51 protein-coding genes and 7 tRNA genes (2 of these 58 running past the window's edge) are annotated in these 57,671 nt (G+C 47.2%); 34 read left to right on the top strand and 24 right to left on the bottom strand.

Translation table 11 applies throughout. The features are described 5' to 3' along the window. The 3 genes from ACNI29_RS11725 to ACNI29_RS11715 form a co-directional block, all read right to left on the bottom strand. A protein-coding gene (locus ACNI29_RS11725) for a DEAD/DEAH box helicase (protein ID WP_419778555.1) crosses the window boundary here: on the bottom strand, positions 1 to 1,295 show its 5' portion. 346 nt of this gene lie to the left of the window's left edge; the window shows 1,295 of its 1,641 coding nt (coding positions 1–1,295); its start codon is at positions 1,293 to 1,295; its stop codon lies off the left edge, out of view. 341 nt (positions 1,296 to 1,636) lie between these two features. Next, on the bottom strand, positions 1,637 to 3,055 hold the full coding sequence (ahcY, locus tag ACNI29_RS11720) for an adenosylhomocysteinase (protein WP_419778554.1): 1,419 nt from the start codon (positions 3,053 to 3,055) through the stop codon (positions 1,637 to 1,639). Positions 3,056 to 3,111: 56 nt separating this feature from the next. Further along, positions 3,112 to 4,023 (bottom strand): ArsR/SmtB family transcription factor, encoded by a 912-nt coding sequence (locus tag ACNI29_RS11715; RefSeq protein WP_419778553.1) that lies wholly within the window; start codon positions 4,021 to 4,023, stop codon positions 3,112 to 3,114. A gap of 251 nt (positions 4,024 to 4,274) precedes the next feature. Between ACNI29_RS11715 and ACNI29_RS11710 the strand changes: the two genes are divergently transcribed. The 5 genes from ACNI29_RS11710 (at position 4,275) to ACNI29_RS11690 (ending at position 5,594) form a co-directional block, all read left to right on the top strand. Then, entirely contained in the window at positions 4,275 to 4,778 is a 504-nt protein-coding gene (locus ACNI29_RS11710) for a DciA family protein (RefSeq protein WP_419778552.1), read from the top strand. Between the two features lie 36 nt (positions 4,779 to 4,814). Next, positions 4,815 to 5,162 carry a hypothetical protein gene (locus ACNI29_RS11705; protein WP_419778551.1) on the top strand — a complete coding sequence of 116 codons (348 nt, stop codon included), beginning with the start codon at positions 4,815 to 4,817 and terminating at the stop codon, positions 5,160 to 5,162. Positions 5,163 to 5,247: 85 nt separating this feature from the next. Further along, positions 5,248 to 5,322 (top strand) — tRNA-Gln (locus tag ACNI29_RS11700). A 21-nt stretch (positions 5,323 to 5,343) separates the two neighbouring features. Further along, positions 5,344 to 5,421, top strand: a tRNA-Glu gene (locus tag ACNI29_RS11695). Positions 5,422 to 5,516: 95 nt separating this feature from the next. Continuing rightward, positions 5,517 to 5,594, top strand: a tRNA-Glu gene (locus ACNI29_RS11690). 75 nt (positions 5,595 to 5,669) lie between these two features. Here ACNI29_RS11690 and dsdA read toward each other — a convergent pair. Beyond that, the gene (dsdA, locus tag ACNI29_RS11685; protein ID WP_419778550.1) at positions 5,670 to 7,022 is read right to left on the bottom strand and encodes a D-serine ammonia-lyase; all 1,353 of its coding nucleotides are present in this window, start codon (positions 7,020 to 7,022) and stop codon (positions 5,670 to 5,672) included. A gap of 153 nt (positions 7,023 to 7,175) precedes the next feature. Between dsdA and ACNI29_RS11680 the strand changes: the two genes are divergently transcribed. The 4 genes from ACNI29_RS11680 to ACNI29_RS11665 all read left to right on the top strand — a co-directional run bounded on the left by ACNI29_RS11680 (position 7,176) and on the right by ACNI29_RS11665 (position 7,735). Next, positions 7,176 to 7,250: transfer RNA gene (locus tag ACNI29_RS11680), tRNA-Gln, on the top strand. Between the two features lie 62 nt (positions 7,251 to 7,312). Next, positions 7,313 to 7,390, top strand: a tRNA-Glu gene (locus ACNI29_RS11675). Positions 7,391 to 7,486: 96 nt separating this feature from the next. Beyond that, positions 7,487 to 7,564 (top strand) — tRNA-Glu (locus ACNI29_RS11670). 93 nt (positions 7,565 to 7,657) lie between these two features. Continuing rightward, positions 7,658 to 7,735: transfer RNA gene (locus ACNI29_RS11665), tRNA-Glu, on the top strand. A 63-nt stretch (positions 7,736 to 7,798) separates the two neighbouring features. Here the strand turns inward: ACNI29_RS11665 and ACNI29_RS11660 are convergent. Further along, the gene (locus ACNI29_RS11660; RefSeq protein ID WP_419778549.1) at positions 7,799 to 8,212 is read right to left on the bottom strand and encodes an NHL repeat-containing protein; all 414 of its coding nucleotides are present in this window, start codon (positions 8,210 to 8,212) and stop codon (positions 7,799 to 7,801) included. Between the two features lie 104 nt (positions 8,213 to 8,316). Between ACNI29_RS11660 and ACNI29_RS11655 the strand changes: the two genes are divergently transcribed. The 14 genes from ACNI29_RS11655 to ACNI29_RS11590 all read left to right on the top strand — a co-directional run bounded on the left by ACNI29_RS11655 (position 8,317) and on the right by ACNI29_RS11590 (position 22,666). Then, positions 8,317 to 9,198, top strand: coding sequence for a LysR family transcriptional regulator (locus tag ACNI29_RS11655; protein WP_419778548.1), 882 nt, complete (start codon positions 8,317 to 8,319; stop codon positions 9,196 to 9,198). A gap of 251 nt (positions 9,199 to 9,449) precedes the next feature. Continuing rightward, positions 9,450 to 10,181: an NYN domain-containing protein gene (locus tag ACNI29_RS11650; protein ID WP_419778547.1), complete on the top strand. Its 732-nt coding sequence runs from the start codon at positions 9,450 to 9,452 to the stop codon at positions 10,179 to 10,181. Between the two features lies 1 nt (position 10,182). Then, complete coding sequence (locus ACNI29_RS11645) at positions 10,183 to 12,510, top strand: NACHT domain-containing protein (RefSeq protein WP_419778546.1); 2,328 nt, start codon at positions 10,183 to 10,185, stop codon at positions 12,508 to 12,510. A 31-nt stretch (positions 12,511 to 12,541) separates the two neighbouring features. Then, the gene (locus ACNI29_RS11640) at positions 12,542 to 13,069 is read left to right on the top strand and encodes an HD domain-containing protein (protein ID WP_419778545.1); all 528 of its coding nucleotides are present in this window, start codon (positions 12,542 to 12,544) and stop codon (positions 13,067 to 13,069) included. A gap of 281 nt (positions 13,070 to 13,350) precedes the next feature. Then, positions 13,351 to 13,908, top strand: a complete 558-nt coding sequence (locus ACNI29_RS11635; RefSeq protein WP_419778544.1) for a GAK system XXXCH domain-containing protein — start codon at positions 13,351 to 13,353, stop codon at positions 13,906 to 13,908. A 9-nt stretch (positions 13,909 to 13,917) separates the two neighbouring features. Further along, positions 13,918 to 15,060, top strand: coding sequence for a hypothetical protein (locus tag ACNI29_RS11630; RefSeq protein ID WP_419778543.1), 1,143 nt, complete (start codon positions 13,918 to 13,920; stop codon positions 15,058 to 15,060). A 96-nt stretch (positions 15,061 to 15,156) separates the two neighbouring features. Further along, the gene (locus ACNI29_RS11625) at positions 15,157 to 15,429 is read left to right on the top strand and encodes an amphi-Trp domain-containing protein (protein ID WP_419778542.1); all 273 of its coding nucleotides are present in this window, start codon (positions 15,157 to 15,159) and stop codon (positions 15,427 to 15,429) included. 3 nt (positions 15,430 to 15,432) lie between these two features. Continuing rightward, complete coding sequence (locus tag ACNI29_RS11620) at positions 15,433 to 17,091, top strand: PhoU domain-containing protein (RefSeq protein ID WP_419778541.1); 1,659 nt, start codon at positions 15,433 to 15,435, stop codon at positions 17,089 to 17,091. 24 nt (positions 17,092 to 17,115) lie between these two features. After that, complete coding sequence (locus ACNI29_RS11615; protein ID WP_419778540.1) at positions 17,116 to 17,991, top strand: GAK system ATP-grasp enzyme; 876 nt, start codon at positions 17,116 to 17,118, stop codon at positions 17,989 to 17,991. Further along, entirely contained in the window at positions 17,991 to 19,079 is a 1,089-nt protein-coding gene (locus ACNI29_RS11610; protein ID WP_419778539.1) for an HprK-related kinase B, read from the top strand. The genes ACNI29_RS11615 and ACNI29_RS11610 overlap by 1 nt, the downstream gene beginning before the upstream one ends. Positions 19,080 to 19,400: 321 nt before the next feature. Then, entirely contained in the window at positions 19,401 to 20,588 is a 1,188-nt protein-coding gene (locus ACNI29_RS11605) for a GAK system CofD-like protein (RefSeq protein WP_419778538.1), read from the top strand. Between the two features lie 27 nt (positions 20,589 to 20,615). Beyond that, a complete protein-coding gene (locus tag ACNI29_RS11600; RefSeq protein WP_419778537.1) occupies positions 20,616 to 20,981 on the top strand; it encodes an amphi-Trp domain-containing protein in 366 nt (121 codons plus the stop codon). A gap of 169 nt (positions 20,982 to 21,150) precedes the next feature. Further along, positions 21,151 to 21,687, top strand: a complete 537-nt coding sequence (locus ACNI29_RS11595; protein ID WP_419778536.1) for a hypothetical protein — start codon at positions 21,151 to 21,153, stop codon at positions 21,685 to 21,687. A 115-nt stretch (positions 21,688 to 21,802) separates the two neighbouring features. Beyond that, a complete protein-coding gene (locus ACNI29_RS11590; RefSeq protein ID WP_419778535.1) occupies positions 21,803 to 22,666 on the top strand; it encodes a nitroreductase family protein in 864 nt (287 codons plus the stop codon). Between the two features lie 102 nt (positions 22,667 to 22,768). Here the strand turns inward: ACNI29_RS11590 and ACNI29_RS11585 are convergent, their stop codons facing one another. Together ACNI29_RS11585 and ACNI29_RS11580 are read right to left on the bottom strand one after the other, a co-directional pair. Further along, on the bottom strand, positions 22,769 to 23,257 hold the full coding sequence (locus tag ACNI29_RS11585; RefSeq protein ID WP_419778534.1) for a hypothetical protein: 489 nt from the start codon (positions 23,255 to 23,257) through the stop codon (positions 22,769 to 22,771). A gap of 198 nt (positions 23,258 to 23,455) precedes the next feature. Beyond that, on the bottom strand, positions 23,456 to 26,569 hold the full coding sequence (locus tag ACNI29_RS11580) for a PAS domain S-box protein (RefSeq protein ID WP_419778533.1): 3,114 nt from the start codon (positions 26,567 to 26,569) through the stop codon (positions 23,456 to 23,458). Positions 26,570 to 26,818: 249 nt separating this feature from the next. Here ACNI29_RS11580 and ACNI29_RS11575 point away from each other — a divergent pair, with 249 nt between their 5' ends. Beyond that, positions 26,819 to 27,094, top strand: coding sequence for a DUF2325 domain-containing protein (locus tag ACNI29_RS11575; protein ID WP_419778532.1), 276 nt, complete (start codon positions 26,819 to 26,821; stop codon positions 27,092 to 27,094). A 98-nt stretch (positions 27,095 to 27,192) separates the two neighbouring features. On the opposite strand, the gene ACNI29_RS11570 is transcribed toward ACNI29_RS11575, so the two are convergent. Next, positions 27,193 to 28,044 (bottom strand): deoxyribonuclease IV, encoded by an 852-nt coding sequence (locus ACNI29_RS11570; protein ID WP_419778531.1) that lies wholly within the window; start codon positions 28,042 to 28,044, stop codon positions 27,193 to 27,195. A 22-nt stretch (positions 28,045 to 28,066) separates the two neighbouring features. Further along, complete coding sequence (locus ACNI29_RS11565; protein WP_419778530.1) at positions 28,067 to 29,215, bottom strand: GAK system CofD-like protein; 1,149 nt, start codon at positions 29,213 to 29,215, stop codon at positions 28,067 to 28,069. Between the two features lie 224 nt (positions 29,216 to 29,439). On the opposite strand from ACNI29_RS11565, the gene ACNI29_RS11560 reads away from it, so the two are divergent. Continuing rightward, entirely contained in the window at positions 29,440 to 30,045 is a 606-nt protein-coding gene (locus ACNI29_RS11560; RefSeq protein WP_419778529.1) for a YqiA/YcfP family alpha/beta fold hydrolase, read from the top strand. Here the strand turns inward: ACNI29_RS11560 and ACNI29_RS11555 are convergent. Together ACNI29_RS11555 and ACNI29_RS11550 are read right to left on the bottom strand one after the other, a co-directional pair. Beyond that, a complete protein-coding gene (locus ACNI29_RS11555; RefSeq protein ID WP_419778528.1) occupies positions 30,042 to 31,226 on the bottom strand; it encodes a GNAT family N-acetyltransferase in 1,185 nt (394 codons plus the stop codon). The genes ACNI29_RS11560 and ACNI29_RS11555 overlap by 4 nt on opposite strands. A 17-nt stretch (positions 31,227 to 31,243) precedes the next feature. After that, positions 31,244 to 32,158: a LysR family transcriptional regulator gene (locus ACNI29_RS11550; RefSeq protein ID WP_419778527.1), complete on the bottom strand. Its 915-nt coding sequence runs from the start codon at positions 32,156 to 32,158 to the stop codon at positions 31,244 to 31,246. A gap of 151 nt (positions 32,159 to 32,309) precedes the next feature. Between ACNI29_RS11550 and ACNI29_RS11545 the strand changes: the two genes are divergently transcribed. After that, a complete protein-coding gene (locus ACNI29_RS11545; RefSeq protein WP_419778526.1) occupies positions 32,310 to 32,735 on the top strand; it encodes an iron-sulfur cluster assembly scaffold protein in 426 nt (141 codons plus the stop codon). A 6-nt stretch (positions 32,736 to 32,741) separates the two neighbouring features. On the opposite strand, the gene ACNI29_RS11540 is transcribed toward ACNI29_RS11545, so the two are convergent. From ACNI29_RS11540 to ACNI29_RS11525, 4 genes are all read right to left on the bottom strand, one after another. Further along, on the bottom strand, positions 32,742 to 35,765 hold the full coding sequence (locus tag ACNI29_RS11540) for an ATP-binding protein (RefSeq protein ID WP_419778525.1): 3,024 nt from the start codon (positions 35,763 to 35,765) through the stop codon (positions 32,742 to 32,744). 18 nt (positions 35,766 to 35,783) lie between these two features. Beyond that, positions 35,784 to 36,845: an ABC transporter substrate-binding protein gene (locus ACNI29_RS11535; RefSeq protein WP_419778524.1), complete on the bottom strand. Its 1,062-nt coding sequence runs from the start codon at positions 36,843 to 36,845 to the stop codon at positions 35,784 to 35,786. Between the two features lie 125 nt (positions 36,846 to 36,970). Further along, positions 36,971 to 38,014 (bottom strand): endonuclease/exonuclease/phosphatase family protein, encoded by a 1,044-nt coding sequence (locus ACNI29_RS11530; RefSeq protein ID WP_419778523.1) that lies wholly within the window; start codon positions 38,012 to 38,014, stop codon positions 36,971 to 36,973. Between the two features lie 658 nt (positions 38,015 to 38,672). Beyond that, entirely contained in the window at positions 38,673 to 39,137 is a 465-nt protein-coding gene (locus tag ACNI29_RS11525; RefSeq protein WP_419778522.1) for a hypothetical protein, read from the bottom strand. 80 nt (positions 39,138 to 39,217) lie between these two features. Here ACNI29_RS11525 and ACNI29_RS11520 point away from each other — a divergent pair, with 80 nt between their 5' ends. Both ACNI29_RS11520 and ACNI29_RS11515 read left to right on the top strand, forming a co-directional pair. After that, complete coding sequence (locus ACNI29_RS11520; RefSeq protein ID WP_419778521.1) at positions 39,218 to 39,784, top strand: hypothetical protein; 567 nt, start codon at positions 39,218 to 39,220, stop codon at positions 39,782 to 39,784. Between the two features lie 322 nt (positions 39,785 to 40,106). After that, positions 40,107 to 40,445 carry a hypothetical protein gene (locus ACNI29_RS11515; protein WP_419778520.1) on the top strand — a complete coding sequence of 113 codons (339 nt, stop codon included), beginning with the start codon at positions 40,107 to 40,109 and terminating at the stop codon, positions 40,443 to 40,445. Between the two features lie 89 nt (positions 40,446 to 40,534). Here the strand turns inward: ACNI29_RS11515 and ACNI29_RS11510 are convergent, their stop codons facing one another. The 3 genes from ACNI29_RS11510 to ACNI29_RS11500 form a co-directional block, all read right to left on the bottom strand. After that, positions 40,535 to 41,245, bottom strand: coding sequence for a peptide arginase family protein (locus tag ACNI29_RS11510; protein WP_419778519.1), 711 nt, complete (start codon positions 41,243 to 41,245; stop codon positions 40,535 to 40,537). Between the two features lie 306 nt (positions 41,246 to 41,551). Continuing rightward, complete coding sequence (locus tag ACNI29_RS11505; RefSeq protein ID WP_419778518.1) at positions 41,552 to 41,719, bottom strand: hypothetical protein; 168 nt, start codon at positions 41,717 to 41,719, stop codon at positions 41,552 to 41,554. Positions 41,720 to 41,951: 232 nt separating this feature from the next. Continuing rightward, the gene (locus tag ACNI29_RS11500) at positions 41,952 to 42,608 is read right to left on the bottom strand and encodes a LexA family transcriptional regulator (protein ID WP_419778517.1); all 657 of its coding nucleotides are present in this window, start codon (positions 42,606 to 42,608) and stop codon (positions 41,952 to 41,954) included. Positions 42,609 to 42,770: 162 nt separating this feature from the next. On the opposite strand from ACNI29_RS11500, the gene ACNI29_RS11495 reads away from it, so the two are divergent. After that, positions 42,771 to 43,070, top strand: a complete 300-nt coding sequence (locus ACNI29_RS11495) for a hypothetical protein (RefSeq protein WP_419778516.1) — start codon at positions 42,771 to 42,773, stop codon at positions 43,068 to 43,070. A 60-nt stretch (positions 43,071 to 43,130) separates the two neighbouring features. On the opposite strand, the gene rnr is transcribed toward ACNI29_RS11495, so the two are convergent. From rnr to ACNI29_RS11475, 4 genes are all read right to left on the bottom strand, one after another. After that, positions 43,131 to 45,371, bottom strand: coding sequence for a ribonuclease R (rnr, locus tag ACNI29_RS11490; RefSeq protein ID WP_419778515.1), 2,241 nt, complete (start codon positions 45,369 to 45,371; stop codon positions 43,131 to 43,133). Positions 45,372 to 45,615: 244 nt separating this feature from the next. Further along, the gene (lpxK, locus tag ACNI29_RS11485; protein WP_419778514.1) at positions 45,616 to 46,695 is read right to left on the bottom strand and encodes a tetraacyldisaccharide 4'-kinase; all 1,080 of its coding nucleotides are present in this window, start codon (positions 46,693 to 46,695) and stop codon (positions 45,616 to 45,618) included. An 80-nt stretch (positions 46,696 to 46,775) separates the two neighbouring features. After that, positions 46,776 to 47,507, bottom strand: coding sequence for a Bax inhibitor-1/YccA family protein (locus tag ACNI29_RS11480; protein ID WP_419778513.1), 732 nt, complete (start codon positions 47,505 to 47,507; stop codon positions 46,776 to 46,778). Between the two features lie 150 nt (positions 47,508 to 47,657). Continuing rightward, complete coding sequence (locus tag ACNI29_RS11475; RefSeq protein ID WP_419778512.1) at positions 47,658 to 49,106, bottom strand: oligopeptide:H+ symporter; 1,449 nt, start codon at positions 49,104 to 49,106, stop codon at positions 47,658 to 47,660. 259 nt (positions 49,107 to 49,365) lie between these two features. Between ACNI29_RS11475 and ACNI29_RS11470 the strand changes: the two genes are divergently transcribed. Beyond that, positions 49,366 to 50,412, top strand: a complete 1,047-nt coding sequence (locus tag ACNI29_RS11470; RefSeq protein WP_419778511.1) for a DUF6765 family protein — start codon at positions 49,366 to 49,368, stop codon at positions 50,410 to 50,412. 67 nt (positions 50,413 to 50,479) lie between these two features. Here ACNI29_RS11470 and ACNI29_RS11465 read toward each other — a convergent pair whose 3' ends face one another. Both ACNI29_RS11465 and ACNI29_RS11460 read right to left on the bottom strand, forming a co-directional pair. Further along, positions 50,480 to 51,427, bottom strand: a complete 948-nt coding sequence (locus tag ACNI29_RS11465; protein ID WP_419778510.1) for a calcium/sodium antiporter — start codon at positions 51,425 to 51,427, stop codon at positions 50,480 to 50,482. 396 nt (positions 51,428 to 51,823) lie between these two features. Continuing rightward, positions 51,824 to 52,876 carry a tRNA(5-methylaminomethyl-2-thiouridylate) methyltransferase gene (locus ACNI29_RS11460; protein WP_419778509.1) on the bottom strand — a complete coding sequence of 351 codons (1,053 nt, stop codon included), beginning with the start codon at positions 52,874 to 52,876 and terminating at the stop codon, positions 51,824 to 51,826. Positions 52,877 to 53,096: 220 nt separating this feature from the next. Here ACNI29_RS11460 and recA point away from each other — a divergent pair, with 220 nt between their 5' ends. The 4 genes from recA to rpsI form a co-directional block, all read left to right on the top strand. After that, positions 53,097 to 54,152, top strand: a complete 1,056-nt coding sequence (gene recA / locus ACNI29_RS11455) for a recombinase RecA (RefSeq protein ID WP_419778508.1) — start codon at positions 53,097 to 53,099, stop codon at positions 54,150 to 54,152. Between the two features lie 110 nt (positions 54,153 to 54,262). Then, positions 54,263 to 56,905 (top strand): alanine--tRNA ligase, encoded by a 2,643-nt coding sequence (gene alaS, locus ACNI29_RS11450; protein WP_419778507.1) that lies wholly within the window; start codon positions 54,263 to 54,265, stop codon positions 56,903 to 56,905. A 90-nt stretch (positions 56,906 to 56,995) separates the two neighbouring features. After that, the gene (rplM, locus tag ACNI29_RS11445; RefSeq protein ID WP_419778506.1) at positions 56,996 to 57,424 is read left to right on the top strand and encodes a 50S ribosomal protein L13; all 429 of its coding nucleotides are present in this window, start codon (positions 56,996 to 56,998) and stop codon (positions 57,422 to 57,424) included. Between the two features lie 19 nt (positions 57,425 to 57,443). Continuing rightward, positions 57,444 to 57,671 carry the 5' portion of a 30S ribosomal protein S9 gene (rpsI, locus tag ACNI29_RS11440; RefSeq protein ID WP_419778505.1) on the top strand. The gene runs 165 nt beyond the window's last position, so the window shows 228 of its 393 coding nt (coding positions 1–228); it begins with the start codon at positions 57,444 to 57,446; the stop codon falls past the right edge of the window.

The following is a 57,671-nucleotide window of genomic DNA, read 5'->3' as shown; positions in this document are numbered from 1 at the left end:
CTGCGATTTTCAGCGGGCTTGCGACCTCTGGATGTTTTGCGCTCTCCAGTAGATTTACGTTCTCCACCTGCTTTACTCTCTTCAACAGGCTTACGATCCCCGGCAGGCTTGCGGCCGCGTGCGGGTTTGCGCCCAACAGCGGGCTTGTGGCCTCCGGCAGGCTTACGGCCTCCGCCCTTCGGCTGATCCCCATGCAAGTTGGGCTTGTCATAATCAAAATCTTCTAAGGTGCGGTGCTCAATGGAGTAACCGACTGCCTTCTCAATCTCACGCATGAGCCGCAGGTCGTCACGGGTAACAAAAGTAAATGCGCTACCACTACGCCCTGCACGCCCGGTCCTGCCGATGCGGTGGGTGTATGTCTCGGCAGTATCCGGAATATCCAGATTGAGCACATGGCTGATTCGGTCACAATCAATTCCGCGCGCCGCGATATCAGTCGCGACCATTACCTTGAATGTTCCGTCACGGAATCCGTCAAGAGAACGCTGCCGCTGATTTTGACTCATATTTCCCTGCAAAAAAGTCGCCTTATGGCCCCTTGCGACAAGCCTGCGGGCAAGGTTTTTTGCCTTGTGCTTGGTACGCGTAAAAATCAGCAGACTATCGTAATTGGTTTCCGCAAGCACCTTGAACAGTAATGTATTCTTCAAATGCTGGCCGACCGGATAAAATGCATGTTCCACTGTCTTGGCCGGGGCGGTATTCGCCACCTGCACAGTTGCCGGACGGTGCAACATTTTATCCGCAAGGTCGCGGATGTCATTGGGCATGGTTGCGGAAAAAAGCAGATTCTGGCGGTTCTTGGGCAGCCGGGACATAATCCGGCGTATATCAGGCAGAAACCCCATATCCAGCATACGGTCAGCCTCATCCAGCACAAGAGTTTCTACTTTATCAAGCTTGATAACTCCCTGATTAATCAAGTCCAGCAGGCGTCCGGGGCAGGCGACAACAACTGATGAACGCCGCGCAGCCTGAATCTGGGGCATAGCTCCCACACCGCCAAAAACAGGAGCACTGCGGATTCCGGCCTCAACGCCCAGCTCCATAAAGTTTTCATGAATCTGCAAAGCCAGTTCACGGGTAGGTGCAAGCACCAGAACCCTTACCGGTCCTTCCCCGGAGAACTTATTCTCCAGTAGGCGCTGCATGATAGGAAGTGCAAAGGCAGCGGTTTTACCGGTTCCGGTCTGGGCAAGGCCCATGACATCATGACCTTTGAGAACTTCGGGAATGGCTTTAGTCTGAATGGGGGTCGGCGTTTCATAGCCGCAAGCATTGATTCCGGCCATTATACGCCGGTCAAAAGAAAATTGTTTAAAACTCACAAATATATCCAGTAGTGAAAGGACTTTATCTGACGGCTACGCGTGACGGTATCCGTGCTGCGGAATTTATCTTCCGAATACTTAATAATCTCTGGGACGTAGGGGATAAGGGCTTCGAAAAGCGAAGCGGATTTCCAGATAAAAAGAATATGATCTTTGCATGCGTCCAGTCACGCCGAGGTGGGAGTTAGTTACTTATTATAGAGTAAATGTAAAGGAGAAATGTGTTACAATAAAAAATTCCGCAGCACATAAGCACTGCGGAATTTCAATATTCAAATCAACATTCCCGAAGGAAAGTAAAATTAGTAGCGGTAGTGATCAGGCTTGTAGGGACCGTCAACATCAACGCTGATATAGTCTGCCTGTTCCTTGGAGAGAACATCAAGCTCAACACCGAGACGCTCAAGGTGCAGACGTGCAACTTCTTCGTCGAGCTTCTTGGAGAGGATCATAACCTGAGGCTCGTAGTCGTTCTTAGCGAGGTCGATCTGTGCAAGAGCCTGGTTGGTGAAGCTGTTGGACATTACGAAACTGGGGTGACCGGTAGCGCAACCGAGGTTTACAAGGCGGCCTTCAGCAAGAACGATTACGGACTTGCCGGATTCCAGAACCCATTTATCAACCTGAGGCTTGATTTCGATTTTTTCAGCCTTGGGGTTGTCTTCGAGGTAGCCCATTTCAATTTCGTTATCAAAGTGACCGATGTTGCAGATGATAGCTTCATCTTTCATGCGGGCAATGTGCTCGCCTTTAACAACGTGGTAGTTACCGGTGCAGGTAACGAAAACATCACCGCGTTCAACAGCGTTGTCCATGGTGGTTACTTCAAAACCTTCCATGGCAGCCTGCAATGCGCAGATGGGATCGATCTCGGTAACGAGTACACGTGCGCCGAAACCGCGCATGGACTGGGCGCAACCCTTACCAACATCACCGTAACCGACAACAACGACTACTTTACCGGCGATCATAACATCGGTGGCGCGCTTGATGCCGTCAGCAAGAGACTCGCGGCAACCATAGAGGTTGTCGAATTTGGACTTGGTAACGGAGTCGTTAACGTTGATTGCGGGGAAGAGCAGTTCGCCTGCTTCCTGCATCTGGTAGAGGCGGTGTACGCCAGTGGTGGTTTCCTCGGAAACACCGCGTACTTTTTTCGCGATTGCGGTCCATTTGCCGGGGGCTTCTGCGAGAGAAAGCTTAATGCGGTCCAGAACGCACTGGAATTCCTTGTTGTCGGTCTTCTCGTCAGCAACGGAAGCGTCTTTTTCAGCTTTCACACCGTGGTGGATGAGCAGAGTTGCGTCACCGCCATCATCAACGATGAGGTCAGGGCCGGAACCGTCAGGCCAGGTCAGAGCCTGCTCGGTGCACCACCAGTATTCTTCGAGGGTCTCACCCTTCCATGCGAAGACTTTGGCAGTACCGTTAGCTGCGATAGCTGCTGCTGCGTGGTCCTGAGTGGAAAAAATATTGCAGGAAGCCCAGCGAATGTCAGCACCGAGAGCATACAGAGTCTCGATGAGCATTGCAGTCTGGATGGTCATGTGCAGGGAGCCCATGACCTTGAGGCCCTTGAGAGGCTTCTCTTCACCGTATTTTGCACGGATAGCCATGAGACCGGGCATTTCACGCTCGGAAAGCTGCATTTCCTTGTTACCCCAGTCGGCGAGGGAAATATCAGCAACTTTGTAATCAAGTTTCGGATCTACTTTAAGCATGGAAACCTCCATCATTTTAATTTCGCTCAGACAGTTGAAAATACCAGCTGCCTTAATTATTTTTTAGTTGATATACATACAAGGACAGTCAGTCCTTCATTAACAGGATATCGGCGAATATCAATGGAGCCAAGCCCGGCATCCTCCATCCATCCACCAAGTTCTTCTTCTGTAAAACCGAGTCTGCGGTCACCAAATTCACTGCGCATGCGCTCATTTGCGTGCGCGAGAAAATCGGCAATAACCAGCTTACCGCCACTGGAAAGAGTCCGTGCGGCCTCGGCAACGGCTTTGTCCGGGCGTGGCAGGTGATGCAGGACCATGGAAATAAAAGTCAGGTCCGCTTCCCAGTCACGCAGGGGCAAATGAGTAAGCTCACCGATGCGCAGACTTACGTCGGGGTGGTTACCCAAACGTTTCTCAGCCAGCTCCAACATCTTTGGAGAACTGTCCACACCGATTACAGTTTCACATTTGGACAGCAGACTTTCCAGCAGGGAACCGTTTCCGCAACCAAGATCAACGCCTACATTGCAACGCTCTACAAGGGTCAGCAACTCGCTATCCAAATTGAATTCACCGAAAACATCGCTCTGCAAGCGTTCCCAGTCTTCAGCTATTTCATCAAAAAATTTGCGTGTCTCCATGTTACGCTCTGCCAGAACCTTAGCCACGCGGTGACGGTCTTCTTCGACCTCAGGTTCATTCTCAATGAGCCAGCTGATGGATTCCGCAAAACGGTTGCCGCTGCCAGAACGGGCCAAGCGGTAGAAATTCCAGAGTCCTTCCCTTCTGGATTCCAGAAGGCCGCTCTCATGCATGATTTTCAAATGGCGGGAAACACGCGGCTGGGACATACCCAGAACCTGCACAACCTCACCAACATTAAGCTCATTGTCCCGCAACATGGCTAAAAGCCTGATACGAATCTCATCGGACAATGCCTTGCTGAATTTCAAAATTTCCATCAAACACCCCATCGGCAAAACATAACGACATCTTTATATAACAAAATCTGAATAGGCACTACCTCTCGACAAGGGAAGCGTCAAGCACTAATATTATATATAGACGCTGCCCCCTGCAGGCTGTACAGAAGGCTTTTTCGCAGCAAGGCCGCAGATGTTTTGTTCTTATGGACAAGCTGAAAGCTTTTGCCAAGATGGAATTTAATGTATAAAGAACCTTCACCAAGATCATTACGGGTATATCATATAACATGGCAGCAAAGAAAAAATATAACGGTCCTCGCAAACGGGTATTCCATCCCCGCCAGCGCAAAGTCCGCCACATGGGCGAAGCCATGGGTGACTATGTTTCGAGCATGGATGGTGAATATAAGCTCATGATTCCAAGACTTTGGAAAGCATGGCCGGACCTGATGGGCGAACTCTCCGAGTTCGCCAAACCGCTGGGACACCGCAAGCGGACCTTGATCCTCGCATCCGAGGATTCCGTAGCCGCACAGGAGCTATCATACTTCGCCCCGGAGATCCTGGAAAGAATAAATTCATTTTTTGGTGAAGAAGTCTTTGACAAGGTGCTATTTGAACTGCTAAACGGCAGGGTTCCATTGGACGGGTACGAATTGAAGCGTACTTTGTTCAAGGACGCCAAGATCAAGAAACCCGGCAAAATCGGCGGGTTGAAAGACAAATTTGATCCAGAATCGGCGGTCGGAAGATGTTATCTGAAGTACGTCCGCCTTTTTGAAAAATCATAAATTTCAGGGCATAAAGCCCACCTTAAGGAGGATATTATGAGTGATGAAACCCCCACCCTCGAGAGCCTTGAACTGAAGAAGCCCCTCGAAAAAATGACCACCAAAGACCTGCGTCAGCTCTGCATGAACAAAATGCCCCTGATCGCCGGTGCTTCCGGTATGGACAAGGAAACCCTGATTTCCAACATCAAGGAATACCTCGGAATCGTTGAAGAAGAAGGCGCAGTTTCCCCTTACAAAGATCGTATTCTCACCATCAAAAGAAAGATGAGAGAAACTCGTATCGAAAAGAAAGCTGCTGAAGGCCGCAAAGAGCGTAGCCAGCTCCGCCGCAAAATCAACAGAATGAAAAAACAGACTCGCGCTCTTGCTAAGTCTGTATAATAATTTTATTTTCAAAATACTTTAAAAATTTTGAAAATAGTTGTTGACAAGAAGAGTCATTCCAAATAAACACTCTTCTCGTTGCTGGGACATCGTTCAATTGGCAGGACGACGGGTTCTGGTTCCGTTAATCAAGGTTCGAGTCCTTGTGTCCCAGCCAACAACAAATTTTATGAGATGCGTCCCCATCGTCTAGCCTGGCCCAGGACACCGGCCTTTCACGCCGGCGACAGGGGTTCAAATCCCCTTGGGGACGCCACTCAATAAAATAGACTTGAACTGCCAGAACAAGTCTTCCCAAAAATCCGGCTTCACGCAATAGGCCATAGTGAAGCAGGTACATATTCAAGATGCGTCCCCATCGTCTAGCCTGGCCCAGGACACCGGCCTTTCACGCCGGCGACAGGGGTTCAAATCCCCTTGGGGACGCCACGAAATTTCAAAGCCCGATTCGCAAGAATCGGGCTTTTTCGTTTTGAAAGCAAATCTGAGGGCGTCACCTTGCCCCTATCCACAAAGCCCCTTCCCTTTCTCATAATAAACGGCCATCTCTTCAGCAGGAACCATGCTCCCACCAGTGCACCATGCGAGATGGATAGCCTGTTCCATTTTTCCGGTTAAATTGTGCTGAGCAAGATAATTTTGATCAGACAGAACTCTGATTATCCCGGGGACTCCCGCTAAGGCTGACGGCTCCAGCTCTAAATCCTCAGTGTCCGCCATCATGGCAAGTAACATATACATATTTTCATCGCTGACTGAGATTACCCCATCCAGCAGTGCATGCAGGGTTCTGCCCACAAAACCTGAAGGACGCCCGACAGCCAGACCGTCCGCAGCAGTCAGGTTATCAATTCCGAAATCCTGCACACTGACTCCATCATGCAACCCTGTATAAAGCCCGAGCAACATGGCTGGAGAATGGGTAGGCTCGGCAAAAATGCAATGCACATTATCCCCGAAAGCCAGCTTCAGACCAAAAGCAACACCACCCGGCCCTCCGCCGACACCGCAGGGAAGATATGCAAATAGGGGATGATCCTCATCCACCACAACGCCCATTTCAGCGAACTGCTTTTTCAAACGTCCGGCAGCCACAGCGTAACCCATAAAAAGATTGATCGAATTTTCATCATCAATGAAATAGCAGCTCGGATCAGCAGCAGCTTCATTGCGCCCTTCCGCCACTGCCAGACTATAATCAGATTCATACTCCAGAACATTCACGCCTTTGGAACGCAGCATATCCTTTTTCCACTGCCGCGCATCAGCAGACATATGCACACTAACTTTGAAGCCGAGCTGTGCACCCATTATTCCGATGGAAAGCCCGAGATTACCTGTGGACCCAACCGCAATGGAATATTTCCCGTAAAAAGAACGAAACTTTTCGGAATCAATTATCGAATAATCATCACTTGTATTCAGCATCCCGGATTTAATCGCCAAGGTCTCCGCATGCTTCAAAACCTCATAAATCCCACCACGGGCTTTAATGGAACCGGAAATCGGAAGAAGATTGTCACATTTAGCAAGCAACCTGCCCGGAAGCACTAAACCATACTTATCTTCCAATGCGGCTTTCATGGCTGAAATTTCCCTGACCGGTGATTCTATGAGTCCACCCGCTCCTGCAGTTTCAGGAAAAACCTTGGCAATGTAAGGCCTGAATCTTTCCAATCTATCCACGGCATCCCTGACATTCGTTTCGCCAAAAGGAATCCTGGCTGCCGCCTCAGCATATGTTTTGCTGCTCCTGTTGAACCAGCTGACCTCTTCGCAGCTGACCAGCTGCTTTATGGTTTCATGCTGTGAAATCCATTCTTCAACGCTTTTCCCGCCGTACTTTGTAGCTGTCACATTAGTCCCCTTGATGATAATTTTTTGTTGTCAACCGAGGAGTATAATATGGAAACAATTAATAACAGTCACTCCCCCCTTCACTTTTTTCAAAAAAGTTTTATTTTCTTGTTGACAGCCACACCGAATATACATAAAACGTTTTCTCGCTGCTGGGACATCGTTCAATTGGCAGGACGACGGGTTCTGGTTCCGTTAATCAAGGTTCGAGTCCTTGTGTCCCAGCCAGCAAAAATTTTACCCGCTTCACTAAGTATCAGGCTACTGAAGCGGGTCTTTTATACAGATGCGTCCCCATCGTCTAGCCTGGCCCAGGACACCGGCCTTTCACGCCGGCGACAGGGGTTCAAATCCCCTTGGGGACGCCATCAGTAAAAACAACCTTAATGCCAGATGAGGTTGACTCAAAATCCGGCTTCGTAAAAGTGATTCAGGCCACTGAAGCAGGTACATATTTAAGATGCGTCCCCATCGTCTAGCCTGGCCCAGGACACCGGCCTTTCACGCCGGCGACAGGGGTTCAAATCCCCTTGGGGACGCCATCGTAAAAACGACTTGCCAGCCAAGTCCTTATATAAAACCGGCTTCGTAACAAAGTGATTCAGGCCACTGAAGCAGGTGCATATTTGAAATGCGTCCCCATCGTCTAGCCTGGCCCAGGACACCGGCCTTTCACGCCGGCGACAGGGGTTCAAATCCCCTTGGGGACGCCACTTTTCCAAAAAAGGATTGAATCGAAAGATTCAATCCTTTTTTGCTTTCTATGCCGCTCAAGTTTAATGGACATCCGTTACCACCCCGCTGCGCTGAACAAATTTCACTACCCCATCGCGATCCACAAAAATAGCCTGCGGACATGAACCGACTTTCCTGACATCAGCAACCTCTCCATCAGCACTAACCCGATACAGTCTGCGCTGCGAAGCGGAGAGAACATAAACCGCGTTGTCTGGAGCAGTGCAAAAGCCGCTGATATGCCCGAATCCGTCCGCAAAACGCACCCACTCGCCATCAGCATAGACCACATAAACAATCCCTGCTTCCTGATCGGCAATGTAGCGGCTACGTTTGCCCTCTGCCACCAGCATCCCAGCCTGTGACGAAACGACCATAGCCCCGCAAAATAAGATCGTTGCCAGAACCGTTGCCACCAGCCGACTTGCAAAACCTGAAGAATACAATCCATACATTTTGAGAACCTCCGATTTGTGTTTGATTTAAGGTAGGACAAAGTATAATACTGATCCAATACCATTTACCTAAACTTTGAGATCAAAAAGGTATCATTATGCGCATGCGTCAATTACGCTATTTTATCGCTGTTGCCGAAGAGCTGCATTTTGGAAAGGCGGCTGAACGGCTGCACATCCAGCAACCTCCGCTAAGCAGACAGATTCAGAATATGGAAGAAGAGCTGGAAGTGCGCTTATTCAACCGTAACAACCGCAAAGTGGAGTTGACTGAAGAGGGCAAATACTTTCTCCAGGAAGCCAAGGAAATGCTGGGCATCATGGACCGCTCCAAAACAACCCTGCACGCCATGGGCAATGGACGGGCAGGCAAACTGAAGATCAGCTTCATTTATCTAGCCCTGTCCTCAACATTCCCGCAGATCATGGGCGATTTCATTGGGGATTACCCTGATGTGGATGTCAGTCTTTACGATGAAAACACATACCACCAGATAAACGCAGTCCGGGAAGGAACTCGCCATGTTGGCTTCGTGACCATGAACCTTGTCGACACCAAGGGTCTGGAATGCCTGACTGTTCACAAGACCAGCACCTGCGCAGCTATTCCGGCCAGCCATCCCCTTGCGCAAAAAAACGTGCTGAGTCTTAAAGACATTTCAAAACTTCCCTATATATGCAGCACGGATTCATACTGCCGCATGCGCGTAAAGGAGATGCAGAAAATTTTCAGTGAAAGAAACCTTGAACTAAAAATAGGGATGCAATACGAACGCAAACACACCGGAAACGTATTCGTCGCCGCTGGACTTGGCTGGACCGTAATCAACAGCGATTCAGCCGGGACCATCCCCGACGGCATCGCCCTCAAGCCACTTGAAATAGAGCTGCACCCCTTCGAGATCGGCATGATCTGGAACCCGGAACGGATGACCCCGCTGGTGCGCAATTTCATTGAGTTTTACAAGGGAAGGGTTGAGGAATAATTTACCCGGACCATTATTTGAAGAACACTATGCGGCAGTCATAGCGCATACAACCGCTCAATAGCGCTCGCACCAAGATTGCAACACTCTTTTCTGAGCAAAACACGATCTTTTGATCACTATACCAATGACCTATGCAATAATTATTAAAAACAACCACCCCTAATTCATAATTAGAAGTCGTAATCTAGACATGAGAATAAAACCATGACACACTACTAAAAAATAAATCATAACTACACATACTTAAAATGAAAAATGGAATTATCCTAGTGGACTTTGATAACTATGCTAACTTTCAAAGCATAGGCAGAAGGGCGAACCAACGACATGTCACAAGCTGTTTAAACCAACTAATCAGTTACCTTGGACAATGGAATAAGGACACATACAATCTAAACGAATTAACTATAAGATTTTATGGAGGATGGTATATTAACAATTCTGAAGAATATTCAGATAGATATAATATGCTAAGTGCAGCCTTATATAATGCTCCGAAAATTGAGAAAAAATGTAGATTAAAATTTATAATTGCTGACCATATCGCAATTGCACCACATAAACACCTATTACAGACTGTCAAAACTCAACCATTAAATAAAGTCATTTCCATAAGTGATAAAGTAAATGAACAATGTCCAGATACGAACTGTCCTATATATAAAGGATTGGAAGCGGCTGCCAATGGCTGCCCGACCCCCTGCAACATAAAACCTAAACATTTTTTCAGTGTATTCGAGCAAAAAACTGTCGACACATCACTAGTTATTGATATTGCCCACTACACACACAATGACGACTTTGACATGATTGGTGTTGTTTCGGGCGACTACGACATGATTCCGGGCCTAATCTATGCCTCGGAATCAGGAAAAGATATTTTTCTATTCAGAAATAAAGAACAATTACATTTTGATATTCATCTGGACAGGTGCAAAATAGAAACTGGATGTATAGCAAATTATGCAGGAGGGCTATAAATTGCGTTGGCCAATATCAAACGACATCGATGAAACGTATTCTAACATCAAATATGATATTAACTGTTTTGCAAATAGAAATACGCTGAATCAAATCAAGGCAAAAAACAATAAACTTACTTTAGAGTGGAAAGACAAAAGAATTACTAAGAATGCAACATTTACCATAACAAGAGATCATCAGATCAAAGTAAATTTCAATGATTCAATATTTACTTATAGAGATTTTCTCGCAAGTCCTGCTATGGCTGACCTAGAATACACATCGTCTCAGATTGTTGCGAATATGCAAACAATGCCACTACATCTTACCACTGAAGCTAATCGTATCCCCGATTCAAATAAAGAGACTGAAAGAATTGAATTTAAACAACTAATAAAACAGATCCTCGCAACCCCTCTTGTTTCTAAAAATGAATTAATCAATGCAACGCAAGTCATCTTTATCCGTGGGCAAGCTGGGGCAGGAAAATCAATTGCCGTAAAAGATATCACGCGCTCACAAGCCATGCTATACCAACAAGCAAAATCAGATTTTCTTTATTTTTACATCGATGCTCAAGGGAGAGCACTCGCAAGAATTGAAGAGGCCATCGCCTTGGAGACTCAGCGATACAATTTACAATTCCGCTATGATGCTCTTAGTGCCTTAACTCGAAACACCCTTATCATACCTATTATTGATGGATTTGATGAATTAATTGGTTCTGGTGGATTTGCAGATGCGTTTAAATCTCTTTCAAGCTTTTTGATGTCACTTAAAGAAAATGGGTGCATAATAGCGACGGGTCGCTCCACATTCTACGATGCCAAGATGCTTTCATACATAGCTAACAACTACAACTCTGTTGATCCACTCAACTATCAATTTGAGACAATTGAAATATGTGATTGGACAGAAGAACAAAGAAGGCAATACTTCAAAAAAGTAGAAGAGAGAGATGGCACGATTTTTACTGACGCAGCAGAGCAACAATTCAGACTCATCCCCCCCCACAACAGTCTCCTTCTATCAAAACCATTCTTTTGCGCACAATTAGCAGATTTCTTCAGTCATAAGCAAACATCTAACAACCAAAACACAAGCGCAATACTGAACGAAGTAAATTTAGTAGAATCATTACTGAATTTCTACATAGAGCGTGAAAACAACAAAATGCTAAACCGTCAAGGTGTGCCGATACTTACTATTCAAAACCACAAAAGTTTTTTGAACGAATTAGCGATAGAGCTTTGGTGGCAAGAACAACGAACAATCGATCAAGAAACTCTTCAGACAGTTGCTGAAATTGTCACTGAGGACCAAAAGATATCTCCAGAAGACGCAGCCATCTTTACTAACAAAGTAACATCACATGCATTACTGTCTTCAGAATTCGTAGGAGATGAACAACTTCTCAAGTTTGAAAGCCAAGCATATTATGACTATTTCCTGCTGAACAGCCTTAATCAGCTAATATTCGCTGAAAACAATCGAGATTTAAAACTATTCTTTTCACGCTCTTTACTTGGTGAAAACTTCATCCAATACTTTGAGCACGAAAACAGCCAACAATCTCCCGCTAAAGCAAAAAAAACAATCGAAATACTCTGTTGCGTTAGCTCAAAAAGCCCTGTTGGCAGTTTAGCGAGAAGAAACATAGGATCTTTGATCTGCTCTATACTGAGGCAAAGATCCGATCTAAACAATATTACAATTAAAGAAATAGAATGCTATAGAGAATCAATCAATGGCTTTTCAACTAATGCTTCAGTCTTCTTAAACTGCACTTTCAGAGATTTGTACGCACATGGAGTCAAATTAACAAATTCCCAATTTAAAAACTGCACATTTTCAAATATGCACATATCAAATTCTAGCATTTTTAATGGATCGGACATAATACCCACTAACACATTGAGTTCTCTTCACTTCGAATCGAATAAATACAACTCACTTAAAGAAATACATAGTATATTTACACAACTTGGAGCAAATAACCATGATACATCTCATCTAATAGAATTCAACCAAAGACAAAAAGAAGTCATTGATCTTATTGAAAAGTTCTACAAAAAAACAATGAACAAACTTTTTTTTGACCTAGACAAAGCTACTGACCCCCAGTTTAACCCAATCATCAATAACCCAAACTGGAGTGAATTAAGAGAAATATTCCTAAAATACGAGATACTCACGACAACAAAAAGATCCCGAGCAGGAACAATTAATTCTTTATACAGGTTTAATGTTTCAACCGACAATATACTAGAGTATATCAGCAATAAGAACACATGCCCAAACAGGAAAATGAGTGAGTTCCATGATTGGTTCCACGCTTTACACTAGTCAACTCGCACATCACACAAGGAATCCACCCATGCTTATTCCTACCCCGGAACAATGTGAAAAACTCCTCGCTTCCCACAACACCCCGGAAACGTCCGTAATCCACTCCAGAATGGTCCGCGACGTCGCCCGGCGCATCGGGCGTGATTTAAAGTGGCTACGCGACAGAGGACCAAATCTAGCCCTGATAACAGCGGGAGCATTGCTGCATGACATTGCCAAGGGTCAGGAGGACCATGCTGCCGCAGGAGCCGCCCTTCTTCGCGAAGAAGGGTATCCCGAAGTAGCCGATATCGTCGGAGCGCATAATGACCTTGAATATTCCGGCAAACTTTCAGTTACAGAGAAAGAAATTGTCTTCATCGCCGACAAGCTGGTCAAAGGGGACCAGATGGTCACAGTTATTTATATGTATGACCATAAAATAGAAGCATGTGGGAACGATACCCAAAAGGCTGAAGATTTGATGCAACGCAAAGAGACAGCATTGCGCATTAAGACTGCCATTGAGCAGGAAACTGGCAAAAACCTTGAAGAACTGGCGATTGCTGAAGATTAAATATTACCACCTGAAACAAATTACTATAAGGCCCGGAATCTAAAAAGATTTCGGGCTTTACTGTAAATTCTTACTGGCCGGATACCACCATACAGGTATATAATCCACAAAACCTGACACTTCTGGTATCGTCGTTTGTAAAGTAATGCCCTCTACTCAGTTGCCAAATTGTAACAAAACCGCAATTATTGTGCTAAGTCGATCATATACATCCTGTAGGGATAAACCGACCTGCTGCCAGTCTTGCATCAATAAACATCAGAGAAATACGGAGAGTTGATATGGCTAAAAAAAGCAAAATAGAAAAATATATCCAGCCCGGTGAACTCCCGGCCTTCCTGCGCAAGATGGCGGACGCCCTTGAAGGAGGAGCCTCGGAAGAAGATGCATATCTGGTGATGATTGAGGGTTTCAAAAAGCTCAAAATCAACATTCGAAATGAGTTCGGCCATACGGCTGTCAAAGTAACGGCCAAGCCCATGCCAGCGGAAAAAGAAGAAATAGCTGAAGACAAAATAGAAAGTTCTGTTGCAGAAGAAACGGCATCAGCTAAACCCAAATATAAATCACTCAAAAAAAGGATGAAAGCATCCTTTAAAATTATTTTCAAATCAGTACATGCCGGTACTCTTCCCCCCGCTGGCGTGGTGGAAGAATTCATGACCGACTCCAAGCTCATGGTCGGCTTCGAAGGCTACGGCGATGAATATTACGACGAATTCACGGAAGCCTGTAGACAATTTCAGCAGGCCTGTAACGACTCAGACATTGATGCCGCCCATAAAGCCTGTGACGAAATTAACAGCATCACTGCCCACTGCCATTCACGGTACAAATAAGAGGATAAAATGAACACAGCAGCATCCTGCCCCGCGGCAGTAAAAGTTTCTCCTGAAATTACAGACGAAGATCGCCAACGATTCCATGAAGTGATCTCCACAGAACTTGCCGACTGGCAGATCGAGCAGGTGGTCACCCCCTCCAAAATCTATCCCCGGCAGGAGAACCTGCTGGCCGCGCACTGGCATCCGGAATTCGTTCCCTTTAAGCACATTACCCAACGCGTGGCAAAGATGTTCCCCAATGTACACGACAAGCTCATGATCCCCACCCAGCATAACCTGCTGATGAGTTACGGGGATTACACCGGGGTTGAGGTGGACTGCTATGCCAGCGGATTCAACCAGAAAGTTCAGCTCCTGCTCCACTTTGAAAATGAAAAAGTGCAGGAAGCCCATGTGCTGAAATCCATGCTGGCCCACACATTCAAATACCGCTCCTCCCAGCTTTTCCAGTACATGGACACCATCACCAAACCGATTGAAGACCGCATAGAAAAAGCAGCCAAATCCACTGGTGCTGATGAGGATCTCGTGGAAATGGTTCGCGTCTACGTGACCAAAATCCAGACAATGCTTGATGAAGAATGGTCCAGCGTTCCCCGGGATTCCATCAAGAACAAACTGCTGCGCAACTATTTTGATGCCATGCGCCCAAAATACGGAGACACACTGATCAACCGCATTCAGGCCTATCTCAAAACTGTTAAAAAGCTGGTCAAGGCTGACTTCTCTCTTAAATTTTTCTACCGGGCCACTGAAGTGATTGAGGAAGCCCGCTCCCTTGGCGGATGCGTTGTCATTCCCCACCCCGAAGAATTCTGGCCCATTCTGCTGGCAAAATATGATGTGGACGGCATTGAGGTCTGGAACCCTCAATCCCAGCGTTATACCGACTTCCTGATCTCCGTGGTCAACGAGCAAAACGCTTCTCGCCCTTCCGGCAGTAAAGAACTACTCATTTTTATGGGTGACGACTGCCACATGAGCGAAAAAACCAAACCGCTTGAAACTCAAGACCCGGCAAAGGCTGCGCGCGAAATCGGCCTGCAGCCCGCATGGGACGACCTGAATATCAGAAAAAAACTCATCGTGGCCGGAATCGACCGTCACTCTGTAATTCAGGAATACAAATCCCGAATGGCAGGTTAACCGAGCAATACCTTCGTCATCTAATCTTCACATTGCTGCAATCATTCACGTTACACTCAATGTTAGAAGCAGCAAAACATCTTATGGAGAAACATGATGGCAGGCGAAAAAAAGTTCGTATTTGAATCATTGCAGGATGCGGAGACTATCCGAACCTTCCTGCAATCCCTTGTTGATGGATTTGAGTCTGGAAACATAAAGCTTTCCACCAACGGCGATGAAATTGAACTGCACCCGGAAGGACTGCTTAATTTTACTGTAAAAGCTAAAAGAAAATCCGGTAGCAATAAGGTCAATATCAAAATCGGTTGGAAAGATTCTGTTGTAGACGCAGAGACATCTGACAAAACCCTAAACATCGACACCTAAACTATGCTTACATTCGAAGGGTTGGACGAAAACTTTAAATTCCTCATTATTGAGGTTCTAAATCAGCTCAAGGCAACACGGGAGTTCGTAAATTCGCCCTCCCGTTCCTTGTTCCGCAAGATAACATCCCGCGACGATTATATCGATAATCTTAAAACCGTTATCGAGAACAAGTCATATTCACGAATCAACAGCTCCATTGATCTTGACACCAAGCTGCTGAACAAAATCAGGGCCATACAGGTCTCATCGGTTAATCTGGAACGAATCGGCGACCACTGTGTAAACATCGTCAACCAGATGGCTTATCTGGAAGACAAAGGTTACGTTAACCGCTACGAGTGCGCTGAAGCCTTCGATATAATTGAGGGAACAGTTGAAAAAATAGCCGAGGGCTTCAATTCTGAAGACATGCCTCTGGCCCTTGAAATATGTAAATCCGAATACCGTCTGGATTCACTTTACAAAGATAACTTCAACCGCATTATGGCGGAAATGGGCAGCGGGAAAAACATCCCGGACCTCGTTACCTGCCTGTTTATCTTCCGGTATCTGGAAAGGATCGGAGACTCCCTGCTCAACATCGGGGAAGCAATCATCTTTTCCATTCTCGGCGAACGAATCAAGATTGAGCAGTTCGAATCCCTGCAACAGACCTTGAGTGTTTCCGGCTACGATGGATCGTTCTCCGATATCGACTTTCAGGGTATCTGGGGCTCCCGCTCCGGCTGCCGCATAGGCCGGATACAAGCCAAAGGGGATGACAACAAGAACAATCCCCCGGTAGCACAGGGAAGTATCTACAAAGAAGGCAATCTCGATAAAATCAAACTGGAAAAAGCCAGCCTTGAACAATGGGCTGAACGCTTTCCGGGCATGGTTCCTGAAATTTTCGGTTTCCACGAAAGTAAAGAAGAAAACAAAGGGTCCATGCTGGTAGAATTCCTGCCCGGCTGTACTCTTGATACAATGATCCTGACTTCGGACGATAATGATCTGGAAAACGCCCTGTTCACCCTTGAACAGACCCTTCGCCATGTCTGGACCACCACCAAGAAGGAACAATCAATCCGGACCACCTTCATGGACCAGCTCAAGTCTCGTCAGAACGGGGTTCTTCAGGTCCACCCGGAATTCCACCGCAATTCCCGCCAACTGGGATCTGCAGAGATAGTATCTTCAGAAGAACTGATCAACGAATGTAGAACTATCGAAGAAACCCTTCCGGCTCCTTTCACCGTGTTCATCCACGGCGACTTCAACTGCAACAATGTTGTTTACAGCAATGACGACGAACGGGTCAGGTTCATCGACCTGCACCGCTCCCGCGATTTTGACTACATTCAGGACCTATCGGTCTTCCTTGTTTCCGGATTCCGCATGCCCGTTTTCGACCGCCCCATCCGAAACAAAATAAACGCCGTCATCTCCCGCACATACAACTTTGCGGAAGAATTCGCGCAGGAAAACAACGATGAAACATGGCAGGCCAGATTGACTCTTGCCTTGGCGCGCTCCTTCTACACTTCCACCCGCTTCGAATTCAACTACGCTTTTGCCAAGGAAATGTTCAACCGCTCCATGTTTCTGCTCGAAAAAATGAACCGCTACAGCGGGAAGTGGAATAATTTCATTCTGCCTGAAGACATTCTTCACTACTAAACAAGCTAATCAAAGGTGCATACCATGAAAATAGGTGTAATAGGACTGAAAGGCGCATGGTCCTCCGAGCAGCTTGCAAAGGCTGTTGCTGAAAAGACCGGCCGCGCTACAAAGATTTTCGAAATGCAGGATGTACGCCTCGATCTGCCTTCAGGCCGGGCTATAGTAGAAGGAGAAGACCTTTCCACTTACGATGCGCTGATCATCAAAAAAATCGGCAGGCAGTACTCCCCGGATCTGCTCGACCGTCTTGAAATGCTGCGCATGCTCGAAGGACGCGGGGTAAAGATTTTCTCCTCCCCATACTCCATCCTGCGTGTTCTGGACCGCTTAACCTGCACAATATCCTTGCAGCTTGGCAATATCCCCATGCCCCCGACCACAATTACAGAAGACGTGGATCACGCTCTGGCTGCCGTGGAAGAATACGGTGAAGCTGTTTTCAAGCCACTTTACAGCACCAAGGCACGGGGCATGTTCGTACTTAAGCCCGGACCTGACGCCCGCAAGATCATTGAGGACTACCATAAGGAGTACAATACCATGTACATCCAGAAAACCATCGACCTCAATGACAGTGACCTCGGCATAGTTTTCCTCGGCGGAGAATACCTGACCACTTACGCACGCTGTAAAACCACTGACTCCTGGAACACCACAACCGTAAACGGCGGCAAGTATGCCCCGGTGGACCCCCCGCAGGAAATCATCGACCTGGCCCATAAGGCACAGGCTATTTTCAACCTCGATTTCACCTGCGTTGACGTGGCCATTACCCCTGACGGCCCATATATTTTTGAAGTATCGGCATTTGGAGGATTTCGCGGCCTGCTTGATGCACGAGGCATTGATGCAGCTGTCCATTACGTAGACTACGTGATCAAAAAGGTGGAAGGATAATGAACCAGAGTGCAATCACCAAATCCGCTATTGTTAAAAAATACCGCAGCGAATTCCCGGCGACTGAGTCCCTGTTCATCGACTTCGGCGGCTGCGTAATTGAAACACGGGTCAACAACTCCGAACTGTTGGCTGACCTGAACAACTACTTCAAGGAATTTCTGATAGATGCCGAAAAAGGCGATATCCTGATCACCGCACACGAGTGCCCTAAAGCGGACCTCGGCCTTGAATACACCGTTAAGCAGCCTGATCCCGGCAAAACCAAGATCAAGGAAGAGTTTCACAACCTTCCTGATGGCCGCGTGGTCTACAAAAGACTGACCGGGATGATCTTCGTCTTCGGCGGTAACGAGAACATCGCCATCGGTCCCTGCATTGAAAACTCCAATCAGGTCATCAACTTCATCAACAACCGTTTCATTGAATACAAGCTCAACAAAGGTTCCTTCCTCGGACATGCTGCCGGTGTACTTGAGAACGGTCGCGGAATCGCCATGGCCGGTTTCTCCGGCATGGGTAAATCAACCCTCGCCCTGCATCTTATGAGCCGAGGCACAACATTCGTCAGCAATGACCGCATTATGGCCGAAGACAACGGTGATTCTCTAACCATGTACGGCGTGGCCAAACAGCCGCGCATCAACCCCGGAACAGCGCTTAACAACCCGGACCTCAGCTGCATCGTAGCCCCAGAAGATAAAGAAAAATTCCTGTCCATGCCCAAGGAAGAACTCTGGGAACTGGAACACAAATACGATGCTCTCATCGACGAATGCTATGGAACGGACAAATTCATCCTCAAAGCACCGCTGAGCGGACTGGTTATCCTCAACTGGCAGCGTGACAACTCCGAGACCATCGTTAAAATTGTTGCCCCTAAAGAACGCAAAGACCTTGTGCCCGCTTTCATGAAGGGGACAGGACTGTTCTATCTCCCGGATTCGCCGGAAAAAGAAAATGATCCCGGTGTTGACGCCTATGCAGATCTTCTGTCAAAGACAACTCTCATTGAAATCAGCGGCGGCGTGGATTTCGATAAAGCAGCAGACGCCTGCCTGAAATTCATGAAAGAAGGAAAACTTTGATGCGCTATCGCGCTTTTGATAAATAGATTCCCTCCGGGGTCCAGAGAACCCTTTTGCAAAAGGGTTCTCTGGACTCTCCCAAAACCTTTTATCGGGGCTTCGCCGCTTCGCATTTAAATTTTGCACCTAGACACACTGCAATAACTTAAAATATATGAAATTTTAATTTAAAAACCATTCCCTAAGCTATATCCTGAACTTACTAAAAATCGTCTTTGGTGGAGAGGGGATGGGGATTCTTAAGGGGAAGGGGAGAGGCCCCTTTGGGCGACAGCAAAGGGACCTCTCCCCTTCCCCTTAAGCCGCCGGAGGCATAAAAAAATGCGCATTAAAATTGAACGAGAAGTCATGGTTCCTGACCCGCTGAAGCTGGAACGTTACCGGAGAACCCCGGACCTCGGCCCGAGGATTCTTTTTTTCAGTGGCGGAACCGCTCTCAAGAAAACTTCTTCCGTACTTGCCCAATTCACCCACAACAGCATCCACGTAATCACTCCGTTTGATTCCGGGGGCAGTTCAGCTGTTATCCGCAACCAGTTCAACATGCTGGCTGTCGGCGATATCCGCAACAGGCTCATGGCTCTTGCGGACCAGTCCGTGCTGGGCAACCCGGAAATCTACAAACTTTTCGCCTACCGCCTGCCCAAGGATGCCGGGGAAGACGAGCTGCGCGCAGAATTCGATGAGATGAAAGACTGCAAACACCCGCTGGTCCGCAACATCCCCGCTCCCATGCGCAAAATCATCCGCAACCACTTCATACAATTCGCGGACTTCATGGGCGACTTCAACCTGCGCGGGGCCAGCATCGGTAATATAATCCTCACCGCCGGCTACCTTACCAACCGTCGTCACATTGACCCGGTAATCTATATCTTTTCCAAACTGGTTGAGGTGCGCGGCATTGTGCGTCCCACCGTTAATCAGGATGTCCACCTTGCTGCTGAGCTGGAGGACGGCAGCTTTGTAGTCGGTCAACACCTGCTCACCGGAAAGGAAGCTTCTCCCATCGGTTCCGGCATCAAAAAACTTTGGCTGGCAGAACATCTGGAAGACTCCACACCCAGCACCGTGCAGATCAGAAATAAAATGAAAAAACTGATCAACAGCGCAGAACTCATCTGCTATCCTTTGGGTAGTTTTTATTCCAGTGTGGTGGCCAACCTGCTACCGGAAGGGATAGGCAAAGCCATCAGCGACAGCCGTTGTCCAAAAGTTTTCACTCCCAACACCGGAACAGACCCGGAACTAAAGGGACACTCGCTCACGGACCAGATTCATAAACTGCTTTACTATCTGCGTAAGGACGATCCTGAAAACATCACCGTCAGTGACGTGCTCAACTTTGTCCTCATAGACTCGGTAAACGGAATCTACCCCGGCGGAGTTGACAAAAAAGAGATAAACAAACTCGGCATACAGGTAATTGATTGCGAGCTTGTCAGTGAAGAAAGCACTCCGTATCTTGACCCGCTTCTTCTTTCGCAAGCCCTGCTTTCACTGACCTGATAACCACATAAAAAGGCAAGGTACATAATGGGTAAAGAAGGAAAAGCAAAAGTCGGTCTGAAAAAGAAAAAAATCGGACAGGAAGAAACCATTGCCATTCTGGAAGACATCCTGAAAAGCTTTAAAGCCGGAAAAATGGTTATCCAGAACGACGAAGAATCAGTAACCCTGACCCCTTCAGATGGAATCAACATAAAAATCAAGGCCAAAACCCAAAAACTGAAAAACAAACTAAGCATGGAGCTTTCATGGAAAACCGCTCCTATTGAGGCTGACGATTTCACCATCACTGAACCAGTAGACGTAACTGAAGCAGAAATGGAATCCGAGCCGGAAACTCCTGTCACTGACATTTCAAACAAAGCAAAAGTCATCAAGAAAGCAGAACAATAATTACTTATACATAACTACCGAAACTCCTCCCCGTGCACACGGCGAGGAGTTTTTCTTTGCCAAAAATATCCCTTCATTGACTTTGAACACCTAACCCTTACCTATATAGTAGGAAGGTATGCGTTGTTTACTAGGCTCAACCTAACCACACAGCCGCAAGGAGGGCCAAATGAAGTTGTTCAGTGTAAAGACTTTATTTGTCGTGGTTCTCGCGGCTGCAATGGTTATTTTTGCAACCCTCGCTCATGGAGCTAGTTTCAAGTTCGTAATGGAAAACAAAGGTAAAACTTGGAAACTCGGCAACAATAACTACCTCGGTTCCATTGGATTCAGCAAACTGCAGGCATCTGAGACCTTCACCCTCGGTGACATTGATGCGCACATAGATCACGGTACAACTGTCCGCTTCTACGCCGGAAAAGGAATGACCGGATACACAGAGTACACTCCCCTGACCACGCAGTCTGTCTTCGACTACACTTCGCTCACAGGAAAGCATAATATTGAAAATGCATTTTACGTTGAATTCGAACCCAAGAAGGTCCGCTTCGCCCACTTCGGTTACGGAGGCCATAAGAACCTCCACGCTATTGGTAAACTTGGACTCCTTGAATCAGTTCCAGCTCCTGTACCTGTTACAGCTCCGTGGACGCTCGTATTGGCAGGACTGATGCTTGCCGCCGGTATAAAACGACTGACCTCTTAAAAAAATCGGCCCCGCCTAAAAAAGACGGGGCCGATTTTTTTAAGACTAGCCAAACGAAAATCAATGCTTACTATCATGTGAATCAAAATTCACATTCACCGAAACAGGATACAAAATGTTGCCAGTTATAATCGACCCTGAGCTCTGCAAAGCGGACGGGCTTTGTGTGCATGTATGTCCCCTTTCCGTTCTTAGTGTAGAAGAAAATGGTCAAACTCCCACCGTCCATCCCAAGAAGACCAAATACTGTATAAACTGCGGCCACTGCATGTCAGTCTGCCCCGCCGGCGCCATTACTCTAAGTGCGTTTGAAGGCGAACAGGCCGTTCCTTTCACCCAAGAAGAACTACCTAGTTCCACTAAAGTAGAAACATTGATCAAAACCCGCCGCTCGACCCGCAGATTTAAAAAAACAACGCTCAGTGCTAATGAAATAGGCGAACTGATCCATACCGCCGCCTATGCCCCTTCCGGACACAACGCACAACCCGTTTCATGGACTGTTCTGGACAGCCCGGAAAAGGTCCACGAACTAGGGGAGGTTGTCGCCGAATGGATGGAGGAAATGGTCAAGCAGAAAAACCCGCTGGCAAAAAAACTTTTTTTGCCCGGTCTGGTTAATGCATGGAAAAAAGGCAACGATGTTATCTGCCGCAACGCTCCTGCAGCCGCCATCGCATGGGCCCCCAAGCTGGGGATAACCCCGCAGGCGGATACTGTTATCGCTACCAACACCCTTGAACTTACCGCTCACGCAAAAGGCTACGGAACCTGCTGGGCCGGATACATAGTCCTAGCCGCTGCATACAGTCAAAAAGTGCTGGATTATCTGGAAATACCGGACAACCACATGGCCCACGGAGCACTATTCCTCGGCTATCAGGCAACAAAATATCGCAACATCCCGGCCCGACACAAAGCTGCACCAGAAAAAATAGACGGGAAATTTATCTTTCGTGCCCGGCCTAATGCGCATTAAAAAATTATTACCCTAAATTCTTACAAAAAATAAACCCACAATATCATAATGATATTGTGGGCTTTTTTACTCGATAACATTAAAAAATACACGCTAAGCAAATTAAATACGCTTACCGGGCTTGAAGGCGGTGCGTAAAAATTTGGGCGTAAAAAGTCTGAAGGGATTACTTACAAGCTTATCGGGCATAACGTGATACCAGCGGTATCCCAGACGGTGGTATACTTTTTTAGCCAGACATCCGTACCCGGTCTGCCTTGCGGCCCAGAGTGCGGCGTCTCGCTGGCAGCGGGAAGTTGCCACAGCTTTAAATATTTTATCGCTGAACCCCTTATCAACCAGCATCTTTCGGATACGCAGATATTCCCGATACCTGCTGATAATATCGGCCACCGAGAAAAAAGCCCCGGTCACCCAGCTCATGGCGATTGCAGCAGAGGTGATGAAACCGAAACGGTGTCCGTCACGGTAAAACTCAGCCGCAAGCCATACGAGGGTTACGACCATACCAATGCAAAGCCCCAGAACAAAATGAGGTAAAGGGGCCACACGCAAATAATTATATTTTTTCTGTGCAAGAGCCTTTAGCATCACAATCCGTCCGTAAAAAAACATACTTTTCGCAGCAACGCCACAGATGGAGTTTTTATCGACTGCCTAAGTATGGATTTACCATTGTAATAAAAACCGTTCAAGAAATATCGGACGAAATAAAAATGACATAAACTACTAAATAAACATTATTTTTCTATACCTAAAGATCTCCACCGGAAATAACATATTACAAGACTAAGCCTCGGCAACCTCCGATAGCTCCGCCAAAAGATCATCCACATTAAAAGGCTTGGTGATGCGTGAGTCCATGCCGCTTTCAAAGCATTTCTCCAACAATTCCGCTCCGACATTAGCAGTAAGGGCCACTATCCTGACCGGGGAATGTGTCTTACGGATCGCCTTGGTTGCTTCAAAACCATCCATCACAGGCATCTGGATATCCATGAAAATTATATCGAAATCGTCAGCATCGTCAAAAGCGTCAACAGCATCTTTACCGTTCTCGACCATCAGGTAATCCGTAATGCCGTTCTTATCAAAAATCTTACGCAGCAGGATTCGGTTCATCTTGCTGTCGTCTGCTACAAGCACCTTCAAAGCGGAAAGATCCTGAACAGGACGAACATCCGCAAGATTTTCAGCTCCGGCAACTTCTTCGCAGACTTCTACTGGCAGAATAAAAGAAAATAGCGCCCCGCCCTGATCATTATTGCTGGCCGACAATTCCCCGCCGAGATGCTTAACCAGCTTGTAACAGATAGATAGCCCCAATCCGGTCCCACCGTATCGGCGGGTTATACTTGGGTCAGCCTGAACAAAAGACTTAAATAATGACTCAACAGCTCCATCAGGCAAACCTATTCCGGTATCCGAGACCTCAAATGAAAGATAGGTTTTACTCTCTTCATCAGAGAGTGAGGCAATACCGCAGCGCAGGGTCACACTACCCTTGTCGGTAAACTTGACCGCATTACCGAGCAGATTGACCAGCACCTGACGCAGCCTGAGACTGTCCACGCGCACACACCCCGGTACTCCCTTAGCATCAAGAATAACCTGCAACGGCTTATTCATCGCCCCCACATCAAACATATCCCGAATATCCTGTAAAAAGACCGGAAAATCGATGTTCTCCTCATTCAGTTCCATATGCACTGAATCAAGTCTGGAATAATCAAGAATGTCATTAACAATCACCAACAGACTATCGACTGAGGAATTGATCAGACGCAGATTCTCCTGCTGCTCAGGGGTCATCTCCGACCGCTGCAGCAGCTGAACAATGCCTTTGACCGCGTTCATAGGGGTTCTGAATTCATGAGTCATATTAGCCAAAAAACGCCCCTTGGCCTCATTAGCTTTCTGGGCATCTTCCCTGCTGATCCGCAATTCCCGCTCAATCATCTTCAGTTCAGAAATGTCTTCAACCGAAACCAGAATCCGACCCCACGAATTCTCAAAGCCCGGAACAACATTGAGGTTTAAAATAAAAGATTGTTGCTTTCCGTCCAGCCGCACAAAATTGAACTCGCTGCGGTGACGCTTGATCCCTTTGAGCAAATCAAGAATAATTGTTCTGTAAATGCGCCAGGAGTGAGAGGTAACGTAAGCAGTGAGTCCGCCCTTTAATAATTCTTCACGGGAATTGTTGCCGAAAAATTCAATTGTCCGGTTATTTGCATCAATAATATCAACCATATCGACACAGCGACGCAGCGAAGATGCATCTGATAGCAACTCTTCACGGATAACAGGGAGCATGTCTGAGCCGTATGAATCAAGATGTTTCTTAAGTTCCCCCATATCAAGTTCTAAAAGGGCTACCGGAGAATTCTCAAACAAAGACCGGAATCTCCACTCACTATCCTGCTGTTTCTCCTCGGCTTTCTTACGGGCTGTAATATCAATAACAAACCCTTCCACATAATCCGGAACACCGGGCTCAGCAGCAACCAGCCTAAAATCCCGTGATGTCCAGACAGAACTCCCATCCCTGCGCAAACACTCAACTTCATATGAAAAAACCTGCCCGGACAAGCGTAACATCTGCACAGCACGGGTCCAATCAGAACTGTTTACATAGACCTGTTTACTCAGGTTTTGGACATTATCCAGCAGCTCCTCGCTGCTCTCATATCCATAAAGCCCAGCCAGAGCTTTGTTGACTGTCAGATATTTTCCTTCCGGTGTGGCCTGAAAAATACCTATCGGAGCGTTATCAAAAATATCCCTGAATTTTATTTCGGCCCGCCGACGCAAGGAATCGGCTAATTGACGATTTTTAACTTCCTGTTCTATTTTCTTGTTCTTTTTATTGACCTCATCAACTCTCTTGGCGGCTTCCTGCATACGCGCTTCATAGACCTTGCGGGCCAGGATAGACCGGATCAACCACAGGCTGCCACTCACAATAAGCAGGAATGTCATTATCGAAAGCAAATATTGCATCCGCAAACTAAGAATGCCAAAAAGCCTCTCTTCTTCAACAAGACTTATGATGCTAAGCGAAGTCCCCTGCACAGGTGAAGAAATAGCAAGATAGTCCACTTCCCGACCGTCCTCTCCGCCCTCAACCACGGTCAGCCCGCTCCACTCATGCAGGACATCCATAAGCAGAAGCTCACCACTGAGTCTGGCTGAATTATCGGAAACAGCCATAACAGTTGATCCGACATGCAGAAAATCGCTACCGATTGCGGGGGAGACTGTCATAAAGCTAAGGCTTCGATGCAGACTTTCAGGCCTTGTCCAGCCGACCACAGTCCCCCTGACTCCCAAAGAGGCATCTACCGGAGCACTTACGACAATAGCCAGCTCGCCACCATATTCCCCGGCAAAAAAAGCAGGGGTTCCGTGCCGGACCCTGAACATCTCCAGTCCACTCGAATCGTCCGCCAATGAACAATCAGCATCCGAATCGACCAGCGTTTTGCCGTATTTATCCAGTATGGCAATACGCGAGTAAGCCCGTTCGTCCCCCACGACACGCTCAGAAAGATCATAATCAAGCAGCGCGCACAAATCCTGAACAGAACCCAAATCCTTGGCAACGGCATCACGCCCGCCTTCATACAGAAAACTCAACATCGATTGCAGAGAATCACTTGCAGCAATATTCTCAAGCTCGGAAACGCGATTGGAAAAGTAAACACTTACAGCCATGGCCCTTCTTGCGGATTCTCCGGCAAACAACTCACGGGCCGTATTTCTAACTTGTAATTGTGAAGAATATCCAACCCATAGTGAAAGCCCGACAAAACCGGCAAACACCGCAAATGCACAAAACAGCAAAATGCGGTATCCGATGTTTTTTATTCCTGATCCAGGACCGGTTTCTTTTTTTTTCATCAAAGCAGATATCTTTCAGTCAGAATTATTAATTTTTACTAGTCTGAAAAAGAATTAAGCCAATTCATTTGGATTTATATAATAACTCAAACCGAAATAAAAACATATACCGTCATTAGAGGTATTTTTACTATCTAATAAAATACTTACATACATCTACTTAAGACAATTTATTTTCCGCCCCTTTCGCTTGACACTGATAATCATTTTCACTATAAAATAATCAAAACTTAAAACATGGAGGCAATCATGTGCGCAGCTCTGATAGGCGGAATGGACAGACTTAAAAGGGATTACATTGTTTCAGCCAAGAAAAAAGGCGTGAAGCTTAAAGTCTTTACCGGAAAGGAAAACAAAGTTTCAGCAAAACTGGGCAATGCCGACCACGTGATTATCTTCACCAACCAGATTTCCCACGCAGCGAAAAAAGACATCGTAAAATACACCAAAGCCAAGCAGATTCCCTTGCACATGTTCCACTCTTGTGGCGTATCCACCCTGAAAAACTGCCTTGAAAATCTGTAGTTAAAAAATGAGCCGAAAATCTACGGCGGGGAAGACGGTTTGGAGACAGTCTTTTACCCGGCCGCAGAAACCAGCCAGCCACAGTCTATCCGAACCTGCTAATCACGCAGGGAGCGGAGCAGCTCAATATTCATTATATCAAGTTTAAATTCCGGATCATCGTCTTTTGGGGTCTCAATGACCTTGGGAATGCTTGAAAAACGCGGATCACTGACTATGCTGCGGAACCCCTCAAGCCCGATATTTCCCTGACCGATATGCTCGTGACGGTCTTTATTGGACCCAAGTTCCTGCTTACTGTCATTAAGATGAAAAAAACGTATGAAATCAAGACCGATAAGCTTATCAAAACGTTCGAAAACCTCAGCGCAAGATTCAGCTGTGCGCAGATCGTATCCGGCAGCAAAAGCATGGCAGGTATCAAAACACACTCCCATGCGTGAGGTGTAGCCGGAATCTTCCAGAATCGTAGCCAACTCACCAAACCTGCTGCCCAGATTTGTTCCCTGACCGGCGGTATTTTCAATGAGAACCTTCACTTCCTCAGTTTCCGAAAGAGCAATAGCCTGATCAAGATTAGAGACGTAGCGTTCCAAGCCCTCCATCTTACCAGATCCAAGATGGGAACCGGGGTGGGTAACCAGATATTCAATTCCCAGCTGTTCTGTACGGCGAAGTTCTTCAGCAAAAGCCTTTACGGACTTAGCGGCTCCGTCCGGTTTCGGGGAAGCCAGATTGATAAGATATGAATCATGGACGCTGACCGGATAATTGCCCCACTCTTCCCTTAATTTCTTAAAATTCGCCACGACCTTTGATTCGAGAGGCTTAACTTTCCACTGCCGCTGATTGCGAGTGAAAATCTGCAACGCTGTCCCGCCGACAGCCATTATTCGCTCTACCGCTTTGTCCACTCCGCCGGTAATGGGCATATGGGCACCAATATACATAACAATTCCTTATTTTCAGATTTTACGGATCACGCAATCCGCCTGTCTCGGCAAGCTCCATAAGCACTGGAGCCAACAATTGCGGGTCAATCAGTCCTCCAGACTCATCGGAAACAAGTCTGCGGTCAATTACTTTCAACGGTAATTTCTCCAAGGCCGCGAAGTCCTGATTTTCCTGATAGATACCTTTTTCCGAATCAATAAGGATATAATTCAAAGCCCTGTCCAAATTTATATAAGCAGCACTGTCCATGCGCATAGCTTCAAGTATGCGTTCAACCTGAAGATTAATGTCATGTCCCAGAAGTTCAGGATCAAACCCCATATTGGGAATAAAAACCTTGGGACAATTTTTAGCCACCACAGCCTGTCCTAAACCTCGCGGAGAAAGAGCCGCCAGAGTACTGGAATAAAAACTGCCCATGGGGTAAACAATTAAGTCCGCATTGTTCACCAAGTTAATAGCCAATGAAGAAGCATGCACTGAACGCGGCCAAGGATCATCCACACCGGAACAAATCCACATACCGTCGATAGGTGAGCTGACCGGGTCGCTTTCCTTGCCGGTGAAAAGATGTTGTCCGGCCAGAATTTCCCCATTCATCAAACGAACCGCCAGATGTCCGTTGTCCACCGTGGATGCACGGACAATACCTCTTACACCGATCAATCGTGAAAGCTGGGCAATAGACGGAGCCAATACCCGCTGATGGGCCATGAACCCAGCAGCCAGCACAATATTGCCAAGACTGGCATTCACCGGGTCAAAGCTGTCCCCGGCAAGCTCGATAAATAGCGCGAAACGTTCTGATAATATCTTGCGGACTATTTCGGAAAATCCATCCATAAGGGAATGTGAACCATTGGCAAGATGGGAAAGCTGGCCGTAAAGGGCGGTTCGGTCTGCATAGCGGGGCAGGCGGGTGTTGAGCATAGCCACAATATTAGCCTTCTCGGGGCTGTCTGTATCGGCAAGGGCGAGCATGCGGTTACGGACATCACCTACCGCCGGCATATTAAAAACTTCGCGCAATGCTGCAGAACTGCCCCCGGAGTCAAAAGTGGTAATAATATAAGCGCACTGCGGATTAAATTTTGCAAGCTCGGAGGCCAGCCCGTTTAAAGCAGTTCCCCCGCTGAAAAAGACAACCGACGGATGCGTTTTATCCACCTACTACTCCTTGTACTTAACTATGCGGAATTTTTAGGACCGGTAATCTGTAAAACTAAAAAACTATACCGACAAAGTAAAAAATAGGATTGTCAAAACGAAATCAATGCAGCAGACGTCACTCGTTTCCCTTGCAGGCATTCATCCTTTGGATTACCAAAAACAATATTTGCTAGTGAAGATATTCATATAATTCCCAATAAACATAACCCAATATCGCCGACATGAAAAATATTTTTATTAACATACACGGATTCGGATCTTCAGGGGAAAACTCCAAGGCTGCTGCACTTACTAAAAACTATCCCGACCATGAACTTATCAGCCCGGATCTTCCGGCTGACCCGCTGGAATGCCTTGAAATTATAGATTCTATTGTAGTTGAAAATATTCAACGCCCCATTGTAATGCAGGGCTCCTCAATGGGTGGTCTTTATTCCATGATCATGCATATGCGTCACGGCGTACCGGCGCTGCTGATTAATCCGGCTCTGACTCCGGCCTCTCTGGTCCGCAACAGACTAGGTGAGACCTATGAGTTTTCAAACGGAGACAGCATCGTTATCGAGCAGGAACATGTGGACCGTTTTGCGATAGCGGAAAAAGAACTGGAAGAAGGTATCGCTGGAAGGAAAATAAAACAGGGCCAACTATTGGCTTTGATCGGTGAGCAGGATGAACTGCTGGATCAGAACATCATGAAATCAATACTGAAGCGCGCCGGGGCCGATATCATCTCATATGACAACGACCACCAGTTCCAAGGCTATGATGAAGTTTCCCTTACGGATGAAAAAGTGAAAAACTTTCTGCTTAAGGTGCGAGATTAATCCACCTCGTCTTCGGGATTACCCACCGGCATGAGCTCATTCATTTCGCTGATGTAACCGTTTTCAAGATTATTCACTTCCTGAATATAGGTCTTGAAAGTCAGGTCCATGGACGGCTCCGTAAATTTATGCAGGCTGTAGGATGGGGTTGAAAAAAAACCCCGTCTGGCCTTGTGTTCTCCACCCATGCCCGGATCATAAGAATTGATGCCGTTAGCCACAGCCCATTCAATGGGGGCGTAGTAACAGAGCTCAAAGTGCATAAAGCGCACTTCTTCAAAGCAGCCCCAATACCTGCCCCAAAGCTTATCACCGGAAAACACGAACATTGAAAGCGCCAGCGGCTCAGGATTATCACCGCGATAAGCAACGGTAAACATCAGATTCTCGCGCATGTTCCGCTTTAAGCCCTCGAAAAAATCAGGTGTGAGATATTTGCAGCTCCAGACCCCGAACTTATCGTTGGTGGACTCGTAACACTGGAACATCAGGTCAAAGTGACTGTCCGGAATTTCATATCCGGTCAGGGTTTCCACCCGGATACTTTCCCGGCGCAGAGCTTTCCGCTCACGGCGTACCGTCTTGCGTCTGTTGCTGTTCAGAGTTCCCAGCCAGTGGTCAAAGTCCCTGTAGTCGTGATTTTCCCAGACATAACCCTGATGCTTCCAGGCTGCATATCCGAGTGCTTCCATTTCATTAACCCACTCCGGGTCCACAAAGTTAAACGCGCAACTCCCCAAACCGTTTACAGAACAAAAACGGTCCAAGGTTTTACAAATCAGACTGCTTATTTTTTTGGCGGGAACATCAGGGGAAACCAGAAAACGATAGCCAGACGCCGGAGTAAATGGACTCATACCCACTATTTTCGGGAAATAAGTAATGCCGCCCTTTTGCGCGACTTCCATCCAGACACGGTCAAAAATAAATTCCCCTTCGCTCTGATCCCGTACAAACAACGGGGCAGCACCGACAAGTTTTCCTTCATAGCGGACCAGCAGATGCGCTGTGAGCCATCCGCTCTCAGTTGTGGCACTACCACTCTGCTCTATAAGCCGTAACCAGTCCCACTCCAGAAAAGGAAACTCCAATTCCTTGGCAAGGATATTCCACTCATCCCGCCCTACCTCGGTAATCGAAGGAATCCATGTAATCTCAAGTCCGTCCACTATATCAGTCATCTTCCAATCCTAAAAAACTATTCACTAAACTTTTCTGCAAAAGCTTTTGAGACAGAAAAATAATCAGCCACCCACTCCATAAAAACTCCTGCCGTGTTGGAGTAATCCTCTCTATTCCAGACCATGTAAATATCCATGCGCGGAAATTCATCACTAATGGGAACCATGGCAATCCCTTTACGCGAGAGCCGGCTGTTATCAGGCAGGAACGTAACTCCCATACCCGACGATATCAAAGCTGAAGCCCCGGAAAGACCGGAGATTTCCTGCCGTACTTTAGGGACCAGCCCTCTTGAGGAAAAGGAATCCATGATCGAATCATAAAGATCTGGCTGGCCTGTCCTGGGGAACAGAAGCAGATTCTCCTCAGCTATGTCGCTCAACGATACGCTTTTTTTTGTGGTAAAGATATGATCTTCGGGCACGGCAAGCACATGTTTTTTTGAAAACAACTTGATGGAGGAAAGACCGTCCATTGCGTGTAAATAAACCGAGGAAAATCCCACATCAAGCTCACCTGACCTGACTTTTTCCAACTGAATTGAAGCACCGAACTGGCTTAAGCGTACCGAGACTCCGGGATACCTGTGACTGAAGGAACGGACGGCCTCAGGGAGCAGACTGTCCATAGCAATTTCCAAAAAACCGACCCGAACGTTACCGTATTCTCCTTTGGCCATCCTTCCGGCTGTGGAAACCGCCTCTTCAACCTGCGCCACAATATCCATGGCCTGCTTGTAAAAATAACGCCCCTCATTGGTCAGCCGAACGTTACGGCTGTTCCGTTCCAGTAGACGTGCGCCTATTTCCTCTTCCAGCGATTTGATCTGCTGCGAAAAGGGTGGCTGGGCGATATGCACCCTGCGGGCTGCCCGACCGAAGTGTAACTCTTCGGCAACGGCAATAAAATATCTTAGCTGTCTTAATTCCATACTCTTAAATCCACGTGCTTTTATTGAACAATAAATCCTGTATAATTACAATATTAATGTCCTAAATCCAAAAACAGGCAAAAAGTTTAATTGCATTTTTTTCCGGCTTGAGCCAACCTCAGCACGCATTATAACTACAAGGAGTACTCTTATGATAGATAATCTCGATAACCTTCTGTCAGATATACAGCAACAATGTGATGATGCCGCAGAAGAAATGTTCGGAGCTGAAACTTCCCGCTGGCATAACCCGGCCCACGCCCGGACAATGGAATCACCCGATGCAGTTGGCGAAATGAAAGGCGCATGCGGAGACCTGATCAGAATTTACCTTAAAATTAAAGAAGACAAGATTAAAGAAGCATCTTTTTACACCACAGGGTGCGGCCCCAGCATTGTCAGTTCGGACATGGCGTGCGAACTCAGTATAGGAAAAAGTGTTGATCAGGCTTCTGAAATAGACGGGGAAGACATCCTAAAAAAACTTGGCGGCCTGCCTGAAGACAAAGAACATTGTGCACACCTGGCTTCATCCTCCCTGCAGGAGGCACTGGGCAACTGGCTGCACAAAAAGTAATCGGCTTTACGAACCGTATCTTAAAATACCTTTAATCAGGGTAATCTTTTTTATCGGTTTAGGCAGAAATCCACTGCATCCAGCATCAAGGCACTGCTCTTTATCTTCAACACGAGCATTTGCAGTAAGGGCTACCACCGGGGTCGGGGGGTAGCCGTTTTCCGCCTCATAAGCTCTTATTTCACGGGTGGCATCGAGGCCATTTTTAACGGGCATCTGGATATCCATCAAAACAAGGTCAAAATTGTTTTCCCGGTACATCCGCACGGCCTCTTCGCCATCCCCCGCATAGCGCAACCTGAACGGAGTATCTTTCAGGAAAAAATCATAAAGGATACGGTTGTTTTCCGAATCCTCAGCCACGAGGATTCGTAATGGGATCATGGCAAAATCTTCTTCCTGCTTGACTTCGGGTAGTTCGGATTTTCCATAAATATTTAGCATGGCCCGCTGCAGACTTCCCCGCGTAGCCGGCCAACCGACACTGCCTTTGACACCGAAAAGGAGATTAACCTCAGGACGGTTACTGCTCATGCCCGGTGACGATGAAAGAGTGCAGAAAACCGGATTGTCATTGTTCAAACGACTCTTAATAGCTTCAACTTCACTAAGTCCGTCCCCGTCTTCTCCCAGCCTGTCCGACACGATCACCAGTTCGGCATTGTTACGGCAGGAACCGCTCTGCACACATCCAAAATTCAAATCCCCGGCATGAGTACATTCTGCACCCCACGCACTAAAGCATTTGCAGATATATTCTCTGACCAGAACACGTTCATCAATAACCAGAACCTCACGGCCCTGCATGGCAGCCCGAACTTCTGAATCATATTTTTTACTAGTCTCTACGCTGCCGATCTTGATCTCAGCCCGAAACTCAGCCCCACCGGAAGGAAGATTGCGAACATTAATGTTGCCGTCCATCATTTCAACTAAATTGCGGGTAATGGACAACCCCAACCCGGTTCCACCATATTTGCGGGTAGTGGATGAATCAGCCTGCACAAAATTATCAAAAATCACTTTCAATTTTTCTTCAGAAATACCAATGCCACTATCGCAGACAACAATTTCCAGAACAGCACGCCCATCTGAATCAGCCCGAGTTGATATTTCCACTGTAACTGACCCGGAATCAGTAAACTTAATAGCATTACTGAGCAGGTTGACCAGAATCTGTTTTATGCGGGTCGGGTCCCCTACAAAATTACCCGGACAATGCGGGTCAACATGACAACCAAAGATAAGCCTTTTTTTCCAAGCACTTACAGACATGATTCCAGCAACTTCATCAACAAGATCATCAATATTAAACTCAGTCACCTCAAGAGTTAACTTCCCGGATTCAATCTTGGAAAGATCAAGAATATCGTTGATGAGAGTCAGCAGTGCTTTACCGGAATTCCTGAAAATAGAAACATAGCTCTTCTGTTCCGATGTCAGATTGGTATCTGAAAGCATGTCCGCCATTCCCAGAATAGAATTCATCGGCGTACGGATTTCATGACTCATCTGGGCCAGAAACTCACTCTTTGTCCGGTTGGCAACCTCCGCACGAGCCATTGCTTCTTCCAGTTTTTTCAAGGTATCGGCCATATGGGCTGAATTTCGCTCTTCGACCTCCTTGGCCCGCAGAAGCTCGGAAGCATAGCGTTGCAGCTCATCTTCATCCCGTTTGCGGTCAGTTACGTCACGGACCACACTCAAAAGCACATCCTGACCCTGGTAAGAAATCCTGCGTGAAACTATGTCAGTAAAAATTATCTCACCGGACTTTGAGATCGCAGGATATTCAAATTGCAGGGAATCGCTGGTCGCAAAGACACTGTTCATAGTGCCGCGCAGACTCTCGCGCTCATAAGCCGGAACAACTTCAAAAACAGTCTTCTTGAGAAATTCGTCATAATCATAACCAAGAAAATCCGTCCCGCGGCTGTTTACCTTAAGAAAAAAACCGTCAATGTCGGTGAGACAGACAAGATCATCAACATTATCAAAAAAGAACTGGTATTGCTCTAGTCCTCGAGTTTTGCGCAGACTTTCCAGCATAGCAGAAAGGGCATTACCTAACGCGTTAATTTCAGAAATACGCCCGGATCGATCAGGAAGATATTCTTCCCCACCAGTGGAAATAGCTTGGGCAGACGCAGTGATATCGCGCAAAGGACGAGTCAGAATATTGCTGAGATAAAGGGAAACAAGAACACACATTCCTATAACTGCGCCGAAAAGTGGCAACAACAACCAGAAAGTCCTCCGCAGGGATTCATTAAGCCGGGCATCCGAAACAAAATAAGCAAGGCCGGGCACTAGCGAACTGCGATACAAAACTCCATCAACATCGTCACTCAATGATGCTTCAACTATGTCAGCACCCAACTCGGAATCGTTAAATTTAAAATGCAGAGCTTTCCCGGTGAATAAGTCGTATGCTATACCTTTTTCAAAAAGGACCATTCTGCTGGATTCCGGGTAATGAAAAATGGATTTCAATTCAGGACGGGAGAAATCAACCATTCCGGCAGCACTCCCCACAAGTTCGGAGCGACTGCGGATGGGAAGAGAAAAAACAGTGAGAAAGCCGCCCTCTTCGTCCCGGCAAAACGAACAGCGGTGCGGAGAATCCTGCAACGCGTTATGTACATAAAGTTCATCAAAAGGCCGGGCAGAAGAGGAAAAAATCCTGCCGTCTTCTTTGCGCAGAACAAAAAAATCAAGCCCGGGAGGAGCTTGATCGTACTCGGACAATTTTTCAGCAAGAGGATAATCTACTCCCATCATAATGGCGACCCGGATGGAATTATCCCTGCTCAATTCACCCAGACGGCCCATGGCGCGGTCCAGAAAGCTATACAGCTCAAGACTTATCTCCTGCCCTTCTGCACGGACACGGTCATGAAATTCATTTTTAAGGGTACTGAAATAACTGTAGGAAAACACACCGCCCATTGCCAAAGCAGTTATAATTGCCATACCGCAAATCGCTGCGGCAACAAGAGAGGAGAGTTTATAAGAGGCAGTATTATTCATCGCAGCTAATAAATCCGGCTATTTATAAATAACATCGGCAGCCATCAAAATATCATTGGGAATCACCATTCCCAATTCCTTGGCACGCTTCAAATTGAAAACAAATGCGTAACGCTGAGCATCTTCTATTGGTATATCAGCAGGAGAAGTCCCATTCAGAACGGACGCGACCATTCTCCCGGCCTGCCTGCCCATTGAAATAAAATCAACTCCGGCCCCGCCGAGCATTCCCAAGCGAGCAAAAGAGTAGTTGATTGGAATCCCCGGAACCTGACAATTGGCAACGGTCCAGGTCAAAACTTCTGAGGTTGAATATGTTTTTCCTTCTGCGTCTTTAAGCAAAGTAACCGCAGGATAAATTGTACCTATGGATGGATCGGCGCAGCCTTTCTTTATTAGCTCAGTATACTCTTCCCACGAATGGGCTATAACTATTTCAAATTCAATTCCCAGACTGCCACCAGCCTCAGTGATCTCTTTTTGAACCTGCTTCAATACAGCTTTACCGGTCGGAGATTCATCCGAGAATACCAAAACCTTTTCAAGGTCCGGCAAAATCTTTTTCTGCACTCTGCAAGCATCTATGAAATGCAGCTTTTCATATACCCCGGTGATATTGTGTCCCGGCTTTGACCGGGAATCCATCCACTTAATTTTACGGTCATAATCTTCAGGCTGACCATTCATACCGGAAAAAACAACGCTGACACCGCTATCTACAAGCTTCAGCCCCACAGTACGGAAAGCATTATCATCAAGCAGCACCAGAACGTCCGGTTTTATCTTTCTTACTTTTTCAAGGACAATATCAGCCTGCTTGTCTATTAACTCAGGAGTATTATTTACCTTCTTGGTGTCCATGGCATATGTATGCACAACAAGGTTCTCCCCTTCCCTGAATCCGGCTTCAGCCAGACTCTCCAGAACTCCCTGCTGCTGCGGCCCGCCGCAGATATTATCCAGCCTGTAGCTGTGGACAATAAAAACATCTTCAGCCTGTACACATGTGCTGAATGCTAAACAGAATGCAAAAAGGATAAAGAGACTTGATATGGCGAGAAAGCTAATATTTCGCTTCATTACGTCGTATCCTCGTAAAAAAAATATTCCCGGCACAATAAAAATTACATATCAATCAACTCTATAACATTTTTTTTCACAGACAGACAGCATCAGAACACCCCCGCAGTTATCGACTTTATCAATCATTCACTTCGAAAATTAAAAGAACCAAAGACCGGAAAATGATCAGAAACATTAATATTGCGGATAACTTTGCCTTCATCCTGATTCAATCCTCTCGAATAATAGAGAAAATCGTAGCGATGTTTTCTTTCTTCGAAAGTATAATTCTTATGGATATTGTCAGCAGAATCGCCTTTTTCACTCAGAATCTCACTAACCCCGCTCAAATCCTGCCGTAATACATCAAGAAACGGAGGCTTTGCCAAATCCGCCATAGGTTTCGGGGTCCCCCTTATGTAAGCTTGAAAATTAAAATCGCCACCGAGGATAAAAGCATTGCCTGTACTGCTTTTATTTATCCAGTTGGAAAGAAATTTCACCTGAGCCACGCGTGCAGCTCTGGTCCAGACACAAAGATGAACATTGTAGATGTCCAAACGTTTATCACCCAGATCAATTCCCACCCGCTGCATGGTCGACTTCCAAAGCAACGGGTAATAAAAAATATTGAGCAGCATGCTTTCAAAATTAGACTTGCTGGCGGTCTGGGTATATTCATTGGAAAGGATAGGAAATCTGGACAGAACCACTGTAGCCTTGGTTATTTTATGTTCCCTGCGCAAAGGGAAATACATATCCCAATCCACAACCGGAGCGGCATACCCCCACCCCAGCCGTTCCATGACATACTCAAGCTGGTTCATATACCATGAACGTTTTGAATGAATATCTACTTCTTGGAGGAGGACGATATTCGCCTGTTCAGCTCGGACCAGATCAATAAATTTATCCAGATTGGAAATAAAAAAAGATTCAGGATGATCATCGGCCAAAGAATGTTGCATCGGCCCGGCAGCAAACCCCAGATTGTAACTCATCACTCGCAGCGATTCGTTGGCGGCAGGACCGCTTTCTCCGTCAAGATCAAATTTCAACACCTGCCCCTGCTCAAGTTGCCCGGTACTGTAATCAGGAGCTGAGAACCACTTGATCAAAAAATATCCAGCAACCAAAATTACCACAAATAAAAATACGGCTGCAAAAACCTTGAAAAGTGTATACATAACCCCTCGGCCTCCTGAATGCCATAGAATTATATCTATCTGAGCAAAACTAATTACTTATAACTTCGAAAAAACTCCTTCTTTGCTATACTTTTAATCTTCACCACAACAAACCGCCAAGCGGGCAGTCGAATCATCATAAAACTAAAATATTCTTGGGTACAGGTTCCCTTCTTTTACACTGTAACCAGCAAAAAGGAACCCTCAAAAAAGCCGACAAGGAATATTTAGCGATATGTTACAGAACCTTCAGAAACAGTATCCATAATATTAAATTGGAGCCCCATTACTAACTTACAAAATCCATCTGTTAGGCAACCGGGACAATGCCGGTTGCTGCATGACTTTTTATAAATTTTTAAAAAATTACCCCCTTCCTGAAATACAGGAAGGGGGTAATTTTTTTACTGACCCTCCGGATAATAAAGAGGACAATTTTTCCCTTCAATCCGGACCAGCCGGATAGGTTGCGATTCCGAAATTTTCTTCGGAACAAAGCAATGATAGACTTCAAGACCTGAGTTTAAAAGCAGCATGCCACTGAGCAAAACCAGGCCCAGTGCCAATGTATTCCTCATACGCAAACCTCCGGCAGGAATAATTTTCACTTCCGTTACTAGTAGCAAAAATCAGTCCTACCCAAAAATTTGCAATCAAATTAAGGACACTTAAGCAACATGATCTCAGTCTGGGACTTTTTTGCCCGCTTCAGCTTATTGCCACAGGTATACTCGACATAAAGATATTTACCCCTACCCGGATAAGGGTCACCGCAAAAAGTGGAACCGACTACAATACGGCACTTTTCCTTACCGTCACACTTTTTAACTAATGCTTCCTTGGCATTGCAGAAATATTGTTTATAACCCAGCTCTCCTTCCAACTCAAAACTGACATTGCCGTATTTGGCACTCTGAATCCTGATCGAATTCTCAGGCAGAATTTTTTTTTGGGAATCCTGCATTGCGCCGTACTCGATGGACTGCACATCACCTTCCGAAACCGGGACTTCAATAACTTTTCCGTCTTTAAGAGTAATCTTCATTTCAGCCTGAAGATGGGGTACAGAGATAAAAAGCCCTGCAGCAAGCAGCAACAAATAAACAGAAGCAAACCGAACCATATATGTATCCTCCAAATTCTGATTGACCCATAATACATATAACGGGCAAATTCCTCCAGCAAAACAGCGGAGTATGTCGCATGAAAAAAATACTACTGGTCATTTTTTTGATATTCATAACCAGCAACACCGCTTTAGCTCAGGAGCTGGACCACCTGAAAGACCTGAAACGACCGCGCTACGGCATAACTCCGCCTTTGGCGAAGGATACGAAACCGCCGAAAACAGAACCAGTGCAGGAAGAAATTAAACCTGACAACTCTCGATTCAAAGGAGTCTTTAAAGGCAAAGTCACCGTGCATTACGAAGGGAAAATGGTCCAAGCCGAGGCTACCCTGCATATTTTGATGGAACAAGATGAAATGCAGAGCCATTATGATAGGTACATAATACCACAGAATGGTGATTATCTGGAAAACACATGGAAACTCGATAAAATTGAAGTGCAAAGATCGGTAACAATCTCCGGTAACACCATTTATGTCACAGACCTCATAGAATACAGCCGCGGAGGTAATTCCCAGATCAGGACCCTCATATTTTCCCCTGACTTTTCAGCACTTACTTTTCTGAAAACAGAATTTGATGATGCAGCCTCCAGTCCTGCCACAGGACAAATTATCGGGAGATTCATGAGGGTTGAGTAAGTTTCAGATCTTTCGCAACAACGTAAGCTATAAGCGCGAGAATCCCCCGGCCTGGGTGTCAGGGAAGACCGGGGGACTCTTTCTGGGGAGAGACTGGTACATTTTTTTCAGAGATGCACAAGTGTTGTTGAGGACATGAATACCATATTCCTCATCCCTGACATGACGCAGGAGTTACAAATCATAGGATCTTCATTGCCCTTGGGTGTCTTTTCCGCTTCTGGACCATCTTTTTTGTTTAAGATCATGGATATTCTTGAAAAACGATTTCTTTTATTTCATAATCAAAACAGAAATCGGAAACAGAAATACGGAGATTATTATGTATATTTTGAAAAAAGGGCAGGAAAACAAATTTCAGGACCTGGTTCCCCTTGGCGAGACAGACTGGCCGGATGACGTAAAAAAAGAAATTTGCGATTTTTTCAAAAATGCCGGGGTTGATGATCCCATGACCCAGAAACTTGTCGAACCCGGCTTGCAGGGATTCCGCTTTAAAAACGACAAAGATGAAATAGACTGGGATGATGTTGTTGCCTACTTCAAATATGAAGCCCTGAGCGTGCTGGTCATGCACGATGAAAAATTCAAAGAAAAAGCTGAAGAGCTTTACACAGACTTCTTTGCAAACCACAAATTCAAAGTCTGGAACAGGGACTGATCTTTACTTGCTGAGAGACAAAAGAAAGCCCGCTGCTACATAATCTTGTAGCGGCGGGCTTTCTTCGCATTTAATATCTGTTTCAATATCTATTCAGGCAGGCTGAATTCGAGGCTCAAACCTTGATTGAGTGCGGCGAGAGCACCCTCCGCCCCGGACCATCCGGCAGCACATTCCGGGCTGAGGCTTATGGTCAGGACTTTGATGACTTCATTATCAAGGGCCTTGCGCAATTCACTGCCCCAACCTTCAATATATTCATCGGTAAAAAGACGGCCCATCTTTCCATCCGCCATGCGTCCGAAAAAGTAATCCAGATCAAGATTGAAAATCCAGCTTCCCTTCAAATCACCAAGCGCGGCAGGAAACTCCCACGGATCATAGGCTGCGAAAGGTATCGATTGCGGCGCAGTCCCTTTGCCGTGGGTGGCAAAAGCCCAGTTTTCTATTCTTTCGCCGTACTTCTTGATGAACAGACCGAGATAATTATCCCAGCGGAACAGTGGAGTAACAGCGAAGAAGTCATTATCGTATCCGCATTGCAGGTATTCGTTGATACCAAAATTTGTAAATGTCTCGTGGGGGAAATGGGAATAATCCTGCATCGAAAACAAGGCATCAAAATGCCGGTCCACATGAAACAAGTTCAACTTTTCAGCATTCTGTATAAACTCCATCCAGCACCACAAAGCGGCACGATGGTTGTCCATGATGAATATATTATCCTGTCGCCATAAAAAATTAAGATTTATAGCTGTGGAGTGGTTGCGTCCCTGAAAATCGACTATCCATTCACCCATTTTGTCCTCCCAACATTAAGATATAACTGCTAAACACGGACTATGTACCAGCCTCCAGCCCTGCGGTCCAGCTTGTTAAGAAAGCTGTTGAAGGCGCAAAAAAGCGGCAGACTGCCCCCGACGGGCAGCCTGCCATGATGAAGAGAGATGGATTGAGTGTGAATAGATGAGTTAATGCTGTTTTTCAGCAGGCTACAGGGGAGAAGCCTGCGGAAAATTGGAAATATGTGCCGGCCCTAAAATGAAACCGGATGATCACCCTGCAGCCCGCATTGAAAAACACGGGAACATCGCAAGAAGAAAGTATTACTTAAGGCTGTTAATATCGAGTGGAGAACCGCAGACAGGACAGACTCTGATTGTCTTACCGAAACTATTCCCCATAACCCAGAAACGGGTAAACCATGCTGCGTCTTTCTTGCTGTGGTACTGGACCATGACCCGGTTACCGCATTTGCAAAATCTTTCCTGCATGACTGACTCCTGTTCCGTGAATCTGATTAGAGTTAACTTCCGCCCTTTCGGTTCCCTCTTGCCATGTGACGACTCTAATCAACCACAACAAAACATTTGTGTCAACTTAAAATAAACAATAGCCAGTAAAAAACAACAACAGCGTTTACCTGAACTCAATCTTCAGAGATAAATGCACAAAAAAAAGACCCCCGGCATGGAGGTCTTAAAAGATTTATTTTCCCGAAAAAGCTTAATGATATTCGCGTGAGACCCAGACAACCTGTCCCAGAACACGAACATTTTCTAACTCATCGCCACCTAAATGAATAGGCGCATAATCTCTATTGTCACTATGCAGAACAACTTGACCGGGCCTTTTCTCAACACGCTTAACCATAACCGTGTCCTCAACGCCAACGGCATAAATCCCACCAGCCAGAATGTCTTTACGGGACTGGTCCAGGAGAACGATATCACCTTCTTTCAATTCAGGTTCCATGCTGTTTCCATAAACTTCCATTAAAACCATGTCAGTAGGGTTCCCTTTTGTGCCGATCCAATCTTTTCGGAAAGCATAAAAGCCTTCGATCTCCCCCCCGGTTTCAAAAGAACCTCCTCCAGCTGAAAGCCGGGCGGCTACTTTGGGTATACGGGAAAACTCATCAGCAAACTCAACTGCATTCACCTCTGAACGGGGAGAACCAATACCAGACTCAAGCCATGTTGAATCCAAATTAAAGCGCACAGAAAGTTCAAGAATCCATCGCGGCGGTACAGCCCCTTTCTTCTTGACAAGGGACACTGCTGCCCTGCCGACACCTAGCTCACGCGCCAACTGGGCTTGTGTGGAAATATCTGTTTCTTCTTTCAACCTTTCAAAAAAGGAATCAAAATCTTTAGCTTGCATCGGCACCTCAAATTAACATCTGTTTAACTAAAAAGTTCATCTATACTTAACATCTATGATTCGATACTGCAACCATTTTTATAAACAGAGAACTCTTTCAAAAAAAATATCTTTGTAGTAATGTCTGTAACTAGTTAGGAGATATAGTTTTTGGAGAGATCAATGAGTAATGACCTGATTGTTAAAAATCTGGCTACAGAGTACGTGGAGCACTTTGAATTCGATTTCGGTGATGGCGGAGTCGAGTTAACTTTACTGGATGGCGCTCCCGTAGAGCTCAAAACACTTATTACAGATCTCTGTGGACGGATTACCCCGGAGACATTGGTTAAAGTTTATGAATCTCTTAACGCGATTTCCGAAGCTGAAGATATTTATGCCTGTGAAATAGACGAAAAAGTATGTGAGCTAACTCTGTTCTGTAAAATTGCCCGCCGGATTGAAAAAATCGCATCTCGCTAACTTTCCATTTTAAGACGCAAAGAGGCCCGCAAATTCAGTCCGAATCTGCGGGCCTTTAATTTAAACAAACTTCTTATAGTCTTGCGCTCCAGAAACCAGCGAAAGATTGGCCTCCAGCATTTCGAGGCTTACAGACTCCAACCGCACTGTTATCTTCTGGCCCAGACGGAAAGCATGCCCGGTACGTTCACCGACAATCATCTGGCGGTCGGCCCAGAAAGTATAATAATCATCACCAAGAGCCGACAACCGAACCATGCCTTCGGCCATGACTTCCTGAAACTCGACCCAGAATCCGAACTCAGCAATGGACGAAATAACTCCGGTGAATTCCTCACCAACCTTATCTTTAAGAAAAATGATGGTCAGTCGCTTGAGAATTTCACGTTCTGCTTCCATGGCAGTTCGCTCAGTTCCGCTTATAGAACTACCGATACGGCTCAACTGCTTCTCGCCGGGGATAGCCTGATGCCCGTCCCCCAGAGCAACTTTAAGCAGTCTGTGTACCACCAGATCTGCATAACGTCTGATCGGTGAAGTAAAATGACAATAGCATTCAGAGGCCAGACCGAAATGACCTTCATTTGCAGGTTCGTACTTCGCCTGCTTCATGGAGCGCAGCAGCAATCTGCTGACCAGATATTCCTGATCTGTGCCCTCGGATTCGCTGATAACTTCCTGCAAGGTCTGCGGTGTGACCGGATCGGGAATCTGTTTGCTGATACCGATTTTACGCAACACTTTAAACAAGTTGGTCAGCTTTTCTTCGTCCGGCCCGGGATGGACACGATATAGACAGCCAAGCCCTTTCTCAGTCAGGAATTCTGCCACAGCCTCGTTAGCCGCAATCATGAATTCCTCAATGATCTGATGTGCGAAGTTACGGCAGCGCGGGCGAATATCCACGGTGCGACCTTGCAAGTTGAACAGGATCTCCGGTTCCGGCAGGTCAAACTCAAGACTGCCCCGGCCCTTGCGAAGCTTGTTTATCTTACGGGCCAGCTCTTCACAAAGTCCAAGCATGGGCAGCAGATCACCGAATTCTTCCTGCTGTTCCTTATCGTTCTGGATGACGCCCTTGTATACCTGCTCGTAGGTCAACCGCGCGTGGCTCTTGATCACTGCCGGGGCGAATGACGATTTGACCGGAGCACCCGCCTTATCAAATTCGATAGTAGCAGTCATTGCAAGACGGTTTACGCCCGGATTCAAGCTGCACAGCCCGTTACTCAAAGCTTCCGGGAACATCGGCTCCACTGACTTGGGGAAATAGTAGGAGTTACCGCGCTTCAGGGCTTCGCGGTCCAGCGGAGAATCCATAGCCACGTAATGGCTAACGTCCGCAATCGCCACCCGCAAGCGGTAGCCATCGGCAGTGCGCTCAACGAATACAGCATCGTCAAAGTCCTTGGCTGTTGCACCGTCAATAGTCACGAACGGAATATCACGCATGTCTTCGCGCTCGGCAAAATCCTCTTCGGTAGGTTCATCCGGCAAAGCATCGGCTACTGCCAGCACCTTACCCGGGAAAGCAGTCGGAATGGCGTGGTTGGCCTTGACTATTGCTTCCTGAACTACGGCATCATCTTCGTCACCCAACATTTTCAGAATACGCCCTTCCCAGAGGGAGGGATTGATCTGCTCGCCGGGTGCAACCAACAGGATATCGCCCTTTGAAATACGGGTGAAATCAACGTCTGTTTCAACGGATTCCGCCGGATAAATTTCTTTGCCGCTATCATCGAGCACCGGATCATCAACAACCGCTTCATCAGGTTCTACCACAATGCCGAAATCCAGACGCGGGTCCGTCGGATGGCAGAGCAATGCAGTTCCGCCCATAGGCCGAATCACCCGTACCGGAAATACCTGCTTGCCACGTTCCAGAACCCGCACCACGCGGCCTTCTTCACGTTTACCGCCCCAATGGGAACCGGTGATAGCCACGGTTACACGGTCACCATGCCATGCATCGCGCAGGTTCTTGGTGTGGATGTAAATATCTTTGCGTTTCTTGTCGTCCGGGAGCAGAAAGGCCGCACCTGAACGCTGGACCTGCAGCTTTCCAGTAATCAGGTTCATCTTCTCCACAACACCGTAAGCACTGCCGATTTTGATAATCTTACCTTCGCGAACAAGACCTTTCAGTAAATCCTTAATAAATTTGCGATGCCGCTTGGTCAGCCCAAGTCTCTTTTCCAATTCACCAACGGACAAGGGTTTGCGGCTTTTCTTAAAAACATTCATGGCCTCGAAAGGCTTAATCATACCGGGATTTTTAGATTTTCTTTTTTTTCCCATTTTTTTATATATTCCTTCGCCATGCCTTGTAGGCCTCCGGCGGGTCTGCGACGCTATTTGATGCGCTATCGCGCTTTTGATTATTGGATTTCGCCTCCGGCGGCTTAAACCCTTTTGCAAAAGGGTTTGTTCCGCTGTCGCCATCCCTAAGACTCGCGGAAATACCGCTCGCCTAAGGGCTGGAGCAAGAATCCCAAAAACTTTTAATAAGCTTCGCTATGTTCTTCTCAAATAATTGCGCTTTCTATCTCTTAAATGCGTCTATTAATCTTTGTTTATTCCACCACTTATCGAAGGGGGCTTCTTCATTCTGATCAAAAAATATGGCTTCTGTAAATTCCACTTCCAAATCTATTACATAAAAATCTTCACAACTGAGTTTGCTCAATTTCACTGCGTCCTTGGGGGTGCAGATTATACTCTTTGCCCCTGCAGCAGCTGCCTTCCTGCGGATCAACTCCACGTCCTGCGCTGTGTAGGCATGGTGATCCTTGAAAATCATAAATTCTTCCGGTGCGCGGCCCATGTATCCACTCGCATCCTCAAGCAAAATATCCGGCTTGCCGATTCCGGCAAAGAGCAGATATTTATCATTGCCGAATCCGCACCGCTCACCGCCACCAAGCAGCTCAAGCCCTTCGGCTTTAAGCTCAAATTGAAAAACAGGTCTGCCGAACTGGGCCAGTTTCTGTTTTACCAGCCCGTGCATCTGCCTGAAAGCTTCCGGCGCGCTCTTCACAAAAAAAACATCCGCCCGTTGCAGTCCCTGCGAACTCTCACGCCATGTGCCACGTGGAATAACCTTATCCCACCCGTCTGTAAAATCATCAGGAGTGAGCAATACAAAATCCAGATCACGTTCCACAGCCATATGCTGGAAACCGTCATCAAGAAGCATAAGCCCGGGCTGAAACTGCTGTGTGGCCCATGCCCCGGAACGCTTGCGCACCGGATCAACAACAACCTTGGCCTTGGGATTGCCTCCCGCCAGCATAAGCGGTTCGTCCCCGGCTTCGGCAACCGGGCTTAAGCGGTTAACCAGATACGGCAATTTCCCCGGCTTTGCCCCGTATCCACGGGTCAACAGCACAGTCACCAAACCTGCACGCTCCGCCCACTTAAGCAGCCAGTCCGCCAGAGGAGTCTTCCCGCTGCCCCCGGACCCGATATTGCCCACGGAAATACACGGGCACTCAGGCCGGAACCGCTCATATTCACCGCTGGAATACTTCTGCGCACGCCGCGACATGACCGCTCCATATCCCTTTGAAATAGGAGCAAGAACAGGGCTTAAAATTTTCTGTAACTGATTAAGATTTAGCATATGAATGGCTCCGGCACAAAAAAAACACGCTCAAACCCTACGGGGTTTGAGCGTGCCTGTAAATGTACAACTTATCTTAATTACTCGCGGTTACCCATAAGGCGGAGCAGGAAGATGAACATGTTGATGAAGTCGAGATACAGGGTCAGCGCGCCGAGGATGGTGCCGCGTCTTACTGCGGTCGCATCATCAGCGGGAATGTACTCGCCCATATCCTTCAGCTTCTGGGAATCATAAGCAGTCAGACCTGCAAAAATGAATACGCCGAGAACGGAAATAGCGAATTCCATCGCGGAACTCTGCATAAAGAAATTCACCACTGAGGCGATGATGATACCGAATAGTCCCATCATCATGAAAGAACCCATTCCTGTCAGGTCCTTACGGGTGGTCAGACCGTACAGGGACATGGCTCCGAACATTCCTGCGGTAACGAGGAAAGTTTGGAAAATGGACGCTGCGGTGTAAGCCACCAGAATAGTGGATATGGTCAAACCGTTCAACGCGCTGTAAGCCATAAACAGCCCGGTAGCAGCACCGGATGACAGTTTGGAAATACGCATGCTCAGGTAGAAGACCAGACCGATTTCACCGATAAGCGCAGCCCAGAAAAGCATGGTCGGGCTGATTACTCCGGTCTCGGGATTCTGGGCCAGCACAAGGTTCATCACCGCAGGGGTGGAAAGGGTTACCCATGCTACCGCAGCTGTGGCCAGAAGGCCCGCGCTCATCCAGCTGTAAATGCCGCGCATAAAAGCATTAAGGACTTCCGGTCTCGCGCTTACGGAACCGGCTGCACCGAATCTACTCATAATTAGTCTCCTTGGAATCTTTTTAGGAGCGGACATTTTTATCCGCATTTTTTATATACTTCAAAAGTATAAATAAACAGCTTAAGCCCAACAGGCAAGCACTTTAGGTCGATTTTAAGCGGGGCGAAACAACCCGGACACCAGTAATTACTAATCCCGGATATACTTTTTCAACACCGGGACAAATGCAGCCATGACCAACCCGATAGCTCCGGTCGCAGTCCCAATCTTGAAGAACAGGTCATCGTAGATATCGAGAGATTGCAAGGCTGTAACTCCGTGTTCCGGCACACTGGCAAGAGTGGCGATTTCCCCGCCAAGCACCATGGCCACGGACTGGAACATGAACCACGCCCCCATCATGAAACCCATGGAGCGTTCCGGGGTCAGCCGTGCAACCATTGCCAGCCCCAATCCACTGACCAGCAGTTCACCGAGACTCTGGAAACCGTAACTCAAAACCAGCCAGTTACCGGAAACATAGCCGTTTGCATCTGCCTGATACTTGGCCACAAAAGCAAGTGTCAAGAAGGCCGCGCAGCACATCATCATACCCAGCGCGAATTTACCGGGCAGGGAAAGATCCTTGCCCGCTTTATCCAACCGGGCATAGACAACGGCCAGCACGGGACTGATCACCATGACCCAAAATGGATTCAAAGCCTGAAAGGAAGCAGCTTCCACCGGGATACCGAAGATGTGCGGGTCCACATTGCGGGCGGCGAAAAGGTTCAGTGAAGTGGGCATCTGCTGGTAAAGGGCAAAAAAGACAATCGCCTCAGCCATCAGGATCAGACAAATCACCAGATTCGCTTTCTCATGCTGCTCAGCGCGTATAATTTCACGCACGTAAAGCACCGCCACCACGACCAAGGCGAAATACAGTATGACATGAGCCACGGTCAGATGGGTCAGCAGCAGAGCCGAAGTCCCGGCAATACCGGCTGTTCCTAGCAGGGTCAGCAGCAGTTTTTTAAAATTCAGCGGCTCAAAATCAGCCTCGGAACCGATAGGATCAAGTATGGAACGAAAAACGATAAAGTTACCGATAGCGATGAGCATGCCGATAAAACAGGTAAAAAATCCGGCATTCCAACCGTAATGCTTCTGGATTATCGGGCAGAGCGACATGGCTGCAAAAGAACCGATGTTGATTGCCATGTAGTAGAGCGTAAAAGCTCCGTCCACCCGCGAATCACCCTTCTCATAAAGCTTGGAGACAAGCGCGGAGGGGTTGGCTTTAAATAATCCGTTCCCGGCAATGATGATCCCCAGTGCCGGATAAAGGAATCTCTCGCAGTCAAAACCCAGCAGCGCATACCCGGCAGCCAGCACAATAGCTCCCAGAAACATGGTCCTGCGGTTACCCAGAATTTTATCCCCGATGTAACCACCGGCACAGATAAAAGCATAAACAAGGGCCGCGAAGGCACTAAAGGTCTGGTCCGCCAGATTGTCGGAAAACCCCAGTTTCTTGACCATGAACAAAACCAGAAGAGCCTGCATTCCGTAATAACCGAACCGTTCCCACATCTCCACGGAGAATAGTAGATAAAATGGCTTGGGATGGCTGAAAGCACCGCTTGAACTCTGCGACATGAGTAACTCCTTATCGAACGTAATTCTGCAATTCAGCACCCTTATACGACAGATAAGGAGAAAATGCGAGGGATTAGGCAGTGCCCGCCTGAACTTTCAATATGCAGAATTAGACTTACAGCAACATAAATTCCACCTCCTATATTGCATCATTGTATTTTAAAGCGTAAACGAAGTATAAATTCTTTAAATAACGCAAGTGAAGGAGGTTATATTTTGCAAAAAGACATGCATTATTATGGAACCTATGTAATGGCCCGTGCGGCACGGCATAACTCAAGACAGAGCACAAGTCATCGCCAGCGCATCTCAATTCGTCGACGATAATGCGGCCAAAAAATCTGTAGAGTTCAAGGATGGCGGCGCACTGCACTCTCGTCCAACAGCGCACCACGCCATTCACATTAAAAATATCGATAAAGAAGACCAACGCCTTGTCTGGGTCCCATTTCATTTCTTGCCCGGAAACGAAGGAACAGGTCTTACGGAACGCCTTATATGCCGTAAAAACAGCAGCATAGCTATTGCAATGAAAAACAACCACTTAACCAAATTTGAAGAAGAATTCGGTGATGAACTTATGGGTATTGCCGCTCACGTTTATGCAGACACATTCTCTCACTATGGGTTCAGCGGCATAAGTTCACGCTGGAACAAAATTGAAAATGACAGCATTGAGTTCGATAAAGACAGACACGCAAGAAAAACCATAGACTATATAGAAAAAAGGCAAGCAGAGTTCAAAGCAAAATACGCAGAAGAATCTGGAATCATGGAAAATATTATTTCATGGTTTGCCGAAACTTTTTCCGGGGCTTTAGGGCACGGTGCAGCCTGTACCTTCCCAGACCGCCCCTTCTTAAGATGGCGATTTATTTATGAAGAATCAGAACAAGCCAGCGGATGGCGAAACAACTCTGAAACATTTTTAGAAGCATGCGAAAAGCTGCACGAAATGTTCTGCCAGTACGCAAAATTAAAGTCAGGAGTAACTGATCGCACAGCTATCGACTTTTCAACAATACGTGAAAACATTGATGCAATTCTGAAATACGAAGGTTCAGAAAAAGAACGCACCCAAAAATGGATTGAAGCCGTTAACGAAGAAAACATTCTAGGCTCCGGCGAAATTTTACCAGAGTACCTTGGACCTAAATGGCTAACACAAAAAGCTGATATGGATGGTAATTCAGACTCAATTGACGCAAGAGAGATGCCCATTTATCAATTCTATCAGGCTGCCTCTTATCACCGTCATTTTGTACTACGCAACTTACTCCCTGAAAACGGTCTCATCGTAGCCTAAAAAAATACAAAAGCCTCCCGCACCAAAAGTACGGGAGGCTCCTGAAAACCATTATCAAATGTAAATCCTAGCTCGTAAAATCGAACCACCAGCGGCCCAGACTAAGGCAGACCAGAATAGCCCCCTCAAGACGGGAAACCTTCCAGCCTGTGCGGATAAACAAGAGCACCAGTGCGACCATTCCGACCAGAACAGTCAGGCCGGGCAGCGCAGCCGGAGAGACTTCAAGCGGACGCATCAGGCAGGTCAGGCCGAGCACGCCGGCGAAGTTGAAGAAGTCACTACCGATCAGGTTACCGAGCAACATTTCATTACGCCCCTTCATAGAAGCCGCAAGGCAGGTAACCAGCTCTGGGAGAGAGGTCCCGGCGGCAACGATGGTCATGCCGATCACCCAATTGGAGACACCGAAATGACGGGCGATTTCGGAAGCTGAATCAACCATAAACTCACCACCAAGCGCGATGCCCACGAATCCCGCCAGCAACTTGATCCAGTCTTTGGCGTTAAGCTCTGTGCCGTCGTCATCTTCAACTTCAGGCACAATCCCGGCCATGGCACTAGCAGCCCGCTTGCTGTGTACCAACAGATAGGCGATATAACCACCCAGAATGGCCAGCAGCATAATTCCGGCGGACCGGTCCAGCATATCAAAATATGCCAATCCCAAAATCAGGGCAGTGGTAGCCAGCAGCAGCGGTGCATCACGCATGGCCAGTGATCTGTTGGTCGGCAAAGGCTTGATCAGGGCCATCAGCCCCAGAATGAAACCAAGGTTGAAAATGTTCGAGCCGACTACATTAGACAGAGAGATGTCTGACAAACCCTTGAATGCCGCAGTGGCTGTAACCAGGAATTCCGGTGCGGATGTACCGAAAGCAACAATGGTCAGGCCGATAACAAGGTCGGAAACCTTGTATTTGCGGGCAATCTTCGAAGCAGACTCAACAATCCAATCCGCACCGAACCACAACAGAAAGATACTGACTAGAAAGAAAAATATATTTGAAAGCATTTAGAACCCTTGATTTGATGCGCTGTCGCGCTTTTTTATTGACAGATTATGCCTTCGGCGACCCTGCCGGGGGCCTTAAACCCTTTTTGCAAAGAGGGTTTAAAAATCCCAAAAACTCTTACTAAGCTTCGCTGCCAGAGAATCCCAACAAAAGCAGCACAACTTAAACGCGAGAATAACAGGTCATTATTAAATAAAAAAGCATTTCCGAAAATAGCTACCCTTCATAAATATAACGGCGAAGCCCTAATAAAAAGTTTTTTTGGAGAGTCCAGATAACTTTTTTCCCAAAAAAAGATTCTTACCTTTAGCCGTTAGACGAGAGCTTCTTGCTCGAGTCTTACGGATATAGAGAGCAGCGCTGGCCCCGCTGAAAGCGCTCGCCGGGAGGCATTCTTAACTTTCTTTCCCTTCGCCGCGTTCTTTTTTCCATTCTTTCAATCCATCCAAAGTGGGACGAACGAAAGAAGTTTCGCGGTTGGGCATAACTTTTACGATCATTTCACCTTCAGGACCGATTACGGCCACATGAACTTCTTCACCGGACTTTACAGCCTTGGGCGAAAATGAAGCGGTCATGGCAGCGGCTTCGAGCACATCCTGCTGACTCCACTCATCGTCTTTGAAGGCACGCCCGATACTCAAAGGGCCGGGGAAGCCGCGCACTTCAAAAAGATAATCATCAGCTTCGTAAAGATCTTCAATGCGCTCGTTATCGTTCTGGTTACGGCCGACTACGAACATTTTATCGGCACACCAGAACTGACGTCCAGTTGTTGCCAGCTGAAAGGAATTCACATCTGCTATGTCGAGTCGCTGCAGGAGCGGAAAATAGCGGGCTGCGTTTTCCTGCTCGGTGAGCTTGCACCCGCCAGCAGGGGTTGGGACTTCTGAGAATCCGTAGTCCTTAGCCATCTGGAGCTGCATTTTACGACCGCGCCCGAAAATATTGGGTAATTTCTCCCGGTCCACAAGACCGGATTTTTCCACAGCTGTTTCAGGCTGGGACTGCGCACAGAGCGGACGCAGCAGAATATCTCCGGTTTCAGAGCAGTTGCGAATCGCATTCAGCACAGGCGGACGCTGGGACATGGGTCTCTGCCCAGTGACTTCGCCTGAAATAATAAATTTCGCACCATATTTTTCCATCAGAGTCTTAGCATGGCTGATCATCATAATCTTACAGTCAACACAAGGATTGACCAGCTTGCCCATGCCGTGGTCAGGCACGTCAATCATCATCTGAATATATTTTTCGCTGATGTCCACGGGCAGAATTTCCACTCCATAGACTTCCTGCCAATGCTCTATCTTCTCGGGATTACCGAAAAAAGGAGTGACAAAGTGCAAACCAAGAACTTTCAGTCCCTGATCCTGAATCACTTTGCAGGCCAGTATACTGTCGAGCCCCCCGGAAAACAGGGCCAAAGCGTCATATTGTTTGTTCATGGGGCGGCAGTACCTTCATTTTTTGGAAACCGCAACAAAATCCGTACCCCCGAATTAATTGCTATCTTGATCAGTATTTGATATGGGAAGCACTTGCCCTTTGTGTCGAAAATTCGGCATAAACAGGCAAGAGGACGAACAACCGCCCCCGTACCCCTTGTGCATGTGACGATAAACAAGAACTGGAAACGTTGAACGTCCAACTTTATATGGAGATAAAATGAGCAAGAAAAACGCAAACCCCGAAGAACTCCGCAAGGCGGCTTTAAGTACTGCCCTGACCACTATTGAACGCAAGTTCGGCAAGGGTTCCATCATGCGCCTTGATTCTGATGCCGCCCACAATATTCCGGTGATCCCCACCGGGTCCATCAGCCTCGATATGGCTCTGGGCATCGGAGGTATCCCCAAGGGCAGGATCACAGAAGTATACGGCCCGGAATCTTCCGGTAAAACAACACTCGCCCTGCATGTCATCGCAGAATGCCAGAAACTGGGCGGGACCGCCGCATTCGTTGATGCGGAACACGCACTTGACGTGAAATACGCCAAAAGACTCGGCGTTAACACTGACGAACTGCTCATTTCCCAGCCTGACTACGGTGAACAAGCCCTCGAAATCACCGACCTGCTGGTCCGCTCCGGAGCGGTTGATATTGTAATTATCGACTCCGTTGCAGCACTTATTCCCCAGGCCGAACTCGAAGGCAACATGGGTGAAACACAGGTTGGCGGACAGGCTCGACTAATGTCCCACGCACTCAGAAAACTAACCGGGACCATCCATAAATCCAAGGCCGTAGTCCTCTTCATCAACCAGATCCGTATGAAGATCGGAATGACCGGATACGGCAGCCCGGAAACAACTTCCGGTGGTAACGCACTCAAGTTCTACTCTTCCGTACGTCTGGATATTCGTAGAATCCAGACTCTGAAAGATAAGGATGAAGTCTTCGGTTCCCGTACCAGAATCAAAGTCATTAAGAACAAAGTTGCGCCGCCCTTCCGTGAAGCACTGGTCGATATCCTTTATGGAACAGGTATGTCCCGTGAAGGCGAACTTCTTGATCTTGGTGTTGATCACGGTATCGTAGATAAATCCGGTGCATGGTATGCATTCGGGTCCGAGCGTCTGGGACAGGGGAAAGAGAATGTACGTCAATTCCTCGGAGAAACCCCGGAACTGCGTCAGCAGATTGAAGACAAACTGCTCATCCATCTGGGAATAAAAGAAGACCCGAACGAACAGGTTGACGAACAGGCCCCGGCAGAGTAAAGCCTGTTGGCCCAGCTTAAATTTTAATGGGCCCTGCTGCCGCGGGGTCCTAAAAATAAAACTGCAAGGAAATAACTCCCTGCGGGTGATAGCTATTACGGAGACAGCCCATGAAGGCCAGTGAAATCAGAGAAAAATTCCTTAAGTATTTCGAAAAGAACGGTCACACAATCGTAGACAGCTCATCCCTTATCCCTAAGGATGACCCGACCCTGCTTTTTACCAACGCAGGCATGGTTCAGTTTAAGAACACATTCATCGGTCAGGAAAAAAGGGATTACATACGAGCGACCACTTCCCAGAAGTGTCTGCGCGTTGGCGGCAAGCACAACGATCTTGAAAACGTCGGCCGCACCGCACGCCACCACACCTTTTTCGAAATGCTCGGAAACTTCTCCTTCGGCGACTACTTTAAAGAAGACGCCATCAAATTTTGCTGGGAATTCCTCACTGGAGAATTGGGGCTGCCCAAAGACAAACTTTACGTCACCATCTACACCGATGACGACGAAGCCGATGAACTGTGGCAGAAGGTTGTAAACTTCCCCGCTGAGCGCATTTACCGCCTCGGAGAAAAAGACAATTTCTGGTCCATGGGTGACACCGGACCCTGCGGTCCCTGCACCGAAGTGCATATCGACCAGGGCGAGAACATGAGCTGTGGCCCCAACTGCGGCATCGGCAAATGTGACTGTGACCGCTACCTCGAAATATGGAACCTCGTTTTCATGCAGTATGATCAGGACGAGGATGGAAACCGTACTCCCCTGCCCCGCCCCTCCATTGATACCGGAATGGGCCTAGAGCGCATCACTGCGGTCTGTCAGGGCGTACAGTCCAATTTCGAGACCGATATTTTCCAGCCTATGATTCAGGCTGTAGCCAAAAAAGCCGGCGTTAAGTACAAAGAAGACAGCGAAATCGATACTGCTCTGCAGGTTATCGCGGACCACTCCCGCTCCATCGCTTTCCTGATCACCGACCAGATCCTGCCTTCCAACGAAGGCCGCGGTTACGTACTGCGCCGCCTGATCCGCCGTGCGTTCCGTTTCGGCCGACTGCTCGGCCTGACCGATCCTTTCCTGCACGAATCAACCGCTATGGTTGTTGAGCAGATGAGCGGCCAGTTCCCTGAACTGCTGAGCAACAAGGACTTTATGGCCCGCATGGTCAAGGAAGAGGAAGAACGGTTCAGCCAGACTCTCGACAAAGGCCTGATCATCCTTGAAGATGAAATGGAAGCTCTGAAGAGTGACGGCAAAAACCTCATCTCCGGCGAAACCGCTTTCAGACTCTACGATACCTTCGGCTTCCCGCTGGACATCATTAACGATGTTGCAGAAAAGCAGGGTTTTAAAGTTGATGAAGCAGGTTTCAATGCAGCGATGAAAGAACAGAAGGACCGTGCTAAAGCTGCATGGAAAGGTTCCGGAGAAAAGAACTCCAGTGCTATCTTCCGTCAGGTTCTGGAAGCAGGTCTCAGAAACAGCTTCACCGGCTACTCCGAGCTGACCACAGAATCACGCATCGTTAACCTGCTCTCAGAAGAAGGCGAACATCTTGAGCGCATCACTCAGGGCACCGGCGGCTGGCTGATCACTGCTGCAACTCCTTTCTACGGCGAATCCGGCGGCCAGATGGGTGATACCGGGGCAGTGGGAACCATGACCGGTAACGCCGAAGTACTGGAAACAGTAAAAGCTTCTGCGAACCTTACCGCATCTAAAATTTTCGTAAGCGAAGGCGAACTGCTCATTGATCAGGAAGCCAAGCTTGAGGTTGCACCGGAAACAAGAACCGCAACAGAACGTAACCACACAGTTACTCATCTTCTGCATGCAGCTCTTAAAAATGTTCTGGGCGACCACGTTAAGCAATCCGGGTCACTGGTGGGACCTGACAGACTGCGTTTTGACTTCACCCACATTGCAGCCATGACTCCCGAAGAAATCGGACAGGTTGAAAATGAGGTAAACCGTGCTATACTGGGCGACACTCCCGTTGTCGTACAGGAAATGAGCAATGACGAAGCGGCTGAAAAAGGTGCTACCGCATTGTTCGGCGAAAAATACGGTGATGTAGTCAGAGTTGTTGAAATTCCGGGCGAATCCATGGAACTTTGCGGTGGTACCCACCTCAAAGCTACCGGTGAAGCCGGGACCTTTGTAATTCAGTCCGAATCCGGCATAGCTGCGGGTATCCGCCGCATCGAAGCCGCAACCGGATGGAATTCTCTTAAATTTCTGCAGGAGCAGCGCGAGGAAGTTGCAAAATCTTCCGCCATGCTCAAAGCAGCACCCGGACAGCTGGCCGACCGTATTGCGGCCCTGCAGTCTCAGGTGAAAGAACTGACCCGGGCCAATGACAAGCTTCAGTCAAAATTGGCTTCCGGTGCAGGCGCGGATCTCATGAGTTCCGTAGAAGAGATTGGCGGAGTAAAAGTACTCGCAGCCAAACTCGAAGTTACCAATGTCAAAGCCCTGCGCGATCAGGCTGATGCACTGAAATCCAAGATGGATTCCGGTATCTTCTGCCTCGCCGCTCAGGTTGATGACGGTAAAGTTTCCCTGATTATCGCCGTGACCAAGGACTTGCACGATAGATTCAAGGCCGGCGCATTAATCAAACCCGTTGCAGCTGAGGTAGGCGGTGGTGGTGGCGGCAGGCCCGATATGGCGCAGGCCGGTGGAACCAACCCCGCTGGAATTGAACAAGCATTCGCAACCCTCAAGAAACTGGTTGCAGATTCATAATCTGTAAAAAAGGGATCAAATAAGCTTGACATCCAACACTCAATGCTTGTATACATCCCCTTCCCAGATTTCATGTAAGGAGCTTTTCTAATGAAGACATATATTCCTAAAGACGAAGACATCAGCCGCGAGTGGTTCGTAGTTGATGCTGAAGATATGGTACTTGGACGCCTGGCAACCCAGATCGCCAACAAACTGAGAGGTAAGGACAAAGCAATGTTCACCCCTCACGTTGACACCGGCGATTTCGTAGTCGTGCTTAACGCTGACAAAATCAGGGTTACCGGTAACAAGATGGACCAGAAGACTTACTACAAGCACACCAACCACCCCGGTGGTCTGAAAGAAAGAACTCTCAAGGTTATGCTTGAGAAGAAGCCTGAAGTAGTCATCGAAACCGCAGTCCGCGGCATGCTGCCCAAGAACCGTCTTGGCAAACAGATGATCAAGAAGCTTAAAGTATACGCTGGCACTGATCATCCGCATACCGCACAGCAGCCCAAAGTACTGGAATTCTAATTAAGGGTGGAGCAATAAAATGAGTAAAGATTTCAATTACGCTACTGGCAGAAGAAAAAACGCTGTTGCCCGTACCCGCCTTTATGAGGGAACCGGTGCAATCACCGTTAACGGTAAACCTTACGAAGATTACTTTCCTCGTAAAACTCTGCAGATGATTGTTCAGCAGCCCCTGAAACTGACAAAAAACCTCGGCAAGTTCGACATCAAAGTCAACGCTGACGGCGGTGGAGTTGCAGGTCAGGCT

Origin of the sequence: Maridesulfovibrio spiralis (SeqCode), from assembly GCF_048571135.1 — a bacterium.
In the GTDB taxonomy this organism is placed as follows: Bacteria; Desulfobacterota; Desulfovibrionia; order Desulfovibrionales; family Desulfovibrionaceae; genus Maridesulfovibrio; species Maridesulfovibrio spiralis.
This window is presented reverse-complemented; position numbering and strand designations above follow the sequence as displayed.

What these genes read in the sequence shown, in the direction of transcription:
- ACNI29_RS11660 (WP_419778549.1), bottom strand. Translation starts at nt 8,212, where the DNA reads ATGTATGGATTGTATTCTTCAGGTTTTGCAAGTCGGCTGGTGGCAACG.
- ACNI29_RS11610 (WP_419778539.1), top strand. Translation starts at nt 17,991, where the DNA reads ATGAACCAGAGTGCAATCACCAAATCCGCTATTGTTAAAAAATACCGC.
- ACNI29_RS11705 (WP_419778551.1), top strand. Translation starts at nt 4,815, where the DNA reads ATGAGTGATGAAACCCCCACCCTCGAGAGCCTTGAACTGAAGAAGCCC.
- ACNI29_RS11505 (WP_419778518.1), bottom strand. Translation starts at nt 41,719, where the DNA reads ATGCAGGAAAGATTTTGCAAATGCGGTAACCGGGTCATGGTCCAGTAC.
- ACNI29_RS11495 (WP_419778516.1), top strand. Translation starts at nt 42,771, where the DNA reads ATGAGTAATGACCTGATTGTTAAAAATCTGGCTACAGAGTACGTGGAG.
- ACNI29_RS11540 (WP_419778525.1), bottom strand. Translation starts at nt 35,765, where the DNA reads ATGAATAATACTGCCTCTTATAAACTCTCCTCTCTTGTTGCCGCAGCG.
- ACNI29_RS11630 (WP_419778543.1), top strand. Translation starts at nt 13,918, where the DNA reads ATGAACACAGCAGCATCCTGCCCCGCGGCAGTAAAAGTTTCTCCTGAA.
- ACNI29_RS11555 (WP_419778528.1), bottom strand. Translation starts at nt 31,226, where the DNA reads ATGACTGATATAGTGGACGGACTTGAGATTACATGGATTCCTTCGATT.
- ACNI29_RS11590 (WP_419778535.1), top strand. Translation starts at nt 21,803, where the DNA reads ATGTTGCCAGTTATAATCGACCCTGAGCTCTGCAAAGCGGACGGGCTT.
- ACNI29_RS11560 (WP_419778529.1), top strand. Translation starts at nt 29,440, where the DNA reads ATGAAAAATATTTTTATTAACATACACGGATTCGGATCTTCAGGGGAA.
- ACNI29_RS11545 (WP_419778526.1), top strand. Translation starts at nt 32,310, where the DNA reads ATGATAGATAATCTCGATAACCTTCTGTCAGATATACAGCAACAATGT.
- ACNI29_RS11655 (WP_419778548.1), top strand. Translation starts at nt 8,317, where the DNA reads ATGCGTCAATTACGCTATTTTATCGCTGTTGCCGAAGAGCTGCATTTT.
- ACNI29_RS11475 (WP_419778512.1), bottom strand. Translation starts at nt 49,106, where the DNA reads ATGTCGCAGAGTTCAAGCGGTGCTTTCAGCCATCCCAAGCCATTTTAT.
- ACNI29_RS11570 (WP_419778531.1), bottom strand. Translation starts at nt 28,044, where the DNA reads ATGTATATTGGTGCCCATATGCCCATTACCGGCGGAGTGGACAAAGCG.
- ACNI29_RS11520 (WP_419778521.1), top strand. Translation starts at nt 39,218, where the DNA reads ATGAAAAAAATACTACTGGTCATTTTTTTGATATTCATAACCAGCAAC.
- ACNI29_RS11710 (WP_419778552.1), top strand. Translation starts at nt 4,275, where the DNA reads ATGGCAGCAAAGAAAAAATATAACGGTCCTCGCAAACGGGTATTCCAT.
- ACNI29_RS11465 (WP_419778510.1), bottom strand. Translation starts at nt 51,427, where the DNA reads ATGCTTTCAAATATATTTTTCTTTCTAGTCAGTATCTTTCTGTTGTGG.
- ACNI29_RS11615 (WP_419778540.1), top strand. Translation starts at nt 17,116, where the DNA reads ATGAAAATAGGTGTAATAGGACTGAAAGGCGCATGGTCCTCCGAGCAG.
- ACNI29_RS11530 (WP_419778523.1), bottom strand. Translation starts at nt 38,014, where the DNA reads ATGTATACACTTTTCAAGGTTTTTGCAGCCGTATTTTTATTTGTGGTA.
- ACNI29_RS11650 (WP_419778547.1), top strand. Translation starts at nt 9,450, where the DNA reads ATGAAAAATGGAATTATCCTAGTGGACTTTGATAACTATGCTAACTTT.
- ACNI29_RS11640 (WP_419778545.1), top strand. Translation starts at nt 12,542, where the DNA reads ATGCTTATTCCTACCCCGGAACAATGTGAAAAACTCCTCGCTTCCCAC.
- ACNI29_RS11635 (WP_419778544.1), top strand. Translation starts at nt 13,351, where the DNA reads ATGGCTAAAAAAAGCAAAATAGAAAAATATATCCAGCCCGGTGAACTC.
- ACNI29_RS11575 (WP_419778532.1), top strand. Translation starts at nt 26,819, where the DNA reads ATGTGCGCAGCTCTGATAGGCGGAATGGACAGACTTAAAAGGGATTAC.
- ACNI29_RS11460 (WP_419778509.1), bottom strand. Translation starts at nt 52,876, where the DNA reads ATGAACAAACAATATGACGCTTTGGCCCTGTTTTCCGGGGGGCTCGAC.
- ACNI29_RS11500 (WP_419778517.1), bottom strand. Translation starts at nt 42,608, where the DNA reads ATGCAAGCTAAAGATTTTGATTCCTTTTTTGAAAGGTTGAAAGAAGAA.
- ACNI29_RS11525 (WP_419778522.1), bottom strand. Translation starts at nt 39,137, where the DNA reads ATGGTTCGGTTTGCTTCTGTTTATTTGTTGCTGCTTGCTGCAGGGCTT.
- lpxK (WP_419778514.1), bottom strand. Translation starts at nt 46,695, where the DNA reads ATGCTAAATCTTAATCAGTTACAGAAAATTTTAAGCCCTGTTCTTGCT.
- ACNI29_RS11600 (WP_419778537.1), top strand. Translation starts at nt 20,616, where the DNA reads ATGGGTAAAGAAGGAAAAGCAAAAGTCGGTCTGAAAAAGAAAAAAATC.
- ahcY (WP_419778554.1), bottom strand. Translation starts at nt 3,055, where the DNA reads ATGCTTAAAGTAGATCCGAAACTTGATTACAAAGTTGCTGATATTTCC.
- rnr (WP_419778515.1), bottom strand. Translation starts at nt 45,371, where the DNA reads ATGGGAAAAAAAAGAAAATCTAAAAATCCCGGTATGATTAAGCCTTTC.
- ACNI29_RS11510 (WP_419778519.1), bottom strand. Translation starts at nt 41,245, where the DNA reads ATGGGTGAATGGATAGTCGATTTTCAGGGACGCAACCACTCCACAGCT.
- ACNI29_RS11625 (WP_419778542.1), top strand. Translation starts at nt 15,157, where the DNA reads ATGGCAGGCGAAAAAAAGTTCGTATTTGAATCATTGCAGGATGCGGAG.
- ACNI29_RS11515 (WP_419778520.1), top strand. Translation starts at nt 40,107, where the DNA reads ATGTATATTTTGAAAAAAGGGCAGGAAAACAAATTTCAGGACCTGGTT.
- ACNI29_RS11580 (WP_419778533.1), bottom strand. Translation starts at nt 26,569, where the DNA reads ATGAAAAAAAAAGAAACCGGTCCTGGATCAGGAATAAAAAACATCGGA.
- ACNI29_RS11605 (WP_419778538.1), top strand. Translation starts at nt 19,401, where the DNA reads ATGCGCATTAAAATTGAACGAGAAGTCATGGTTCCTGACCCGCTGAAG.
- ACNI29_RS11595 (WP_419778536.1), top strand. Translation starts at nt 21,151, where the DNA reads ATGAAGTTGTTCAGTGTAAAGACTTTATTTGTCGTGGTTCTCGCGGCT.
- alaS (WP_419778507.1), top strand. Translation starts at nt 54,263, where the DNA reads ATGAAGGCCAGTGAAATCAGAGAAAAATTCCTTAAGTATTTCGAAAAG.
- ACNI29_RS11480 (WP_419778513.1), bottom strand. Translation starts at nt 47,507, where the DNA reads ATGAGTAGATTCGGTGCAGCCGGTTCCGTAAGCGCGAGACCGGAAGTC.
- rplM (WP_419778506.1), top strand. Translation starts at nt 56,996, where the DNA reads ATGAAGACATATATTCCTAAAGACGAAGACATCAGCCGCGAGTGGTTC.
- ACNI29_RS11620 (WP_419778541.1), top strand. Translation starts at nt 15,433, where the DNA reads ATGCTTACATTCGAAGGGTTGGACGAAAACTTTAAATTCCTCATTATT.
- ACNI29_RS11535 (WP_419778524.1), bottom strand. Translation starts at nt 36,845, where the DNA reads ATGAAGCGAAATATTAGCTTTCTCGCCATATCAAGTCTCTTTATCCTT.
- ACNI29_RS11715 (WP_419778553.1), bottom strand. Translation starts at nt 4,023, where the DNA reads ATGGAAATTTTGAAATTCAGCAAGGCATTGTCCGATGAGATTCGTATC.
- ACNI29_RS11585 (WP_419778534.1), bottom strand. Translation starts at nt 23,257, where the DNA reads ATGCTAAAGGCTCTTGCACAGAAAAAATATAATTATTTGCGTGTGGCC.
- recA (WP_419778508.1), top strand. Translation starts at nt 53,097, where the DNA reads ATGAGCAAGAAAAACGCAAACCCCGAAGAACTCCGCAAGGCGGCTTTA.
- ACNI29_RS11550 (WP_419778527.1), bottom strand. Translation starts at nt 32,158, where the DNA reads ATGGAATTAAGACAGCTAAGATATTTTATTGCCGTTGCCGAAGAGTTA.